Origin of the sequence: Sphingomonas sp. OK281 (assembly GCF_900115295.1) — a bacterium.
Lineage (GTDB): Bacteria > Pseudomonadota > Alphaproteobacteria > Sphingomonadales > Sphingomonadaceae > Sphingomonas.
Genome location: NZ_FOVZ01000011.1, coordinates 1 through 57,449, shown reverse-complemented (window position 1 = coordinate 57,449; position 57,449 = coordinate 1). Strand labels below are relative to the sequence as shown.

53 protein-coding genes and 2 riboswitches (1 of these 55 running past the window's edge) are annotated in these 57,449 nt (G+C 61.3%); of the genes, 27 read left to right on the top strand and 26 right to left on the bottom strand.

Features of this window, described 5'->3' with window-relative positions:
- The 5 genes from BM244_RS21880 to BM244_RS22930 form a co-directional block, all read left to right on the top strand.
- Positions 1-1,429 carry the 3' portion of an AAA family ATPase gene (locus BM244_RS21880; protein ID WP_093401042.1) on the top strand. The gene continues 815 nt to the left of window position 1, outside the view, so 1,429 of the gene's 2,244 nt are visible here — the last part of the coding sequence; its start codon lies beyond the left edge, outside the window; the stop codon is at positions 1,427-1,429.
- 174 nt (positions 1,430-1,603) lie between these two features.
- Positions 1,604-2,179, top strand: a complete 576-nt coding sequence (locus BM244_RS21875) for a recombinase family protein (protein ID WP_093401032.1) — start codon at positions 1,604-1,606, stop codon at positions 2,177-2,179.
- Positions 2,176-3,957, top strand: a complete 1,782-nt coding sequence (locus BM244_RS21870; RefSeq protein WP_093401031.1) for an Eco57I restriction-modification methylase domain-containing protein — start codon at positions 2,176-2,178, stop codon at positions 3,955-3,957. Before BM244_RS21875 ends, BM244_RS21870 begins: the two co-directional genes overlap by 4 nt.
- Positions 3,954-5,012 carry a BsuBI/PstI family type II restriction endonuclease gene (locus tag BM244_RS21865; protein ID WP_093401030.1) on the top strand — a complete coding sequence of 353 codons (1,059 nt, stop codon included), beginning with the start codon at positions 3,954-3,956 and terminating at the stop codon, positions 5,010-5,012. Before BM244_RS21870 ends, BM244_RS21865 begins: the two co-directional genes overlap by 4 nt.
- A 120-nt stretch (positions 5,013-5,132) precedes the next feature.
- Positions 5,133-6,287: a hypothetical protein gene (locus BM244_RS22930; protein WP_139227076.1), complete on the top strand. Its 1,155-nt coding sequence runs from the start codon at positions 5,133-5,135 to the stop codon at positions 6,285-6,287.
- Positions 6,288-6,790: 503 nt separating this feature from the next.
- Here the strand turns inward: BM244_RS22930 and BM244_RS21860 are convergent.
- Positions 6,791-7,228: a MerR family transcriptional regulator gene (locus BM244_RS21860; RefSeq protein ID WP_093401029.1), complete on the bottom strand. Its 438-nt coding sequence runs from the start codon at positions 7,226-7,228 to the stop codon at positions 6,791-6,793.
- A gap of 36 nt (positions 7,229-7,264) precedes the next feature.
- On the opposite strand from BM244_RS21860, the gene BM244_RS21855 reads away from it, so the two are divergent.
- The 5 genes from BM244_RS21855 (at position 7,265) to BM244_RS21835 (ending at position 14,706) form a co-directional block, all read left to right on the top strand.
- The gene (locus tag BM244_RS21855; RefSeq protein WP_093401041.1) at positions 7,265-7,927 is read left to right on the top strand and encodes a cation efflux transmembrane domain-containing protein; all 663 of its coding nucleotides are present in this window, start codon (positions 7,265-7,267) and stop codon (positions 7,925-7,927) included.
- Positions 7,928-8,347: 420 nt separating this feature from the next.
- The gene (locus BM244_RS21850; RefSeq protein WP_093401028.1) at positions 8,348-9,613 is read left to right on the top strand and encodes a TolC family protein; all 1,266 of its coding nucleotides are present in this window, start codon (positions 8,348-8,350) and stop codon (positions 9,611-9,613) included.
- Positions 9,610-10,779: an efflux RND transporter periplasmic adaptor subunit gene (locus BM244_RS21845; RefSeq protein WP_093401027.1), complete on the top strand. Its 1,170-nt coding sequence runs from the start codon at positions 9,610-9,612 to the stop codon at positions 10,777-10,779. The genes BM244_RS21850 and BM244_RS21845 overlap by 4 nt, the downstream gene beginning before the upstream one ends.
- Positions 10,780-10,782: 3 nt before the next feature.
- Positions 10,783-14,016, top strand: coding sequence for an efflux RND transporter permease subunit (locus BM244_RS21840; protein ID WP_093401026.1), 3,234 nt, complete (start codon positions 10,783-10,785; stop codon positions 14,014-14,016).
- Between the two features lie 3 nt (positions 14,017-14,019).
- Complete coding sequence (locus tag BM244_RS21835; RefSeq protein ID WP_055817253.1) at positions 14,020-14,706, top strand: ZIP family metal transporter; 687 nt, start codon at positions 14,020-14,022, stop codon at positions 14,704-14,706.
- Positions 14,707-14,949: 243 nt separating this feature from the next.
- Here the strand turns inward: BM244_RS21835 and BM244_RS21830 are convergent, their stop codons facing one another.
- From BM244_RS21830 to nhaA, 8 genes are all read right to left on the bottom strand, one after another.
- Positions 14,950-15,138 carry a hypothetical protein gene (locus BM244_RS21830; protein WP_041394287.1) on the bottom strand — a complete coding sequence of 63 codons (189 nt, stop codon included), beginning with the start codon at positions 15,136-15,138 and terminating at the stop codon, positions 14,950-14,952.
- Positions 15,139-15,589: 451 nt separating this feature from the next.
- Positions 15,590-16,348, bottom strand: a complete 759-nt coding sequence (arsH, locus tag BM244_RS21820; RefSeq protein WP_093401024.1) for an arsenical resistance protein ArsH — start codon at positions 16,346-16,348, stop codon at positions 15,590-15,592.
- On the bottom strand, positions 16,348-16,671 hold the full coding sequence (locus BM244_RS21815; RefSeq protein WP_056015373.1) for a YnfA family protein: 324 nt from the start codon (positions 16,669-16,671) through the stop codon (positions 16,348-16,350). Before BM244_RS21815 ends, arsH begins: the two co-directional genes overlap by 1 nt.
- Positions 16,668-17,954, bottom strand: a complete 1,287-nt coding sequence (locus tag BM244_RS21810) for an arsenic transporter (RefSeq protein WP_093401023.1) — start codon at positions 17,952-17,954, stop codon at positions 16,668-16,670. The genes BM244_RS21815 and BM244_RS21810 overlap by 4 nt, the downstream gene beginning before the upstream one ends.
- A complete protein-coding gene (gene arsC / locus BM244_RS21805) occupies positions 17,954-18,382 on the bottom strand; it encodes an arsenate reductase (glutaredoxin) (protein ID WP_093401022.1) in 429 nt (142 codons plus the stop codon). The genes BM244_RS21810 and arsC overlap by 1 nt, the downstream gene beginning before the upstream one ends.
- 11 nt (positions 18,383-18,393) lie before the next feature.
- Complete coding sequence (locus tag BM244_RS21800) at positions 18,394-18,726, bottom strand: ArsR/SmtB family transcription factor (protein ID WP_093401021.1); 333 nt, start codon at positions 18,724-18,726, stop codon at positions 18,394-18,396.
- Between the two features lie 82 nt (positions 18,727-18,808).
- Complete coding sequence (gene rodA, locus BM244_RS21795) at positions 18,809-19,903, bottom strand: rod shape-determining protein RodA (protein WP_175518363.1); 1,095 nt, start codon at positions 19,901-19,903, stop codon at positions 18,809-18,811.
- A 126-nt stretch (positions 19,904-20,029) separates the two neighbouring features.
- Positions 20,030-21,238: a Na+/H+ antiporter NhaA gene (gene nhaA / locus BM244_RS21790; protein WP_093401019.1), complete on the bottom strand. Its 1,209-nt coding sequence runs from the start codon at positions 21,236-21,238 to the stop codon at positions 20,030-20,032.
- A 182-nt stretch (positions 21,239-21,420) separates the two neighbouring features.
- Here nhaA and BM244_RS21785 point away from each other — a divergent pair, with 182 nt between their 5' ends.
- Complete coding sequence (locus BM244_RS21785) at positions 21,421-22,362, top strand: LysR substrate-binding domain-containing protein (protein WP_093401018.1); 942 nt, start codon at positions 21,421-21,423, stop codon at positions 22,360-22,362.
- A 21-nt stretch (positions 22,363-22,383) separates the two neighbouring features.
- Here the strand turns inward: BM244_RS21785 and crcB are convergent, their stop codons facing one another.
- Positions 22,384-22,755, bottom strand: a complete 372-nt coding sequence (gene crcB / locus BM244_RS21780; RefSeq protein ID WP_093401017.1) for a fluoride efflux transporter CrcB — start codon at positions 22,753-22,755, stop codon at positions 22,384-22,386.
- Between the two features lie 27 nt (positions 22,756-22,782).
- Positions 22,783-22,844, bottom strand: a riboswitch (Fluoride riboswitch).
- A gap of 443 nt (positions 22,845-23,287) precedes the next feature.
- On the opposite strand from crcB, the gene BM244_RS21770 reads away from it, so the two are divergent.
- On the top strand, positions 23,288-23,518 hold the full coding sequence (locus tag BM244_RS21770) for a hypothetical protein (protein ID WP_093401015.1): 231 nt from the start codon (positions 23,288-23,290) through the stop codon (positions 23,516-23,518).
- A 96-nt stretch (positions 23,519-23,614) separates the two neighbouring features.
- Here BM244_RS21770 and qatD read toward each other — a convergent pair whose 3' ends face one another.
- From qatD to BM244_RS21730, 9 genes are all read right to left on the bottom strand, one after another.
- The gene (gene qatD / locus BM244_RS21765) at positions 23,615-24,358 is read right to left on the bottom strand and encodes a Qat anti-phage system TatD family nuclease QatD (protein ID WP_093401014.1); all 744 of its coding nucleotides are present in this window, start codon (positions 24,356-24,358) and stop codon (positions 23,615-23,617) included.
- Positions 24,349-25,611: a Qat anti-phage system QueC-like protein QatC gene (qatC, locus tag BM244_RS21760; protein ID WP_093401013.1), complete on the bottom strand. Its 1,263-nt coding sequence runs from the start codon at positions 25,609-25,611 to the stop codon at positions 24,349-24,351. The genes qatD and qatC overlap by 10 nt, the downstream gene beginning before the upstream one ends.
- Positions 25,605-25,937 carry a hypothetical protein gene (locus BM244_RS21755; protein ID WP_093401012.1) on the bottom strand — a complete coding sequence of 111 codons (333 nt, stop codon included), beginning with the start codon at positions 25,935-25,937 and terminating at the stop codon, positions 25,605-25,607. Before BM244_RS21755 ends, qatC begins: the two co-directional genes overlap by 7 nt.
- Positions 25,938-26,387: 450 nt before the next feature.
- Positions 26,388-28,151, bottom strand: coding sequence for a KAP family P-loop NTPase fold protein (locus BM244_RS21750; RefSeq protein ID WP_093401011.1), 1,764 nt, complete (start codon positions 28,149-28,151; stop codon positions 26,388-26,390).
- A gap of 130 nt (positions 28,152-28,281) precedes the next feature.
- Positions 28,282-29,172, bottom strand: a complete 891-nt coding sequence (locus BM244_RS21745) for a nucleotidyl transferase AbiEii/AbiGii toxin family protein (protein ID WP_175518362.1) — start codon at positions 29,170-29,172, stop codon at positions 28,282-28,284.
- Positions 29,165-30,079, bottom strand: a complete 915-nt coding sequence (locus tag BM244_RS22925; protein ID WP_139227074.1) for a hypothetical protein — start codon at positions 30,077-30,079, stop codon at positions 29,165-29,167. Before BM244_RS22925 ends, BM244_RS21745 begins: the two co-directional genes overlap by 8 nt.
- A 214-nt stretch (positions 30,080-30,293) precedes the next feature.
- Entirely contained in the window at positions 30,294-30,785 is a 492-nt protein-coding gene (locus BM244_RS21740; RefSeq protein ID WP_243644622.1) for a hypothetical protein, read from the bottom strand.
- The gene (locus BM244_RS21735) at positions 30,785-31,351 is read right to left on the bottom strand and encodes a recombinase family protein (RefSeq protein ID WP_093401009.1); all 567 of its coding nucleotides are present in this window, start codon (positions 31,349-31,351) and stop codon (positions 30,785-30,787) included. Before BM244_RS21735 ends, BM244_RS21740 begins: the two co-directional genes overlap by 1 nt.
- A gap of 96 nt (positions 31,352-31,447) precedes the next feature.
- Positions 31,448-32,032, bottom strand: a complete 585-nt coding sequence (locus tag BM244_RS21730; protein ID WP_093401008.1) for a recombinase family protein — start codon at positions 32,030-32,032, stop codon at positions 31,448-31,450.
- Positions 32,033-33,170: 1,138 nt separating this feature from the next.
- Here BM244_RS21730 and BM244_RS21720 point away from each other — a divergent pair.
- From BM244_RS21720 to BM244_RS21710, 4 genes are all read left to right on the top strand, one after another.
- Positions 33,171-33,608, top strand: coding sequence for a DUF202 domain-containing protein (locus tag BM244_RS21720; protein ID WP_056019268.1), 438 nt, complete (start codon positions 33,171-33,173; stop codon positions 33,606-33,608).
- A 37-nt stretch (positions 33,609-33,645) separates the two neighbouring features.
- Entirely contained in the window at positions 33,646-35,421 is a 1,776-nt protein-coding gene (locus tag BM244_RS21715) for an SLC13 family permease (protein ID WP_056019265.1), read from the top strand.
- A 25-nt stretch (positions 35,422-35,446) separates the two neighbouring features.
- Entirely contained in the window at positions 35,447-35,728 is a 282-nt protein-coding gene (locus BM244_RS22920) for a hypothetical protein (RefSeq protein ID WP_132833781.1), read from the top strand.
- A gap of 121 nt (positions 35,729-35,849) precedes the next feature.
- A complete protein-coding gene (locus tag BM244_RS21710; RefSeq protein ID WP_243693493.1) occupies positions 35,850-37,508 on the top strand; it encodes a chloride channel protein in 1,659 nt (552 codons plus the stop codon).
- Between the two features lie 28 nt (positions 37,509-37,536).
- Here BM244_RS21710 and BM244_RS21705 read toward each other — a convergent pair whose 3' ends face one another.
- The 3 genes from BM244_RS21705 to BM244_RS21695 form a co-directional block, all read right to left on the bottom strand.
- Positions 37,537-37,758 carry a hypothetical protein gene (locus tag BM244_RS21705; protein WP_056019259.1) on the bottom strand — a complete coding sequence of 74 codons (222 nt, stop codon included), beginning with the start codon at positions 37,756-37,758 and terminating at the stop codon, positions 37,537-37,539.
- Positions 37,759-38,057: 299 nt separating this feature from the next.
- Positions 38,058-39,476 carry a YncE family protein gene (locus tag BM244_RS21700; protein WP_093401005.1) on the bottom strand — a complete coding sequence of 473 codons (1,419 nt, stop codon included), beginning with the start codon at positions 39,474-39,476 and terminating at the stop codon, positions 38,058-38,060.
- Entirely contained in the window at positions 39,473-39,976 is a 504-nt protein-coding gene (locus tag BM244_RS21695; RefSeq protein ID WP_254784747.1) for a CopM family metallochaperone, read from the bottom strand. Before BM244_RS21695 ends, BM244_RS21700 begins: the two co-directional genes overlap by 4 nt.
- 137 nt (positions 39,977-40,113) lie before the next feature.
- Here BM244_RS21695 and BM244_RS21690 point away from each other — a divergent pair, with 137 nt between their 5' ends.
- From BM244_RS21690 to BM244_RS21665, 6 genes are all read left to right on the top strand, one after another.
- Positions 40,114-41,283, top strand: coding sequence for a YncE family protein (locus BM244_RS21690; protein WP_093401004.1), 1,170 nt, complete (start codon positions 40,114-40,116; stop codon positions 41,281-41,283).
- Between the two features lie 46 nt (positions 41,284-41,329).
- Entirely contained in the window at positions 41,330-42,313 is a 984-nt protein-coding gene (locus BM244_RS21685) for a malate dehydrogenase (RefSeq protein ID WP_093401003.1), read from the top strand.
- Between the two features lie 88 nt (positions 42,314-42,401).
- The gene (locus tag BM244_RS21680; RefSeq protein WP_093401002.1) at positions 42,402-43,274 is read left to right on the top strand and encodes a LysR family transcriptional regulator; all 873 of its coding nucleotides are present in this window, start codon (positions 42,402-42,404) and stop codon (positions 43,272-43,274) included.
- Positions 43,271-44,422, top strand: a complete 1,152-nt coding sequence (locus BM244_RS21675; RefSeq protein WP_093401001.1) for a TDT family transporter — start codon at positions 43,271-43,273, stop codon at positions 44,420-44,422. The genes BM244_RS21680 and BM244_RS21675 overlap by 4 nt, the downstream gene beginning before the upstream one ends.
- A gap of 107 nt (positions 44,423-44,529) precedes the next feature.
- The gene (locus BM244_RS21670) at positions 44,530-45,774 is read left to right on the top strand and encodes a molybdopterin-dependent oxidoreductase (protein ID WP_217649194.1); all 1,245 of its coding nucleotides are present in this window, start codon (positions 44,530-44,532) and stop codon (positions 45,772-45,774) included.
- A 13-nt stretch (positions 45,775-45,787) separates the two neighbouring features.
- On the top strand, positions 45,788-46,264 hold the full coding sequence (locus BM244_RS21665) for a hypothetical protein (RefSeq protein WP_093401000.1): 477 nt from the start codon (positions 45,788-45,790) through the stop codon (positions 46,262-46,264).
- Positions 46,265-46,274: 10 nt separating this feature from the next.
- Here BM244_RS21665 and BM244_RS21660 read toward each other — a convergent pair whose 3' ends face one another.
- Entirely contained in the window at positions 46,275-47,639 is a 1,365-nt protein-coding gene (locus BM244_RS21660; protein ID WP_093400999.1) for a voltage-gated chloride channel family protein, read from the bottom strand.
- Between the two features lie 23 nt (positions 47,640-47,662).
- A riboswitch (Fluoride riboswitch) is annotated at positions 47,663-47,739 on the bottom strand.
- Positions 47,740-47,877: 138 nt separating this feature from the next.
- Between BM244_RS21660 and BM244_RS21655 the strand changes: the two genes are divergently transcribed.
- Positions 47,878-49,007 (top strand): IS3 family transposase gene (locus BM244_RS21655; RefSeq protein ID WP_254784746.1). Its coding sequence is split into 2 segments (ribosomal slippage): positions 47,878-48,136 and positions 48,136-49,007, totalling 1,131 coding nucleotides; the frame shifts between segments, so codons are not numbered across the junction.
- Positions 49,008-49,201: 194 nt separating this feature from the next.
- Here the strand turns inward: BM244_RS21655 and BM244_RS21650 are convergent.
- Both BM244_RS21650 and BM244_RS21645 read right to left on the bottom strand, forming a co-directional pair.
- A complete protein-coding gene (locus tag BM244_RS21650) occupies positions 49,202-49,642 on the bottom strand; it encodes a YidH family protein (RefSeq protein ID WP_051916165.1) in 441 nt (146 codons plus the stop codon).
- On the bottom strand, positions 49,642-50,727 hold the full coding sequence (locus BM244_RS21645; protein ID WP_093400997.1) for a sulfite oxidase: 1,086 nt from the start codon (positions 50,725-50,727) through the stop codon (positions 49,642-49,644). Before BM244_RS21645 ends, BM244_RS21650 begins: the two co-directional genes overlap by 1 nt.
- 569 nt (positions 50,728-51,296) lie before the next feature.
- On the opposite strand from BM244_RS21645, the gene BM244_RS21640 reads away from it, so the two are divergent.
- The 3 genes from BM244_RS21640 to BM244_RS21630 all read left to right on the top strand — a co-directional run bounded on the left by BM244_RS21640 (position 51,297) and on the right by BM244_RS21630 (position 54,899).
- Complete coding sequence (locus tag BM244_RS21640; protein WP_093400996.1) at positions 51,297-52,493, top strand: AAA family ATPase; 1,197 nt, start codon at positions 51,297-51,299, stop codon at positions 52,491-52,493.
- A gap of 62 nt (positions 52,494-52,555) precedes the next feature.
- Positions 52,556-53,596: a ParB/RepB/Spo0J family partition protein gene (locus BM244_RS21635; RefSeq protein ID WP_093400995.1), complete on the top strand. Its 1,041-nt coding sequence runs from the start codon at positions 52,556-52,558 to the stop codon at positions 53,594-53,596.
- A gap of 103 nt (positions 53,597-53,699) precedes the next feature.
- Positions 53,700-54,899 carry a replication initiator protein A gene (locus BM244_RS21630; RefSeq protein ID WP_093400994.1) on the top strand — a complete coding sequence of 400 codons (1,200 nt, stop codon included), beginning with the start codon at positions 53,700-53,702 and terminating at the stop codon, positions 54,897-54,899.
- 667 nt (positions 54,900-55,566) lie between these two features.
- Here BM244_RS21630 and BM244_RS21625 read toward each other — a convergent pair.
- The gene (locus tag BM244_RS21625) at positions 55,567-56,760 is read right to left on the bottom strand and encodes an HAD family hydrolase (protein WP_093400993.1); all 1,194 of its coding nucleotides are present in this window, start codon (positions 56,758-56,760) and stop codon (positions 55,567-55,569) included.
- Between the two features lie 182 nt (positions 56,761-56,942).
- On the opposite strand from BM244_RS21625, the gene BM244_RS21620 reads away from it, so the two are divergent.
- Complete coding sequence (locus BM244_RS21620; protein ID WP_133021384.1) at positions 56,943-57,314, top strand: hypothetical protein; 372 nt, start codon at positions 56,943-56,945, stop codon at positions 57,312-57,314.
- Positions 57,315-57,449 lie beyond the last annotated feature (135 nt).

Below are 57,449 nucleotides of genomic sequence, written 5' to 3'. Positions count from 1 at the left end.
CCATTCCTCAGAGGTATGCGAATACTGCGTCCAGCCCATCCCACCGGCACGGATCGAAGCACTTGCCCAACATTTCGGCGCGGCCGACCAGCTTCTCAAAGTCGAGATCGAAGCGGCCATCCAGCGTGGTCGCACGCTCGCCGAAAAATTGAATGCTCTTCAATTCCCTGCCCAACAGACGCTCTACAGCGAACTTTGGAAAGATTATGAGATCGCGTCAGCCGCGTTTGAGGAGGCCCGAACTGCCTGCCTCAAAAAGCTTGGCGCGCTTGACACGATCCTTGCCGACAAACTCGTCCGCCGATCAACCGCCTTCGAGGCCGACGGTTCTATTGAAACCGAGGCGCTAGGCGCTGCCGCCAATCAACTCGACGGCATTCTCCAGCGTCATGACATCAAGACCGCGCAGTTTGATGCCGCCAAGGCCAGAGCCCGAGAGATGCTGGAAAGGCATTATCTGGCTGAGATTGCCGGTTCAGCCGCCGAGTTTGATCAACAGGTCAGGGAGCTTGAAGCAGAGGCGAAGAAGCTGAAAGACGGCGCTCCCGGTCTTGACGATGCGCGCGGCATGGAAGCGCTTTTAAACTCCGCGAAGGAGAAGCGGGCAAAAGTTTCGAGCGAACATGCCGGTGGTGCGGAAATGACCACGCGGCTACGCGATTTTCTCGGCCGTACTGACTTGGAGTTTCAGTCTAACGACGAAGGCTATCGCGTTCTCCGCCGCGGTAAATCGGCGCGGCGCTTAAGCGAGGGAGAGAAAACGGCAATCGCTTTTCTTTATTTCGTCGTGCAACTCGGCGATCACGAATTTGACGTGACTGAAGGCATTGTTGTCGTCGATGACCCGATTTCCAGCCTAGATTCCTCGGCGATCTATCAGGCGTTCGCCAGTCTCAAAAATGCCGTTAAGGACGCGAAGCAGGTTTTTTTGCTTACTCACAATTTTGAGTTTCTAAAGCTCCTTCTAGATTGGCTTAAGCAAACCAAGAAGGCCGCCTCCTATTACATGATTATTTGCGCCGAGACTGAGGATAATCGTGTCGCCCGTATCGAGTCGCTTGACCAAATGCTGATCGATCATCCTACCGAATATCACTTCCTGTTCAAAACGCTCTACACGTTTAAATCAAATGGAACGATCGCTGCCTGTTATCATATTCCGAACGTCGCCAGAAAACTGCTTGAAACGTTTCTGGAATTCCATTCTCCATCCACGGCCACGATGTACAAGCAGCTTGAGGCGGTAACGTTCGACGAGGATAAAAAGACCGCAATATATAAGTTTACAAATGACCATTCTCATCGGACAGGAAAAGGATTTGATCCTGCTATTGTTGCGGAGAGCCAAAAGAACGTAACGTTCATTTTGGAAATGGTTAAAGAGATGGCGCCTCTTCATTACGATGGTCTGGCAAAGTTGTCAGTCTAACTGATCGACCACCCTACCGGCTAACGATCCACTCAAACATTCGCCAATGCCACCATCGAGGTGCGTAGGTACCGTTCTCGGCTAAGTGTCAAAACCGGACGGTTGTGACACTACAAACCAACCCACGCTTTTCTGCGGGTTGCAGAGTGTCAGAATCCCGTGTCAGAAGAGCTGATGCAAATTGGCTATGCGCGGGTGTCCCGCGGCGATCATCAAGACCTCAGTGCCCAGCTCGCTGCGCTTAGCGCGGCGGGGTGCGATCCAGTGTTTCGGGAGGAAGCCTCAGGAGGCCAATCCGACCGTCCCGAGCTGGCGCGCGCGATTGGTGCGCTGACGCCCGGCGACGTGCTGGTGGTGTGGAAGCTCGACCGTCTATCACGATCGTTGCGCGATCTTTTATTCACGTTGGAGGCGATCACCGCAGCCGGTGCTGGCTTCAGGTCTCTTACCGAGGCCGTGGACACCACGACGGCCGCAGGTCGGTTGATGACCCAAACCTTAGGTGCTTTTGCTGAGTTCGAGCGCGCTATGATCCGCGAGCGGACCATGAACGGCCTGGCACATGCCCGCAAAGCCGGTAGGCATCTTGGACGCCGACCGAGCCTCACCGGCCAGCAACGCGCCGAGATCATCACCAAGGCCGAATCCGGCCAGGGATCACCCTCTCAGCTCGCAAGCCTATTTCGGGTATCACGGTCGACCGTGCAGCGCGTGCTCCGCGAGCATCGTAACAGTTCGCCCGCGGCATGAGCCTCGCACCCGCGCTTCCACGCGTCCTGCCCGCCGACCTTGAGGCACAGCGTTACGAGCTGGCCCGTGCGCGCCAGCTCGCGCGCGCATGGGCAGAAACGCTACCCGAGCCGCGTCGCCGCGATATGGCGGCAGTGTTCACTCGCGTTGCGATTGACACTTACCAGGCGGAGGCCCGGCCTCACGCCAAGCTCAGCCCACCTTTCGCCAAGCCGTATGGTCGTCTTGATCGTGCCGTTGCCGATCTAGCGGGAGCAGTGGGCCGTGAGGCGGCGCCGCTGCCAATCGCCGAGGCGGTTTATTTCTTGACCGGCCTCTACACTACGCTGCTTCACGCGCGCGAGCGCGGGGCGCTCGGCGCTTTCTACACTCCGCCAGCGTTAGCGAACCGGCTGCTCGACATGGCCGAGGAACAGGGGATCGACTGGACCCGTGCCCGTGTGCTGGACCCAGCGAGCGGCGGAGGTGCATTCTTGCTACCTGCAGCCGAGCGGATGATCGCTGCACTTCCCGCCGCCGAGCCGGCGATCGTGCTCCGGCAGATCGGCACGCGCTTGCTTGGGTTGGAAATGGACCCCTATGCGGCTGGCTTCGGGCAGAATGCAGTCGAGTTGTTGCTGGCGGATGTTACCGCGGCTGCAGGTCGGGCAGCCCCTATCGTCGTGCGCGTCGCGGACACGCTGGAAGAGGCGCCTGCGGCCCGCTTCGACCTTGTAATCGGCAACCCGCCTTATGGACGCGTTACCCTCACGCCCGAGCAGCGGCTGCGCTTCGCGCGTGGTCTTTACGGCCATGCCAACCTTTATGGGGTGTTCACCGACATCGCCGTGCGTTGGACCAAGAAGGGCGGTACGATCGCTTATCTCACCCCGACCAGCTTCCTCTCCGGGCACTACTATTCCGCGTTGCGCGAGCTGATCGCTAAGGAAGCCCCCCCAGTTGCGATTGATTTCGTGCACGCGCGCCGCGGTGTGTTCGAGGACGTGCTGCAGGAGACGTTGCTTGCTGCCTATAAGCGCGGTGCAAAGCCCGGGCGCGCTCAAGTTCACTATGTCGAAGTGACGAACGAGCGCGAGGCGCGTCTCATCCGCAATGGCACGATCGGCCTCCCCTCTCCGGCATCGCAGCCCTGGCTTGCGCCCCGTGAGCCGCGCCACAGCGCCCTGATCGCCGCGGCCGAGGCAATGCCGGCGAGGCTTGCCGATTGGGGCTACCGCGTATCGACCGGGCCGCTGGTCTGGAACCGCTACAAGGACCAGATGCGGCTTCGTCCTTCCCGTGACGCGCATCCGCTCATCTGGGCAGAGGCGGTGTCGGCAGATGGTAAGTTCGCGTTTCGAGCCGAGAAACGTAATCACGCACCCTATTTTAAGATCGAGCGTGCCGACGGCTGGTTGCTGGTCAAGGAGGCTTGCGTTCTCGTTCAGCGCACTACCGCCAAGGAGCAGGCGCGCCGGCTCATCGCGGCTGAACTACCGGCTGACTTCATCGCTCAGCATGGCGGGGTGGTAGTCGAAAATCACCTGAACATGGTTCGGCCAACCACGAGCCCAGCAGTGTCACCAGCAACGGTTGCGGTGGTGTTGAACAGCCGGATCATCGACCAGCTCTTTCGCTGTATCAACGGCAGCGTAGCGGTGTCGGCGTTTGAGATGGAGGCGATACCCCTCCCCTCACCCGCCGAAATGCGTAGCGTTGAGAAGCTGGTAAAGCGCGGAGCCTGCAGCGCCGAAATCGAGACCGAGCTGGCGCGGCTCTATGGGCAGGTCGCACCATGACGCCGATGCTTACCCGCGAGGAGGTTCACGCCCGGCTGCAGGCCATCTTCCCTGATGGCGCTCCCAATCGCGCCTATCTGACCCGCATGCTGGCGGCGAGCGTGGTGTTCGTCGCGCTCTATGTCGAGGCGATAGAGGGTAGCGGGACGTATCTCGGCCCCAAGCACGTCTATCGGATGACCGACGAGCAGGCGACCCGTATCGATGACGCGAGCCGTGCCGGCTATGCCGCCAGCGTTTTGCGAACCGGCAGCCATACCGAGGGTAAGCGCTGGTATCAGGATAATACCCGCGAGCCGATCCGCGACGAGACGTTGCGCGAGGGACTGGTGGCAATCGGCGCCGTGACCGAGCGAACCGACCTTGCGACCACATCGAGCAAGCCGCGCTACGCCTTGAAGGCGAACTTTGCCGCCTTGTTCGATCCCTCCCTTGCTGGCGAGGCGCTGCAGGCCCGTATCTCGGCATGGCAAGCCGAGGCGCTGAACAAGGGCGCGCTCGCTCGACTAGCGATCGTACGCCGCGGTGCCGGCGTTAGCGCCGATCAAGTGCTTGTCACCTTCCCTAACGGTGAAACGCGCCGGATGAAGCCAGGTCCTAGCTCGGAAATCACGAAGGCAGTGGTGGAGGTGTTCGCACCCGCCTTTCTCACCGAACCGGCGGTGGTGTTCCTCAGTGAGAGCGGCAACAAGGTGGTCGCGCGTGACGATGAGCTAGCACGCTCGATCGGTCTCGTTATCCAAGCCGATAAAAATTTGCCCGATACGATTTTGGTAGACCTTGGACCTGTCCACCCATTGCTAGTGTTCGTGGAGGTAGTGGCTACTGACGGTCCAATCAGTCAGCGTCGCAAGGAAGCGCTAGAGGAACTGGTTGCCGAGGCGGGCTTCCCGTCTGAGCACGTCGCGTTTGTAACTGCTTATCTCGACCGAAGCGCGGGACCGTTCAAGAAGACCGTCGATAGCCTTGCATGGGGCAGTTACGCTTGGTTTGCGGCAGAGCCGGAGCGGCTGATGGTGTTTCGTCAGGGACCACGTACGCTACAGGATGCTTGAACCAGGCCGCCCAGCATCAGCACGCTCTCTGACCTCGGATACGCCTGCAATCGCAAACGATTTGAGAATCGTCGCTCTGGTTGCGATTGAGAAACTCTAAGTATCAGGAAATCTGGGCCAATGACCGACCCCGCGCCAGAAGTCATCCCACCGAGCATTGATACTCGGCCATGGCTAAAGAACTTTGATATTGACCAAAGTCGGACACCGGATCGTGCCCTGTCGGTAATCGACTGGGCACGATCCAACTTTTCGCAAAAAAAGTACGAAGCTACCGGGCGTAACTTGAGCCTGCACTGGGAGAGCGTACGAAAGTTTAAAGCTTATGCCGCGGTGGATTTAAGGCGGCCTAATGACCACATAATTGGCTTTAGCGAGTTAGCCCCAAAAGCGCTGCATAGAGATGCCGTATCTCTTACTAAGCTTTGTGCGGAACACTTTACAAACATTCATTACGATGATCTGTTCGGCAGCCCCGTTTACGATTATGGACAAGGTCGTCATAACGTACTCCCTCCAGGGATAACCGAGCAGGCCGCTGCGGATCAAATGTTCCGCCTCACTTTTGCATGGTTATACCTGCACGAGCAGGCGCATCATTTTCAAGGCCATCTCTTCATTGAAGGCGCCGAACCGAGGCGGATGATCCATGAGCAGGGCAATAGTCTAATTATCAATGATGCGACCTCTCACGTTGCCTCGCAACTTACTCCGCAACAAGCGGCCATGAGCCACATCACTGAGTTGGCTGCAGATGCCGAGGCCACAGGTATGGCGGCATCGCTCATTATAGTCGCGAACGACGGAGTATTCTCTCGCGCTTCACTGTGGCTTCTAGTCTGTGGACTCATGTGTCTGTTCCAACGATTTCATGGCGGAGACGACGATGTTCCAGGCGAAATGCCAGTTGGGAGTCACCCGTTACCGGCTTTTAGAATGCGAATGGTGCTGCAGAAGCTTTTATGGTTTGCAAATCTGCCGAGAGTCCGAGATGCGACACCTTGGGCGGTCAATAAAGATACCATAATTCGTCTGGTAGACCACGCTTCAACAACCGCGTCCGTGTATTGGTCTATAAGATCAATGAAAACAGATCGCCAGGGCGTACCGCCTTTCTATCAGCAAATACATACACAAGATCGGATTCCTGAAACTCACTCACGCGTTTTATTTGAGTCATGGTCTAGCATTAGGTCTCATGTAGAAAACTACTACTTCGGCTGGTATAAAGATGGATTGCCATTTGATCCACAGAGCGCGCAATCCATTGCATAATTTGCAGTAGACATTTGCAACATGCGGCGACAAGCCAGATTGGCATCGCGGGCCGGCGTTGCAAAGGTTAGCAGTTTAGCGACACAATCGCTTCCCGCTTCTCCGTTACCGTTACCTCGTTTCGAGGAAGGGCAATCGGGAACATGTTTTGGGGAAAGGGCCTCGCGGGAGGCCGCGGCCCCTGCCCTGGTTTGCCCGTCTATCTCTACCGACCTTCCAATGGGAAAGCCGGAATTGACTAGAACGTCACAATTGGACGCCCCGAGGAGTGGTTGGGGGGCTGGCACTGCTCCCCAAACGAATAAGGTCCCAACCGCTGGCACGGTTGGGACCTTAAATTTTTACGAAGTGTCACCACCCCAGCAGACATTGCTCAACGAGACTATACCTATCGACTGTACGGTCAACACCCGTCTTCCGGAAAGTGGATGGCCGGTTTGCTTTCCAACTGGGCCACTGGCAAGAATCCGATTCTTGCGGGAAAGCTGGTTAGGAACGGGGCACTATGCGGAGGGAGCAAGTGCCTCGATGATCCGGCAGTCGGCGACGGTGTTGCGGCTACAGGAATCTATCAGTGCGTCGAGTTCACCAGCGAGCGCGGTGAGGTCTGCGATTTTGCGCCTGATCGCGTCGCGGTGTTGGTTGGCAACGACATCGACAGCGATGCAGGACTGATCGCGCCGATCGGCAAGCCCCATCAACTCGCGTACCTGATCGATCGAGAAGCCGAGATCGCGCGCACGACGGATGAAGGAAAGACGGCGTAGATGCGCGCTTTCATAGGTCCGGTAGTTCCCCGCCGATCGCGCAGGTGCCGGCAGCAAGCCAATCTGCTCATAGTAGCGGATCGTTTCGACCTTCGTGCCAGTCGCACCAGCCAATTTTCCGATTGTCAGTTTCTCAGACACAGCGCTTGACCCTCTAGCGACTAGAGGGTGCATATAGGCTGTCAGATCGATTCTATCGAGGTGGCGAACATGGCCTGCACAAGCTGCGCGTCCGACAAGGCGGGTACTCTCAACGACCCAAAGTGGCGCCGGGCGTTATGGATCGCGCTCGCCATCAATGGCGGCATGTTCGTTATCGAGATCATAGCCGGCATCACGGGCGGATCGAAGGCGCTCCAAGCCGACGCGCTCGACTTTTTTGGTGATACTGCGAACTACGCGATCAGCCTTGGCGTTGCCGGAATGGCGATAGCCTGGCGCGCACGCGCTGCGATGTTGAAGGGGGCGACGCTTGCTTTGCTAGGCGTCTATATCCTGTTCGCGGCGGGATGGGGTGCGCTCCACGACGCGACGCCCCATGCCGAGATTATGAGCGTGGTCGGCATCGCCGCGCTTATCGCGAACCTTGTCGTCGCGGTCATGCTGTACCGCTTCCGAAGCGGTGACGCGAACATGAGGTCAGTATGGATTTGCTCGCGCAATGACGCGATCGGCAACATCGCCGTCGTGCTAGCCGCAGGCGGGGTCTTCGGCCTCAACAGCGCGTGGCCTGATCTTGCCGTCGCCACCTTGATGGCTGTGTTGGGAATATCGGGCGGTGTTCAGATCATGCGGCAGGCACGCGCCGAAATGCGTAGCGAGCCTTCACCCGCCCCCGCTACTTACCAGCAGTCGTTACATGGCAGTCGGTAAGCTGCTAAGGCGCGGGCCGATGCACCGCCTTTCCGCCCTGTTCCTCAGTTTCATGCTCGTGCTTATGCTCGGGCTTGGATCAGTCGCGCATGCGACAGAAGGCGTGACGTGCGTTGATACCACAGCGGTCAGTTCCCTCGATCATTGCGATGGCGATGCCGACCAAGTGCCGGCAGACGCCGACAAGGCGTATCCTCACCATCATGGCGGTTGCCACGGCCATCATGTCGGCGTGCCGATCGCGTCCGATTCAACCGGACCAGCCAGCAGCGTTCGTATGACTGCATCGGTGTGGCGCAATGCGCCCAAGGCCCCGGTAGCGTCGGACCCAGCCCTACGTCCTCCCCAAGCCTGACCAACGCCTAATTCCGCCGGGAAAGCCCGTGCGGACGCCCAAGGTTCGTCAGGAGTCCGTTACCCATGCACCGTTTTATTGCGGCCTTATTGGCCGTGGCGTCGTGCGCGTCGATCGCACAGGCGCAGTCAGCCGATCTAACATCGACCAGTCCCCCGCTCACCCTTGAGCAGGCGCTTTCACTTGCCGGAGCCAGCGCCCCCAGCCTTGAGGCTGCCACGGCTGGCGTCCGGGCAGCAGAAGCAGGCCGCACGGTTGCCGGCTACCGGCCGAACCCGTCGATCGTCGCCGAGACCGAGAACATTGCCGGCAGCGGTCAATATCGCGGTCTTCGCAGCGCCGAGACAACGGCAGGATTGGCTCTACCGATCGAGTTGGGTGGCAAACGATCGGCACGGATCGCCGTCGCGGACGCGATTGGCAATCGAGCGCGGATAGGCACGGCGTTGGCCGAAGCTGATCTACGGCTTGCCGTCACTCAGCTCTACATCGAAGCGACAGCGGCGGAACGCCGACTTGTGACAGCGCGCGAGCAGGCCGGCATCGCCCGCGAGGCATCGCGCGCAGCCGGTGTCCGTGTTCAGGCGGGGCGAGCATCGCCGCTCGAACAGCAGCGCGCCGATGTATTGCGGATCAACGCGGAAACAGCTGTGGAGCGCTCAGAACGGCTTGCCGAGGTTGCGCGGAGCAATCTTGCCCGACGGATCGGCCAACCTCTCACAGGACCGTTGGATTTGGCGTGGTTCGGCCGTGTCGAGGGCTTTGGTCCAGCGCGGCCGATTGAGACTACCGGGACGCTGGCATTGGCGGCGACGCGCGCGGACGTGACAACGGCAGAGGCACAGGTGCGGCTTGCCAGGTCGCAGCGCATTCCCGACGTGACACTGAGCGCAAGCGCACGCCGGCTTGAGGCTACGAACGACGTGGCAGCAGTGTTCGGGCTGTCGATCCCGTTTCCGCTGTTCAACAACGGCAAGGCGGCAGTGGCGCAGGCGCGGGCGCAGACCGATCAGGCGCAGGCGCTACGTCGCGTCGCCGAGCTGGATACCGCGCAGGATATCGCAAGCGCACAGGCGAACGTCGCGAATGCCGCGACGACCGCTCGTAACGCCAGCGGGCCGGCACTGGCATCGGCAAGCGAAGCCGCTCGTATTGCCCGGATCGGCTACCGGGAGGGCAAGTTCGGGCAGCTTGATTTGCTCGATGCCGAACGTACCCTGTCCGAAACACGAATCGCCGCGATCGATGCGCTCGCCACCTATCACGACGCCAAGGCACGCCTCGAACGGCTCGTTGCCGCAGCGCCCTCGCCCGAGGAAACCAATCAATGACGAAGACCATCATGCGGGCGCTCGCGCCTGTGACCTTGGCTATCCTCCTTGCCGGATGCGGCGGGGGTGGCAGCGGCGAGGCCGGTGAGAAAGCCGGAGCCGAGAAGGCGGAAGGTGCCGAGGCCGGCGAAGCCAAGGAGGGGCCAAAGGATATCGTCACCCTGTCCGCGCAGCAGATCGCGGATGCCGGGATAGAGGTCACGCGTCCCACAGTAGGCGGCGTGGCCGGAGCGATCGAGCTATCGGCAACGATCGAGGGCGATCCTCAGGGTGTGCAGGTTGTGTCCACCTCCGTAGGCGGTCGGCTCGTTTCCCTTACCCGCAATCTCGGGCAGTCAGTCAGCCGGGGAGACCCGCTGGCTATCATCGAAAGCCGGGAAGCGGCATCACTGAAAGCGGAGGTAGAGGCCGCGCGCGCGCGTTCCGCACTCGCCCAATCGAACCTTCGCCGCGAACAGCGCCTGTTCGCCGAACGCGTTTCGCCGGAGCAGGATCTGGTCGCAGCGCGAACGGCCGCAACGGAGGCTAACATTGCCCTTCGCCTGGCGCAGCAGCAGTTGTCAGCGACGGGCAGCGGAGGCGGCGCGCTCAACCGCATCGCGGTCCGCTCGCCGATCGCCGGCCAAGTGATCGCGCGATCGGCGACCCTTGGGCAGGCAGTCGCGGCCGATGCAGAACTGTTCCGCGTCGCCAATCTGTCGAAGGTCACTGTCACCACATCACTCGTCCCCACCGATGCCGGTCGGGTGAAACCCGGCGTGCGTGTCGAAGTGACAGCGCCGGGGCGGCGTCAGGAGGGACGTGTCACGTTCGTGTCCCCCATTCTGGACGAGACGACCCGATTGGTGCCGGTGATCGCCACCCTCGACAACGCCGGCAGCACATGGCGCGTTGGTGAGACGGTCAACGTATCGATCCTCGTTCCTGCGACCGGGGACCGCACCGTCGCCGTGCCATCGGCCGCAGTGCAGATGATCGAGGACAAGTCGTTTGTGTTCGTCCGGACGGCGACAGGTTTCCGGGCAATTCCGGTGACGCTTGGCCGCACCAATGGCGGGCAGGTCACCGTAACGGCAGGCCTTACCGGCTCGGAGCGCATCGCTTCCACCAACAGCTTCACGCTCAAGGCCGAACTCGGCAAGGGTGCGGGCGGGGATGAGGACTGAGCCATGATCGGTCGCATCGTCACCCTCTCCGTCGAGAAGCGCTGGCTCGTCCTGCTTCTCACCATCGCGGCTGCATTGCTCGGGATTGGCGCGCTACGTCAGCTTCCGATCGACGCCGTACCCGACATCACCAACAACCAGGTGCAGATCAATGTCGTTGCTCCCGCCCTGTCTCCCGATCAGATCGAGAAGCAGGTTGCGTTCACCGTCGAAACAGCGCTCGCTGGCATTCCCGGCCTTGAATATACCCGCTCGCTAAGCCGCAATGGCTTTGCCCAGATCACAGCAGTTTTCGGTGAAAAGACCGATATCTACTTTGCGCGGGCGCAGGTCGCGGAACGCCTGCGAACCGCAGAGGAAGACCTTCCCGAAGGCGTGAACCCGGAGATGGGGCCGATCGCCACGGGCCTTGGCGATATCTTCATGTGGACCGTCGAGTACCGCGAGCTGGATCAGGTTCATCACCGCAACGGCGAACCCGGCCTGCAACGCGATGCCAGCTATATCACCCCCGAGGGTGATCACCTCGTAAGCGACGCCGACAAGGCGACCTACCTGCGCACCGTGCAGGATTGGATCGTCACGCCGCAGCTAAAAAGCACGGCCGGCCTTGCTGGCGTCGACTCCCTTGGTGGCTACACCAAAGAATATCTCGTCGTTCCGGACATACAGCGCATGGCGGCAATGCGGCTGACGCTTCAGGATCTCACCACCGCCCTTCAGCGCAGCAATACCAGCGCGGGCGCTGGCGTGGTCAACCGCAACGGCGAAGGGTTGGCGGTTCGATCAGATGGGCGTGTCCGCAACGCCGACGAGCTGGCCCGTACCGTTGTTGCCACCCGCGAGAGCGTTCCGATTCTGCTTAACCAGATCGCGACCGTTCGCACCGGGCAGGCGCTACGCATGGGATCGGCTTCGGAAAACGGCCATGAGGTTGTCGTCGGCACTGCGGTTATGCGGATCGGGGAGAATAGCCGCACGGTATCGACGGGCGTTGCCGAACGGCTGACGCAAATCGGCCGCTCGTTGCCGGTCGATGTCGTCGTGAAGCCGGTTATGAACCGGACCGAGCTGGTGAACTCCACGATCGCGACGGTTGCCCGCAACCTTGCCGAGGGTGCGGTGCTGGTGATCGTCGTTCTGTTTGCGCTGCTTGGCAATTTCCGTGCGGCGCTGATCGCGGCCTGCGTCATTCCGATCACGATGCTGCTGACCAGCATCGGCATGTTGAAGGCGGGCGTTTCCGCCAATCTGATGAGCCTTGGCGCGCTCGACTTTGGTCTGATCGTGGATGGTGCGGTCATTATTGTGGAGAACGCATTACGGCGTTTGGGCGAGGCGCAGCATGGTCGCGATGACGTGCTGACCATCGAGCAACGTCTTGGAATCGTAGCTGCATCGGCGCGCGAGATGATCCGGCCATCGGTGTACGGGCAGGCTATTATCATCCTGGTCTATGCGCCGTTGCTCACCTTCACGGGTGTCGAAGGCAAGATGTTCGAGCCGATGGCGCTCACCGTCATCATCGCTCTGGTGTTCGCCTTTATCTTGTCGCTGACCTTCATACCGGCAGCGATTGCGATCTGGCTCAGCAAGCGGGTCGAGGAAAAGGAAAGCCGCGTCGTCACATTCCTCCGGCAGCGCTACGAGCCGGGACTCGATGCTGCAATGCGCCGGCCCACCCTCACCATCGGCGTCGCGATCGGCGCGCTGGCGCTTGCCGGTGCCGCTTTCACGACATTGGGGCAGGAGTTCTTGCCGCAGCTCGATGAGGGCAACATCCTCGTGCAGGCGGTCCGCATCCCGGGCACATCGGTCGACCAGAGCCAGGCGATGCAATTCCAGGTGGAAAAGGCACTCGCCAAGGCCCCTGAGGTCCGCTTCGCCTTCTCGCGCACCGGCACTTCCGAAATCGCATCGGACCCAATGCCGCCTAACGCGACTGACACGTTCGTCATCCTGAAGCCGAAGAAGGAGTGGCCCGACCCCGGCCTGTCCAAGGAAGAGCTCGTGGACCGGCTGGAAAAGCGCCTCTCCACTCTGCCGGGCAACGCCTATGAGATCACCCAGCCGATCCAGATGCGGTTCAACGAGCTGATTGCAGGCGTGCGCGGCGATATCGCGATCAAGGTATTCGGCGACGACTTTGGCGAGATGAACGCGACCGCAGATCGGATCGCCGGCATCTTGCGAAAGACGCGGGGTGCCGCAGACGTGCGGGTTGAGCAAACCGAAGGCTTGCCGATGCTCGATATCCGGCCGAACCGCACTGCCATGTCCCGCGTCGGGGTGACGGCGGGTGACGTGCAGGACACGGTTGCCGCAGCCATTGGCGGCCGACAGGCTGGCGTGATCTTTGAAGGCGATCGTCGCTTCCCGGTCGTGATCCGGATGGCGGAAAGCTCGCGCTCCGATCTGACGGCGGTTGCTCAGGTGCCGGTGCCGACCGGCAGTGGTGGCTTCGTACCGCTATCGACTGTGGCGGATATCGCCGTGGTTGATGGTCCTAACCAGATCAGCCGCGAGAACCGCAAGCGGCGCGTCGTGGTGCAGGCCAACGTGCGCGATCGGGATGTGGCCGGCGTTGTGGCTGATGCCCGGTCAGCCATCGACGCGCAGGTGAAATTGCCAGCCGGCACGTACCTCGAATGGGGCGGTCAGTTCGAGAACCTGGCATCTGCCCGCGATCGGCTCAGCATTGTGGTGCCGATCTGCTTCGTGGTCATCATGTTCCTGCTCTACGGCGCGCTTGGCTCCGTCAGGGATGCGCTGATCGTGTTTACCGGCGTTCCGCTGGCTCTGGTCGGAGGCATCCTTGCGCTGGTGCTAAGAGGCATGCCGTTCTCCATTTCAGCGGCAGTCGGCTTCATCGCACTATCAGGGGTCGCGGTCCTCAACGGGCTGGTCATGGTGTCGTCCATCCATGATCTGATGCGGCAAGGCATGGATCGTGCGATAGCGGCGCACCAAGGCGCTCTGGCGCGGCTCCGGCCGGTTGCGATGACAGCCCTCGTTGCGTCGCTTGGCTTTGTGCCGATGGCGCTTGGGCATGGGGCGGGAGCCGAGGTGCAAAAGCCGCTGGCGACCGTCGTGATTGGTGGCCTGATATCCGCAACCCTGCTTACCTTGTTCGTGCTGCCGACGCTCTACGCTCGTTTCGGACGGCGCGAGCTGCCAGCTCCATCAGGGGGACATATCGAACTGCCGCCTTTGGCTCATGACAGCGTGAGGGCTTAAGCTATGCAGGCCGTTGCCTTCACTCTCATTCCCGTCGTTGCCGTACTGATCGGCTCGCTATTCGCGGTATCGAGACGGCCAAGCGATGCCTTCGTAAGCGCTATGCAGCACTTGGCGGCAGGCGTCGTGTTCGCCGCAGCGGCAGCCGAGATCCTGCCCCAGGTGATGCACGAAGGTTCACCGATCGCGACATTCACAGGCGGCGCGCTTGGCATAGTCGTGATGCTGTCACTCAAAGCCCTTGAGGGTCGCGCCAGTGGACCGATCGCCATGTTGGGCGCGGTCGCAGTGGATATCCTGATCGACGGGCTTGTTCTCGGGTTGGCGTTCGTCGCTGGCGGGAAGGCCGGGGTGTTGCTGACGATCGCGTTGACGCTGGAGGTGCTGTTTCTCGGACTGACCGTGACGACCGAGTTGGGCGAGACGATCAAGTCCAAGGCGCGGATCATCGCGATTACGATGGGGATCGCGTTGTTGCTGCCGATCGGTGCAGCGATAGCGACGCCCGTTGCGACGTTTCCGCCCGTCGTCATCGCCGGGTTTCTCAGTTTCGGTCTGATGGCGCTGCTCTATCTCGTGACGGAAGAACTGTTGGTCGAAGCGCACGAGAAGCCTGACACCCCGCTTATCAGCGCGATGTTCTTCATCGGGTTTCTGGGATTGCTCCTGATTGAGGAGGTATTGGGCTGACCGCTCGACGTGGAACGTCCTGGACCGATGATGATGACGTCGAGCTTCGTCGGCGTATCGAGGCCAGGCAGACGCTGGCGGTAATTGCGCGCGAGATGGAACGAACGATGGATGCGGTTCGGGGAAGAGCCTCAACCCTGAGGGTAACTCTCCGCTCGTCGCAGCGACCGTGGCGGGACGGCGTGCCGCGCCGAGTAGACGTAGACTAGAAAAATAGGGGCGGTTGCCCGCCCCTATCCAGCTTTAGCCGTGCTTCATGCCGCCCTTGGCATGATCGCAGCAGTCCGCAGCCTTGGCTTTTGCGCCATCCTTGCAGCAGTCCGCACCGTCCTTGCAGCACGCCATGTCGGCGCAGCAATTGGCGACAGCGGCGAATGCGCCAGTCGACAGGGTGAGGGCGAAGGCAGCGCTGATGAGCTTGAACTTGGTCATGATATTCTCCGAAATTTACGTGTGATGGTGTTCAATTTCACACGGTTTGCGGAGGGGGTGTGGCCGGAGCGTATGCCATGCCTAAAAGGCCCGTCTGTGGAGCCGGCCATGGCGATAGACGGGAGGACGGAACCAGCTCGATATGTTCGACGGTTTCGCCGGCAACTGCAACGCACGGTATGGCGCAGGCCGACGCAGGCGCCTTTTTGACGGGAGCGCCTGCTGATTTGCTGGCGCAGTCCATCATCGCGGACGCAGCCGGAGGCGCGGCCATCGCCATCGTCTCGCAGAGCGGACCAAGCCGGACCAGCAACATCACTGCCAGGACGAAAAACGCCATGGAATGCAATATCTTGGAGAGTGGGCGAGCCCGGCGTTTCATTGGATGCATCTAGAAGCACACTTCGTGATGCACAATGTCGCAGGAGCGGTTTGCCACACTAAGCGGACTTTACTCGCCTTTCCGATACGTTGGTGAGGTTGCGATGCTCGAAAGGTCCGTGGCGCTATCGATCGGCACGCCTGCCTCCTTTCGTTCGGAATAGCGATCGACCAGTTGGGCGGTGTGCGGGCGTAGCAGGATCGTGAAGCGTACCAATTCCTCCATCACATCCACGATCCGATCATAGTAGGCCGAAGGCTTCATTCGATCGCTTTCGTCGAACTCGGCAAACGCCTTCGCGACGCTGGATTGGTTGGGGATCGTCACCATTCGCATCCAGCGGCCGAGGACGCGCAGCGTGTTCACGCTGTTGAACGACTGCGACCCCGCCGACACCTGCATGACGGCGAGCGTGCGGCCCTGCGTCGGGCGCATCCCACCCATCGACAGCGGCAGGTGATCGACTTGCAGCTTCATGATGCCGGTAATCTGGCCGTGTCGTTCAGGGCTGCACCACACATGCCCCTCCGACCACATCGACAGTTCGCGCAACTCGTGGACGGCCGGGTGATCGTCCCCCGTCACCTGATCGGGTAGCGGCAGGGTCGAAGGATCGAAGATCCGCGTTTCGCAGCCGAAGAATTGTAGCAGGCGAGCAGCTTCTTCGACGCACAGCCGCGAGAAGGACCGCTCCCGCAGGGATCCGTAGAGCAGCAGGATCCGTGGAGGTGGATCACCAGCGCCCAGCCCAAGGGCAGGACGATCGAGCGCATAGCGCCGATCGAGCGCGGGCAGATTATCAGGATCGGAGAGATTGCGGAGCGGCATCAGGCGGTCCTTGGGCCAAGCAGAATAATACAGGTGCCGATCAGGCAGAGCGCCGCTCCACCAGCATCCCAGCGATCGGGCCTCACCCCTTCGACAGCCCACAGCCAGACCAGCGATGCGCAGATATATACGCCGCCATAGGCAGCATAGGCCCTCCCTGCTGCGTCGCTATCCACACGTGTCAGCAGCCAGGCGAACAGCATTAGCGAGACCACGCCCGGAGCCAGCCACAGGGGCGATTTGTCCAGCCGCAACCATGCCCAAAAGGCAAAGCAGCCCGCGATTTCCGCAAGCGACGCGGCAAGGTAGACGAGTGCCGTCATACTATGCTGATCCTGATCGCGAGTGCCGCGAGCGTTACCAGCAGCACCGGGATCGTCAGTGTCGCGCCAACTTTGAAGTAATAGCCCCAGCCGATCCGGATGCCCTTTTGTCCGAGAACATGCAGCCAGAGCAGCGTCGCGAGCGAGCCGATCGGCGTGATCTTCGGCCCGAGGTCGCAGCCGATCACGTTGGCGTAGATCATCGCTTCCTTGATCGCGCCCGTGGCGTGGGTCGCGTCGATCGACAGCGCCCCCACCAAGACGGTCGGCATGTTGTTCATCACCGACGACAGCAGCGCGGCAATGATCCCGGTCCCGAATGCCGCGCCCCAAACGCCGCCTTGCGCGGTGCGATCGAGCAGGCCGGCAAGGTAGTCGGTCAGTCCAGCATTTCGCAGGCCATAGACGACCAGGTACATGCCAAGCGAGAAGATCACGACCTGCCACGGCGCGCCGGCCAGCACTTTGCGCGTCTGGATGACGTGGCCGCGCGCGGCGATGACCAGCAGGAGGACCGCGCCGGCAGCGGCAACGGCGCTGACCGGCACGCCGATAGGTTCGAGCAGGAAGAAGCCGGCGAGCAGCAGGGCGAGAACGACCCAGCCCGCCTTGAACGTGGCAGGATCGCGGATCGCGTCAGCGGGCGTGCGGAGCTGAGCCACATCATAGCTGCCCGGTATGTCGCGCCGGAAGAACAGCAACAGCGCGACCAGCGTCGCGGCGATCGACGCCAGATCGACCGGCACCATCACCGAGGCATAATCGGCAAAGCCGATCCGGAAGAAGTCGGCCGACACGATATTGACGAGGTTGGAGACGATCAGCGGCAGACTGGCGGTATCGGCGATGAACCCCGCAGCCATCACGAACGCCAGCGTCGCCTTGTCCTTGTATCCCAGCGCGCGCAGCATCGCGATGACGATCGGCGTCAGGATCAGCGCCGCGCCATCATTGGCGAACAGCGCCGATACCGCCGCGCCGAGCAGGACGATCAGCACGAGCAGCCTGCGACCATGCCCCCCGCCCCAGCGGGCAACGTGAAGCGCCGCCCATTCAAAGAATCCGGCTTCGTCGAGCAAAAGGCTGACGATGATGATCGCGACGAACGTCGCGGTCGCATTCCAGACGATCCCCCACACCACAGGTACGTCGGAGAGTGAGACGACCCCAACGAGCAGCGCGACCGCCGCGCCGCCCAGCGCGCTCCACCCAATGCCGAGGCCTTTGGGTTGCCAAATGACGAGGGCGATCGTGATGACGAAGATAGTGAGCGCGAGCAGCATCAGGCGATGCGCTCACCCGAGGCATCAACAACCCGTTCGCCGTCTTCCTTGGCAAACGCGCCCTGTTGGGCCTCAGGCAGCAGATCCAGGACTGCTTCGGACGGTCGGCACAGCTTCACGCCGAGCGGCGAGACGACTAGCGGCCGGTTAATGAGGACCGGATGCGCCATCATTGCGTCCACCAGCGTGTCGTCTGACAGCGCTTCGTCACCAAGGCCCAGTTCCGCATAGGGCGTCCCCTTCTCGCGCAGCAAATCGCGGGGCGTAATCCCGGCGCGATTGATCAGCTCGCCTAGCAGCGCGCGCGAGGGCGGCGTTTTCAGATATTCGACCACATGGGGCTCGATGCCGGCATTGCGGATCATCGCCAGCGTGTTGCGAGACGTGCCGCACTCGGGGTTGTGGTAGATCACGATATCGACGGCCACGAGGCGTCCTTTCAGCAGCAGGGGGTGAGTTCGGCTAAGAGCGGCGCGCACAGCTCGGGCGAGCCGGCGCAGCAATCCTTGACGAGGAACAGCGTCAGCGCGCGCAGCCCGTCTAGATTGGCACGGTAGATAATCGATCGGCTATGCCGTTCGGACAGGACCAGTCCGCCGCGGGCCAGAATGCCGAGGTGCGCGGACATGGTGTTCTGCGGCACGTCGAGCTGGCGGGCGATTTCACCTGCTGCCAGACCGTCCGGTTCGTGCCGCACGAGCAGGCGGAACACGTCGAGGCGTGTGCCTTGCGCGAGTGCACCCAATGCTGCGATTGCCGAATCGTTTTCCATATATCCAGCATAAACGATATATAGGCTCAGGGAACCCTTGCTGGAACGATCGCCTCACTCGATTGCCGGCAATCGACGGCGATCAGGAATACCTCAGCGACGAAAGGCCCAGTGTTGCCGACGCCCCGTTTTTCCGTTCGGCCCTGTCGAATGACATGAGAATGCCGAGCAGGATAAGCACCGTCATCATTGCCGATCCACCGTAGGACAGAAGCGGCAGCGGGATGCCGACGACCGGAGCCAGACCCAGCACCATCGCCATGTTGATCCCGACGTACAGCGAGATTGTGAAGGACAGCCCAATCGCAGCGAGTTTTACGAAGCGATCGGTTGCGCGCATGGCAACCCCGCTCGCCCAGCGAATGATCCACGCATAGGCCAGCAGGATCACGACCCCGCCGACCAGGCCCCATTCCTCCATCATCGTCGCAAGGATGAAGTCGGTATGCGGTTCAGGCAGATAGGCGAGGTGGCTCTGTGTGCCCTGCATGAAGCCCTTGCCCCAGATACCGCTTGATCCGATCGCGATTTTTGACTGCGCGATATGGTATCCCGTGCCGAGCGGATCGCTTTCGGGATCAAGAAAGATCAGCACCCGGTGTCGCTGATAGTCGTGGAGTAGGTTGTTCACGACGACGGGAAGCGCGCAGGCGAATGCCAGCCCTCCCCCCACGAACCAGCGTAGCGGGATGCCGGCAAGAAAGAGGATGGCGGTGCCGGCGAGCGCGATCATCATCGCGGTGCCCAGATCGGGTTGTAGCAGGACGAGCACGACCGGCAGACCGATCATCACGACAGGTGGCAGCAGCGTCATGGGGCGGCGGATGAACCCGGGGGGCACACGGTCGAAATAGCTCGCCAGTGAAAGCACGATAGCGATCTTCATGAACTCGGAGGGTTGCAGGCGGATGATCCCGAGATCGATCCAGCGCTGCGCACCCATCCCGATCTTGCCGAACAGCTCGACGATCAGCAGCAGCCCGAGCGTGACGCCATAGAAGGGCAGCGAATAATCGCGCCAGAACGACACCGGGACGAACGACACCAGCAGCATGACCACGAACAGGAAGCCGAACCTGAGACCCTGATTGAATGCCCACGGTGTCATGCTTCCGTTTGCCGCAGAGTAGAGGGTGAGCAGACTTGCAGACATGACGATGCAGACGGCGAGAAGCATCGACCATGGCAGCGACTTGATCGCGACGGGAACATGTTCGCGGGAAATGGCAGGCGTCCTTGGGTATCCGCAACAGCGGGTAGAATGATGAAGGCTTGGTGGCGGTGGTCAGTCGGGCGCTGGCAGCTAGATCGTCGACGCCGGGGAGGCCTTGGGCCGGGCGAACCGCAGAACGCCATATCCGGCGAGCGCAGACATCATCGATCCTAGCAGGATACCGATCTTCGCTTCCTCCGCGAGATGCGGAGATGCCGGGAATGCAAGGGCACCGATGAACAGGCTCATCGTGAAGCCAATGCCGCACAGCAGAACGACGCCGTACGTCTGCATGACGCTGGCGCCCGGCAGAGCGCCGAACAGCCTCAGCTGCCTCCCGATCTGCAATGCGCCGAAGATGCCGAGCTGCTTGCCAAGAAACAGGCCGGCAGCGACGCCCAACGGCAAGGGAGCGATAATCGTCTGCCACCCGATATCGTCCAGCGAGACGCCGGCATTGGCGAACCCAAACAGCGGGACGATCAGCAGCCCCACCAGTGGTGCCAAGGCGTGCTCGAGACGGTGCAGCGGTGCGCCCGCGTCCCCGTCGCCGCTCGCGCGAAGCGGGATGGCGGTTGCGGCGAGGACGCCCGCGATCGTTGCATGGACGCCGGAGAGTAGCACCGCGTACCAGAGCAGCGCCGCCAAGATGAGATAGGGCGTCAGCGCGTTCACACCCCGCCAGCGGAGCAGGTGCATGACCCCGAAGATCCCCGCGGCAGCGGTGATCGCCAGCGCGTCGATCGACGCCGTATAGAACAGCGCGATAATAGCGACTGCGCCGAGATCATCGACGATCGCGACCGACATGAGGAATAGTTTCAGCGAGGCCGGCACCCGGTTGCCGAGCAGCGCCAGTACGCCCAACGCAAAGGCGATATCGGTTGCCGCGGGGATCGCCCATCCGCCGTGCAACAACGGATCGGACCATGCTACGAGCAGATAGATCAGCGCCGGGATAGCCATGCCGGCTGCGGCAGCTACGGCAGGCATCGTCCGGTCGGACCAGCGCGACAGCCTGCCCTCTAGAAGCTCGCGCTTCAGTTCGAGACCTACCAGCAGGAAGAATAGGGCCATGAAGCCGTCGTTGATCCAAAGGTGCGGCGTCATTGGGCCTAGCTGGTCAGATAATGTCGGCCCAACGACCACGTGCAGAACGTCGTGGTAAGCGTGCGTTCCGGGCAAGTTGGCCGCAATCATCGCCAGCGCCGCAGCGCCCATGAGCAGCAGGCCACCAGCAGCCTCGCTGCGAAGGAAGGCGAAGCGTACTTGGGCACCTGTCTGATGATGAGCAGCCATGCGCAATCCTGCCTTTGCGGTATCGGCACCGCCGGCAGGACGTGCGGATCAATGATGAGAAGTTGTCGACACGACGGTTGGAATGCTGATCGCCGTAGGCTGCCTATTCCTAGCAGGCCCGTTCATCATGAGAAAATCGGAAGTTACATTGCCGCTTATAGAGGTTGGCTATAAGGTTGGTGATGCCTCGCATCCAACAGCTGCGCTACCTCGTGGCCGTCGCCGACACGCTTAGCTTTAGCCGAGCGGCCGATCAGTGTCGTGTCACCCAGCCCACGCTCAGCATGCAGTTGAAGGAGCTGGAGGGCCGTCTGAACACGCAATTAGTCGAACGCACGCGTGCGCGCGTCGTGCTGACGCCGGTCGGTGCCGAGATTGCCCGGCGTGCGCGCTTCGTGCTTGCCGAGATCGAGGATATTCGAGAGATCGCGCGACGCGATGATCCGGCCGCATTACAGGGGACGCTCCAGATGGGCGTGCTCCAAACGGTGGGGGGCTATGTCCTGTCGCTAGCAATGCCGGCGCTACGCGAGACATTCCCTGATTTGCGGATCGTCGTGCGCGAGGACAGGCTGGAAAGCCTGCCGGGGAAACTGTCGGACGGCACGCATGACGTGCTCCTTTTGCCTCACGGACCAAGCCAGCCAGATTTCAGCTCCGCCCGGTTGATCCGGGAGCCGCTGCACCTCGTCATGCCGAGCGACCACCGGCTTGCCCAATGCGAAGTGGTGCGGCCCGAGGATCTAGCCGGAGAGACAGTTCTAGCTATGGACCGTTCGCCGCGGCTGCACGACCAGATCGCTTCGCTATGCACCGACTTCGGCGCGATCGAGGTCGACGATTATGCCGGCACCACGCTCGACACGCTGCGTCTCATGGTGACGACCGGCATGGGCCTGTCGCTCCTCCCCGCGCTGTATGTCCGGTCGGACGTGCTACGCGAGAAGCTGATCGTTGCACGACCGCTGGCGAGGCGGGCGCCGGTGCGCGACCTGACGATGGTGTGGCGATCGTCGTCCCCGAGGGAGGCGACCTATCGTCGACTTGCCGACATCATCCGGCGTTGCGTGGTGCCGTGGGAACAGCCCGACACCGGTGCGCCCGCGTCGATCCCGATCGGCTAGATCGCTAGGGTCGATCACGCATTACAAGAAGCGCGACAGCGCGAGGCCGACGAAAAGCGCGCCGATGCCGACGACCAGCGAGCCGCTCACATACAGGATCGCGGACAGGGCATGGCCACCCTTCCACAGAAGGGCATAGTCGAGGCTAAACGTCGAATAGGTGGTGAAGCCACCGATGACGCCGGTCGTCAGGAACAGGCGCAGGCTTTGATCGGCACCGCTCCGAGCGGTGAACCAGCCCGCAACGATGCCCATTGCAAACGATCCAACGATGTTGATCGCTATCGTGCCGTACGGAAACGATGGGCCGAACAGTGCGAGGGCGGCGCGACCGACACCGTGACGCAGCATTCCGCCGATGCCCGAACCCAGAAAAACAAACAGGAACTCCACGCACGTTACTCCCCTGCACCTATTGGGCGACTAGCAGGGGCCATCAGCATCAGTGCGGTTACAAGGGAGGCTCCATTCCCTTCTTAAACATGTGGCAATGCGGTCCGATTGGATCAAGCGTCTCACTTAACCTGCAATCTGCTTCTAGCGGCGGTGTCAAAACCGAACGGTTGTGACATTGGCACCCTACCCTACTTCTTCGAGTTTGCAGGTGTTGAAACCTCATGTCAGAACGGCTGCATGCATATCCGCTATGTCCGGGAGGCGCGCTAAGGTGCGAGGTAAGCCGGGGACGGTGAAGAGGCCGGAGGCCGAGCGGGCAATCCGACAACTCACACACGAGTGGGCGACCGCTCACGGTGTAGGGCCTGGCTCGGTCGAGATGCCTTCGTTCAGCGCGTTTCACCGCTGGGTCTTAGGCCGGGGCGGAGCAGCGTATTTTCAGTTCCGCTCTACGCTCGGCCCGCTGGAGGATGCCGAGAGTTGGTTCGATCAGGAGCTACGCCAGGCTTGGCGCAACTAGGAAAACACGATGTCGGACCTACCCTCACGGCGCGAGTTCAAGGTGCTGAAGGCGCTTTGCCTCGACAGCGTAGAGGACCGCAGCCAATGGCCGGGTATTGGGGCCGGCACCGAGGCCGCGCTAGTTGCGAAAGGGTGGATCATTCCCTCGACGTGCGAGACGTATGGCACGGAGGGCTTTCTGGTCACCAAAGCCGGACAGGAAGCGCATGAGGCTGGCTGGAATGCTGGCTTCCGCTAAGCTGAGGTAAAAAGGTCTACCTTTTGGCCCCGGCTAATGGCCGACGTGAGCGTCACAACCGCTCGATGTAAGGACCTTCGACTCTCCGTTTGGTAATTACAGCTGAGCGGGCGCAACCAATCTTCGGAAATTCTCGGTCATTAGGCGCTCAATGCTGTTAGTGGAGATCCCCTTCAGCCGGGCAAGATCACGGTAGACCGAACCGCCACCGCCAGGGGCGAGCGGAATGCCTTCCGCCATGCCAAACGGTCCGTCGGTCTCAGGCAGCAAACGGTCGATTGGCATTGCGTCTACGGCATCGCGTCCGGACCTACTGGCCATCATGCCCGACCCAACCGAAAACCAGCATCCAAGGCTGTTTGCGCGTTCGATTATCGGGCGTTTTGCTGAAAACCAGTGAAGCACGAATGTCCCGGCAAGTGGCTCGAACTCCAACATGTCGAGCAGCATCTCGACGGCGCCGCGGCTGTGGAGGGAGATAATGCGGCCTCCGGCTGCGGCGCAGGCGTCGAGGATCTCATGTAGAACTTCGGCCTGCGTTGTCAGTGTGTCACGGTGGGGCTTCGAGCCGTCGAGGCCAACCTCACCGACGTATTCGGTGGTAGGCAGTAAGTCGTGAAAGAGACTTAGTTCGTGTCGACGGGTGGCTGCCAGTTCCGGGTGTAAACCGAGTGCGGTGCGAATCCTGCCGCCCTCAGGTGCGAGCGCCGAAGTTCCGGCGAACGCGCTCGGCGTCGTCGTTACTGACAGGACGTATACGCCGTCGTCGGCAGCCTTGCGGGCGGTCGCTGCTGGATCGGGATAGAGGTCGAGATGGCAGTGGAAGTCGATTAGCGCCATCGCACCGTGCCAAACATGGTGCCGAGCTCGGCTAACCCGCGGCCGACGGCGTTAATCGTGAGTGCCCGTGCTGCAGCGTCCGCGGGGAGCGGGCCGGCCCGAGCAACCCACCGGCCGAACTCGCTTGGACTATTACTACCATGTGCGGCCACGGCATGTCTCGCTGCTAAGACGTCGTCGTTGCGCGAGCTGGCTCGTAGCTCATTTAAGTAAAATGTTCCGTCGTGCATCATTGCGTTATGGAACGACGCCCGCCTGATCAAGCATGGCACGCACCTTCCGCATTGACCGTTTGCGCGTTTGCCCTTGCCGCAGGAATAAGTCTCGGCAGCGAGATCGGCCAGTCGTGGGTGGTGACCTTGGGCTAGCATTTCGCCCTTGGTGGTCGCGAAAAATGGATTGCGCAACTCCGCCTGAACGCCAGTCGCCGCCCAGACCTCATTTAATAGAGTCATGAAGTGTGGATGGGTCGTGCGTGTGCTGAGCGATCCCATCCGCCTGTCCGTAAACGGCGGATTGATCGCAATCAGTGCGTTTTCCGGGACTAGCACCTCACGGATCCCGCAGCCTGTCGCGGCAAGCGCCCCGTAGGCGAAGAACAGGATCGACCGAGCGCGGGTCGAGCCTTCATATGGTTGGTGCCATCGCTCGGCCACCCGACCTTCGAAGCGGTGCGCCTCGAGTCCCAATGCAGCAGCCAGTCGCTCCTGCGGTCCGATCTCCTTAGTCGATCCTTGGCTGACAAGAAGCGGGCGGGCACCGCCGTTCAGCGCCGCGAGTGCGCCGAGAAAGCTGTCTAGCCCGCCCGAGAAGAGGCACACCGTGTCGCGATCGTGAAGCCGACCCTGGACGTGCGGGCACGCAAGCCCGCCGGCGCGGAAGGTGAGGTGCCACACGTCGCCAGTGAGAAACCGAAGGGCTTCGGCCAGCTCCGTCGCCTGAGCAGTCCATGGAGTCGGATCAACAACGGCAACGTCGAGCCCGATGACGCGCGTCCAGCCATTTGCCGATCCTGATCGTACAACGAACCGGTCGGCTGCGAACACCGACATTGCAATCGACATGAAGTCCCAAGCCGCCGCGCTTGGTGCGTTGGGAATTTGTTTGCGCACGCGGTCGACTAGCGTTGCACCCAGACCCGGCAGGTCTGGTGTCCCGCCGGCGAACAGGTGGACACCGATCATGTTAGGCTGACGGTGCGCCGCAACGGCATCGGCGTTGACGGGCGTTGCCCGAATGGCGAGGTCTACCATCGGGTCATTTCCCCATAAACGGCGCTTGTTATCTCGGCGACGATCCCGTCGAGACCAGCTGGGGCCAACGCCCCTCCGGTCCGCTGGATGATCGGCGTCGCGATCTCGTCTGCAGCTGCGCGGACCAGGTCACGTAAGGCGTTCTCGCGCTGGACCGCCACCGCGGGCGGTACGTTCTCGGCTGACTTCCCTTGCTCCGACGCAACCGCTGCAAAAACTAGTTCGGCGACGAAGCAGACCGTTGCCACGACCACCACGTGGTCTGTCACAGCGTTCAGGTCGAATACTGGTTGATCACCAAGAGCCTCGAAGAGCGCTTCGGCCATAGCTGATCGAACCACGTCCTCGTCGAGGATGCCCGGTGGACAGAATTGGTCGACAATTGCGGTAATCGCCTCTTCTAGCGGCCGGCCTGCGAGGGTTCCGAGGTCGAATCCTGCGACTACAACTGCCGCGCCGTTCGCCCGTGCGACGGATGCTAGGGCCGACAGGGCGGCGCCGCCCGTTCGTGCTGCCCGTGCGTGGCGGGCTGACGCCCGCGGCCCCCCCATGGCCCGGGCATACCGGCCAAGCGCACGACGGCCGGCTGCTGGGTCGCCAGTGCCCATGTATTCTCTAAGCGCCCGTCGCATTCCTGACAGGGGCGCTGCCGGTAGGACGTCTGGCACAGCGAGCGCGGGTTGCGGTTGATCGGGCGCAGGCGGATCCTGATCCGCCCAAGGCGCGACCAGCGGTGAACCGCCTGGCGTCGATGGCTTAGACTGTGATGTGCCCATCTACTTGCCCCCTAAATACCCCTTGCCCCGTAAGGCGAACTTTACCCCTGAATTAATTGTATCCTGCGGGACGTCATCAATCAGCGCCTGCAATTGGCGCTTCCCGCCTTCTGACTTTTCGCCCAGCAGTATAGCTCCTTGGATGCCGGGCAGCTTGCTGGTCCAATCGCCCTCGCGCAGGCTCGCGACCATCCCCGCCATCGTAGCGACGCGCTCGTCGACGTTCAGACGGTCGATTACGTCGGTAGCGGCCGGCGAGTTTATGCTGGTCACACTAAGGAGCGCCTTCACGGCCGCTCCGACGCTGTCATTCGTCCTAGAGCTGGCCGGTGAGGCCATCACGTCGCGGCTGAGGAACAGCGCTGGCTGCAATGCCTTTGGATCGTCGAAGCGAGGTTCCAGCCGGCGCCATTCCTCAATGAACGCTTCGTGCGCCTTCCATGCCGCTGGAGCATTCGGGCGCTTGACGCCATCGCCCAGATCCTCGGTGGCCCTGAGCTGGAGGTCAGCGCCTTCTTCGCCGGCCATGACCATCGTGTAAAGCGCCTGGGTCGCGTCGGCGTCGGTGCCGCGCTCAAAGATTGCGAGCTTCGCCAAAGTCCCAAGGTCGATCTTCATCTTCCTCGTAGCTGCGAGCGATCTGCGTAGCATCACTGCGTTGAGCAGGCGCTTGATGATGCGCGGGTTGCCATCGATCTTGTCCGCCGTGGTGAGGGTCGGCGCTAGCCCGTCGGCGGTTCCGAGCATCTCAAGAAGTCCGGCGGGACGGCCAGCAACACCATCAATTTGGTCGGCGGTGAAACTTGCCCCGTCCCATGCATTCTGCAATGCTTCGAGCAATACCGCCTGAACGTTGCCAAGCGCAGTGGGCGCAAGCTTCTGGGTAAATAGAGAGTACATATAAGCGCGCACATCATCGACGCCGACGCGGGGGACCCGGAATGGCACCTGTATGACCTTGTCGAGGTAGTCGTGAACGTGCTTCGCGTTTGGATCACTGAAGTGCCTCGCCACGGAATGGCGGATCATGTCTTCGTCTGCAGCGACTACGAAGGCGGTGCCGGGCAGGAAGAGGAAAAGGCGGATGGCTTCCAACGTGCCAATCGCAACATCCGGCAGGCAACGGTCAAGATTGTCGACGAAGACAATCAGAGGACGGCCGAGTTCGTCTAGAATCTCGCCGAACTCCTTGCGGAACGCAGCTATCTCCTTTGGCGGCGTTTTTGCCTCCTCGGGTTTAATTAGCTTCGACCAGCCCTCTTGTGCGTCCTTTGCCACACCCTTCAGGTCCTTGGCCTCGTCGCCCCCGCCGCCACCTGAGACGAGCGACGAGATTGCCGAACCCGCCTTAGTCAGCAGCCCTGGCGGGACCCCGAACGCCATCCCAATGCCAAAGTCAGCGGCCATGCTGATTGCACGGAAATAGTTCACGCGTGACGCGAACCGCTTGATCTTTTCCACCAGCTTTTCATCGTTTTTAGCGGCTTTAAGCAGGGTGTCGGCGACCACCTCCATCAACGCGGCTTTAGAATCGTCAAAGCCTTGGTAAAGCCAGGCATCAAAGTCGATGAAGAGAGGCGGTGTCTCGCCGCTTTCCAGCTTGCCTCTGACAAGCCTGAGCACTGTCGATTTTCCGGTGCCCCAAGTTCCGAACACGCCGATCGAGAGAGGGAGCATTTCCTTGGTCGTCGCAAGCGCACCAATCTGGTCCGCTAGTTCTGTAAAATTCAGGAAATCCTCAGCGCTTTCGCGATCACTCCACATGCTCTACTACTCCCCCGAGTTAAAACTCGCTCAATTTATCTTCTTAGTCGAGCCCTGTTTGGTACATTAAGACAAATATGCCGTGTTTCGCCTACCACCGAGTTTACCGACGCTGGGTTCGGCCAGTGGCTCAATTCCAAGGGAGGGAGCGATAAAATTCATTAACGATGTCAAAGCAATGGTCAAAATCTGGAAGCTCCTCAAGCTCTAGCCCAAGCGTATTCCAGTCCTTTTTGGCCCGATCCCTGACGGCAAGCTGCCCAAGCGCATCGCGATCAGGATTTATATCACGTGCGCGGCACTTTTCGTGTAGGAAAGCGAGCAGGTCAGTTTTCTCACTTTCATCAAGTGAAAACTTTTCCAGTAATGACGCAATATCATACACATCCTGGCGGCGATTTCGATTACGCTTGGGCTGTTGGAGCAACGCCCGTAGTTTCTCCGCTATCAAATCAAGCAACGAATAAGCTCGGATTGTCACTCCCTCGCCAAGCTGAACAATCTGAATTGCGTTCACAGGCTCGCGAAACGCAATGTCGACGTCCAGCACGTCCGAGGCGGTGCCAGCCCGGAAGAGCCTCTCTTGCGGGGCACCCCGCTTCGCATAGCCGACACGAAGTGCGAGCAGGGGGCCGGTCGCCTTAGCAAACATCTTAGCGCTGGGCTCATAACGCGATGATTGGACGTTACACATTAAGTCAGGATAGCCGAGCTTAGCTGCCGCTCTAGGAAAGGCATCGTTGAGTGCCGCCTTTAAGGCTTCAGCCATTTCCATATTTGGTTCGCTAATGGCGGTGAAGTCAACATCGCCGGTTTGTCGAGGGCTTTTATAGACTACCCCCATTAAAATTCCGCCCTTGAGAAATATCTCGTGAGAAAAAGGTTTGGTCATTGCCAGCGCAGTCAAGAATATCTCGGTTACCTGCCTTTCGAGATAGGCTTGAGGATCGAGCCTTGCCTTTTCAATCCATTCACCAATATTGACGGTAATCTGTTTTCCTTCTTCTATGCTATTAGACATTGAGTGATAGCATCCACTTCTCTGAAAATTGCGGTGCAAATGGCTTGCCCGGATCAAGGACGCGGCTTGAGCCCCGCTGCGCAAAACGCGCCCAAGCAGATATTCGGGCATCGGTAATGCCGATATGTTCTTCTAATATAAAGCCAGCGCGGACTTTCCAAATTGGCTTCTCGGCTCTCTCGACCCGCTCAATAATTTCATCGCAGTAGGTTCGGCTATGCTCCGTCCAGATGTCGAGAACATGCGACATTCCTCCGCATCGGTCGGGACTATCAAGCGTGTCAAGAAAGGTCTGCCCGATCGTAGCGATCCTCGATAGGCTACCCTTGATCGCGATCTGATCACCGGCAAACTTCGTTGTGTCGATCGCAACTGGCCGGCCGCGCACGGTCTCCGGATGGGTTACGGCCTTGGCTGGTTCGATATCAGCCTCAGGATCTTCGAGGCTATCTCCATAATCACCCTCCATTTGCTCACGTACAAGTTGACGCCGTAAAGTCGGGATCGGTTCGACAAGAAAGAGGCTCTCGGGACGTCTATTAGAGAGGCCGTACCGTTGCAAAGCAGATAGATGAGCAATGTGGCAGAATGGATCAACCGAACAAATAACATCTTCGGCTGGTGCATCGGAGCGATCCACGATCCGCCAGTGTGAGCCGTAGTCATTGTCTTGGCGGATGACACCCTCGCTTCGTAGCAGGCTGCGTGTTCGCCGAAAAACGTCACGGCTTGGTGTCGCACCCCGGAGATATTTAGCACTGCCGGACTGATATATCTCCCAGAGCTCGCGGAAAATATCATAATTAGAAAGGACGGGCTTCGGCTGTCGAATAAGCGCGCGGGACAGGGTCTCGGCAAGCTGCGTCATCCGCTTGCGTTGCTGAAAAGGGCGCAATCGTTCCGTCATTTACGCAGCGTCCTATATGCTATGTCCTAAGGACATAGCATATAGGACGCTACCGCAAAGTCAAGAAGGCTGCATCTTTAGGGCATGCGTCCAATTGACGTTTCACGCTGTGTACGATATAATCCGTCCTAAGGACGGATTATATCGTACACATGCATAGGTTGTTGTTGACGCGCAAAAGGCGTTCAGCGAAGCAATAATTTTGCTGGAATGCTTAAATAGTCGAGGACTGGGCATTAGCCCGCATGCTGATCGGCGTGTGCGTGATCCAGTCGCCTCCCAGCATGGGATATGGGCCGTAGAACAGGTCGCCAAGAGCGCGCCGGTAATGCGCGTTCATCCAGCGTCGGCGCCGATGCTCAGGACCGTCATGGATCATGTGGCAGCGCTGGCAAAGCGCTGCGAGCCGGTGCAGCGCACTGTCACTGGGGTCATGGTCGAGATGCGCACAGGCCAGGACGACCGGCGTCCAGCGGCCTTTCGAGAGAATGTTCTCCACGGGGCGCCGCACGCGCCGCCCCTTGCCGTTGCGCCAGCACAGGCGGCTCCTGTCCCACCACCGTCCGTCGCCTAGGTGGAAGACCCGCTGCCCGTGCGGCCGTGCGCAATGCTCGCACCGCCCCTTTGCCCTGCCGAAGCGAACGTGCTGCGACAGCTGTGGCCAGTCGATCGGATAGAGAAAGACGTGTTCGGGACGGATCGGCATCAGACAAGTCCCGGCGCAGCGGCCGTCAGCGCGCGGTAGAGCGTGGCGTGGTGGCATTTGAGCAGCTTGGCTGCTTCCCGCACAGAGGTTCCCTCAGCGACCAGTCGCTGGCCCAGGGCAACCTGTTCGGTTGTTAGTTTGGGCGGGCGTCCGAAGCGTACACCCCTCGCCTTTGCCGCTACCCGCCCACTGCTAGTGCGTTGGTGGATCAGCTCGCGCTCAAACTCGGCAATGCCGGCAAATACGGTCAGCACCATGCGGCCCGCTGGCGAAGTCGTATCTGCCCAGGGCTCGGCCAGTGAGCGCAGGCCGGCTCCAACATCCTTCAGCTTCTCGGCAATGTCGAGCAGGTCGCGGGTGGAGCGTGCCAGCCGATCGAGCCGCGTCACCACGACCGTGTCTTCGTTGCGCAGCTGCTCGATCATCTTGACCAATTCGGGCCGGTCACGCTTCGCGCCCGAGATCTTCTCCTCGAACGTCCGCTTGCATCCGGCATCCTTCAACGCGGCGCGTTGCAGTCGGAGATCTTGGTCATCGGTGGACACACGAGCGTAGCCAATCAGCATGTCGCATAACTGTATCGGAATCAACGGGTTATGCAACAGACTTTTGCGACATTTGCGCACGAGTGAGCAAAAGCGTTGGGCACTCCGTCGCAAAACTTAGGCCTTTGCCGGTGCGGCCCAACCGATCCGCGCCAACGTGCCAAGCAGGGTAGAGCGCGGTACCTTGAAGGTCCGGCAGACGGAAGCTTTGCTGGCTCCGCCATCCAGTGCGGCGGTGATCCGTTCGAGCGTTTCCGCGTCGATCATAGGTGGCCGCCCCCCTTGGCGTCCTCGACGTTTGGCAGCGGCTAGTCCCGCCATCACTCGTTCGCGCGTCAGCGCACGCTCATACTGAGCCAATGCACCGAACAGCGAGAACAGCAACTCGCCGTGCGGCGTGGTCGTATCCATCTGCTCGGTCAGCGATCGGAACGCGATGCCGCGCGCCTTCAGGTCGGTGACGATCGTCAGCAGGTGGGGCAGCGAACGTCCTAACCGGTCGAGCTTCCACACAACCAGCGTGTCGCCCGCGTTCAAATAGTCGAGGCATGCTTTCAGCCCAGGTCGATCGTCGCGAGCGCCCGATGCCTTGTCAGTATGGAGATGCCGATGATCAACGCCAGCTGCTACCAGCGCGTCACGTTGCAGGTCGACCGTCTGACGATCGTCGGCTGACGACACCCTCATATATCCGACCAACATGTACGACAAACCTTCGAAAGTACGTTCTCGCACACTTTACCAAAGCGATAGGGTTTGTCGATCATTATGGGTGGAGGTGGGTATGGTTCGGTGAAAGCGCAGGTCGGGGGTGTCGGCTATCATGTGTTTTCCGACACTGGCGGGGCTAGTCGGCGCTTAAAAACGGCAGGGCCGTTCACGCCCACACCCGGACGCTCGGGTTAGTAATTCGGAGTCCCGGTAGTAGTCATTCGTTCAGTGGGATTATGGGGAACTTTCCAGACATGAGTTGCAATCGGGGCGCTCGGGATTGGTAAAGCTGTCTAGTTACGGCCAATGGGCAAGCGCGGTAAAATGGATCGCAAAAGCGATTACGCTGATATAATCTGGCATCGGAGGTAAATGCAGAAATGGAAAGTAGCCGTCAGCTGGAGAGCATCGCCCTCGCAATTGCTCCAATGCTAGCGGCTTCTGTATCCGAAGTATGGATCGTGGCAGAAGTTCATGACGACTGGATACAGAGGCGCTACGATGTCGTGTGCAACGGTAAGCTTGTTGAGGGGGTGGAAGGTGAGAGAACCATGAACCGATCCGTCAATGATGCTCTATCCGCCCTAAGGCGTGACATGCTTAAAGAGAGTCAGGAAGATTGGCATCATTGCACCTATGTTTTGAGGTCTGACGGAATCTTCAAAATGGAGTTCGATCGTAGCAGACCGCCGAGCGTGTGAATGTAACGATAGATACTCCTGTAAAAGGAGGCAGCGCCACAGAATGTCGGCCATCGCCAGCACCTTCCCGAAAGCCGCCGTTCCGCTTTCCTGCCCAACCCGGACATTCCCGAAATTCGATCCAGACCGTGCGAAAACTCACCGCCGCCCCCGATACAGACGTGATGCTCGAAACATAACGTCGCCAGATATGGCTGCGACGCAAGATAGCCAATCACCTGGCAACCGACACGCAGCTATATTAGTACGCTACATTCGGGGTTGGAGTTTTCGCACGGTCTGGATCGTTTTCGAGAAAGGTTTCGTGCCGCAACCAGCCGGTTTTGACACCTGTGAAGGCGGGGGATCTGCTAACCTCGATAACTTATTCGGCATGATCCTTTTTAACATTCGATGTGCTGAAAGCGTGTGGGTATCGTTGATCATCCATGGCCAACGAACGACTGTCATTGACCCGTGATTTCAACGGCCCATTCGTTCACGGTGCGGACCGGTTGGAGCATAGCGCCAAGCAGCAAGCAGATAGCGCCGATCGGCGCACGGAGCTTGCTGCCGATCGAACAGTCATGGCAGCGGAGCGCACCTACGCAGCCTGGGTCCGTACCGGGCTTGCCGCTCTAGCCGCAGGAATTGGCGCCCGCGCATTGCTTGAGAACATCGTGCCCGGCTGGCTTGCCGGTGCGACCGCAACCGTCCTGATCCTGTTCAGCGGCTTCTGCTTCGTTGCAGCGGTCTGGCGTGAAATGATTCCTATCGCCCCACCGCGGCCCGACACTCAGCGACTGCCGGCTTGGTTGCTGATCTCTGTGAACGGCTTCCTAGCGATTGCCGTCTTGGCGGCACTCGTCGGGATTTGGCTGCAATAACCGGCGTGACTATCGCCATTTTACGGATTCTGCTTGCATGACCACGCCGCAACTTATGTCGATTGGCCTGCTGATTGGCATGATGGGCCTCTTTCTTTGGGGCCGATTTCGCTATGATGTCACGGCCATCATCGCCCTGCTTGCCGGGCTGTCGCTGGGATTGGTGAAGCCCAAAGCGGCATTTACTGGCTTTTCCGATGACATCGTTATCATCGTTGGATCGGCGCTGGTGATCTCATCGGCAATGCAGCGTTCCGGCCTAATCGAGAGCGCGCTCGGGATACTGGCGCGGCGCGTGACACGCGTCCGGTCGCAACTCGTGGTGCTGACTACGGCAGTCGGGGTATCGTCCGGGCTCGTAAAGAACGTCGGTGCCTTGGCTATGCTGATGCCGGCAGCCGTGCAGACGGCGAAGAAATCGGACACTAGCCCCTCGGTGTTCCTGATGCCGATGTCGTTCGCTTCGCTCCTTGGCGGGTTGATGACCCTCGTTGGTACGTCGCCGAATATTATTGTCAGCAGAGTACGAGAGCAGATGACCGGTGAGCCGTTCGGCATGTTCGATTATCTGCCAACGGGGCTGGGCCTGCTTGTGGTCGGCCTCATTTTCCTGCGTTTCGGCTACCGCCTCCTGCCCAGGGAACGCCGCGCAGCGCCGACCATGGGCGAAGCTCTAAACATCACGGACTATGTCACTGAGGCGACCATCCAAGACGGATCGCCCGCTGTCGGCGAAACGGTTGAGTCCTTCATCGACCGTCATGATAATGAGGTGACGATCGCCAATGTTGTCCGTGACGATGTGCGCACGAGCATTACGGCCGAGTTCCTTCTGGCTGCCGGCGACACGCTGATCTTGGGCGGTGACCCGGATACGCTTGAGCGTGTCATTGCGGGTGACCACCTAGCACTTGCCGGACAGCATCGTGACCTACCGGAAGGCAGCGAAGATGATGAGGTTGGCGTCATTGAGGCGGTCATCACCACCGGCTCCGTGTTGGTCCGCCAGTCCGCTGGACGACTGCGGCTTCAGCAACGCTATGGCGTCAATCTCATCGCGGTATCGCGCGCCGGCAAACGGCTGACCAAGCAGCTCAGCGAGACCGTCTTGCGCGCCGGCGATGTCATTGTTCTTCAAGGACCCCTCACACTCTTGCCGGAACGCATGCGTGACCTCGGTACGCTGCCGCTGGCAGAGCGTGCCCTGCGTCTGGGAAGTTCGAAGCGTCGCTTCCTACCACTTATCATCCTCGCGGTGGCGATGACCGTAACCGCGACCGGCTATGTGCCTGTGGCCGTCGCCTTCTTCGCCGCTGCCGGTCTAATGATGGCGACCGGAGCGCTACCGCTGCGAGATGCCTATGATGGCGTCGAATGGCCAATTCTCATCATGCTGGGCGCGCTCATTCCGGTCAGTGAAACCCTGCGCACCACCGGCGCGTCGGATGTACTCGCGACCTCGCTTGCCCATCTGGCGGCCTCCTTGCCGCCATGGGGCGCGGTCGCCCTGATCCTCGTAGCGGCGATGGCTGTGACGCCGTTTCTCAACAATGCCGCGACGGTCTTGGTGATGGCGCCAATCGCGGCGGTGTTCGCGCATGACCTCGGATATCGCCCCGAAGCCTTCCTCATCGGGACCGCTATCGGGGCAGGATGCGATTTCCTGACGCCGATTGGGCATCAGTGTAACACCTTGGTTTTTGGTCCTGGGGGCTACCGCTTCAGCGATTACGCCCGGCTGGGCGCACCACTATCGGTTCTGGTGGTCTTGGTTGGTACGCCTCTAGTGATGTGGACTTGGCCACTGCACTGATCGCCGGGTACTGTTGATGGGCAGCATGGCCAAGCCGCAGGCGTTCGAAGATACTGAATGGCGTCCGTGGCGAGGAAGCGTACCGGGCGGCTCGGAAGGTTGTGGCACCGCAGATGTAGCAGGCGTAGGCGGCTTCATGCGTTTTTTCCACTCGCGGGCAGCCATGCCCGTTCTCATCGTCCTACTGCTTGCAACAATCACGGCAGCTGGACTGGCGACGTCTTGGACGCTGTCGATTGTGATGTGGCTTTCGAGCGCCGTTCTCGCCGCAGCCCTGTTTGCAACCTTGATGCAGGACGCCGACTGACATGGCTTCAGCGCCACTGATCGATAGCGCAGCTAGTCCACCTGGATCTGGTCGGGTGGCGCCATCGTGGCTCCGTAAAGCTTTTCGATCCAGCGAAGCTGCACTCATCGTGCTGGCCATCATGATCGGCAGTGCAGCCGGATTGCTCAGTGTCGTCCAGGGTACGCTCGCACAGGCGATGCAGCATCTGCTTTATGCCTTGTCGCCGGATGAAAGGCTGAGTGCGGCCACGACGATCCCTTACCTTGCTCTACTTGCCCTGCCGGCTGGTGGAGCCGTCCTCGCACTCTTCTCTTGGGTTACTCATGCTCGCCGGCGCCGGATGGTCGACGCTGTAGAGGCGAACGCCCTTCATGGTGGTCGCATGTCATGGTCCGACAGCCTCGTTATCTCCGGGCAAACGATCCTTTCCAACGGCTTCGGTGCGTCTGTGGGGCTTGAGGCGGCGTATGCGCAGTTGGGAGGGCTCGTCGCCTCGCTCAGCGGCAACTGGTTTGCGTTACGCAGGTCCGATCTGCGCATCTTGGTCGGCGCCGGAACGGGCGCCGCCATCGCAGGTGCATTCGGGGCTCCATTAGCTGGGGCCTTCTATGCCTTTGAGATCGTAATCGGGGCCTATACGATATCAGCGCTGGCACCTGTCGCTGCGGCGTGCCTGGCGAGTGTCCTTGTGGCGCAGGCGTTTGGTGCTCAACCGTATCTGGTTGCGGCTAATGCAGGCGAACAGATCGAGACGTTCCACTACCTTCTCTACGCCGGTCTTGGGGCCTGTGCCGCTGGCGCTGGTATACTGCTGATGCGGGCTGTTGCGGAGATGGAAGCAGCTACACGCAAACTGCCGATACCCTCGATTTGCCGGCCGATATTGGGCGGTCTTCTGCTCATCCCTCTGGCGATGCTCACGCCGCAAATTCTCTCTGCTGGTCACGGCGCCCTCCACCTCAATCTTGAAGCCGAGGTATCGCTGCGCTTCCTCGCCGCCATCTTCGTCGTCAAGTGCGCGGCCTCCATCATCTCACTTGGCTTTGGCTTCCGCGGTGGCCTGTTCTTCGCATCCTTGTTCTTGGGCAGCCTGCTGGGTCACCTGTTTGCTGGTTCACTCGAATGGATTGTCGGATCGCCTGTGATCGACCCGCACAATGCGGCCCTGGTGGGGATGGCCGCATTAGCGGTCGCCGTAGTTGGCGGACCGATGACGATGGCGATGCTAGTCCTTGAGGCGACCCACGACTTCTCCCTTGCCGGCGCGGCCATTGCAGCATCGCTGGTCTCGTCCACCATCGTCCGCGAGCTGTTCGGCTATTCCTTTTCTACGTGGCGCCTGCATCTCCGGGGCGAAACCATCAAAAGCGCCCGCGATGTCGGCTGGGTCAGAACGCTTACAGCGGGCAAGATGATGCGACGTGTCGAAAGGGCTACGCCGTGCAACACGACGATCGCCGAGTTTCGTCGGGCGTTTCCGCTTGGTTCCACAAGTCGGGTCCTACTAGTCGATGACCACGAAAATTATGGCGGTATCGTACAGACTGCCAGTGCATTTGCCGAAGAGGTCGATCAGAAGGCACCGATCGGGTCGCTGGCGATCCACACGGGTCTCGCCCTTACGCCGGATTCAGACATCAGAAGCGTCATGACTACGTTCGATACCGAAGGTGCGGACGAACTGGCGGTAGTTGGAAGCGACGGGGCAGTTCTCGGCATCCTCTCCGAGAGCTATGCGCGACGCCGCTACGCAGAGGAATTGGACAAGGCGCAACGTGAGTTGTTTGGAGAAAGCTGACCAGCCGGCACGCAGCAAACGCTTCGTCCTACCGGTCTCGCTTAAGCCGGGCTTCGATTTTGACCCAGAACATGCCGCATCGCAGACCCATTCCGGCGAGTTGGGCGCCATGTACTGACATCAGCTCCGCACCGCGGCGAAACTGTTCAACCGGCACGGATATGGCGACGAACAGCCCGGCGTAGAGCAGCTGCGACATGATCGAGTGGATCACGACGGCGACCCCCAGCACTATCAGGCGGGCAGGCACGGAAGGCCGATGCGGCGCCGGATCGGGGCCTGTAATGAGCTAGGCGTAAAGGCATCCTGCTGCGACGAAATGGAAGTGCACCAGGTAGTGGAGCGCACCTGCCCTCTCTAAAGCAGCCAGTCCGCTTTCCTTCCCATTGTCGGCATTCAGCGGCCCGATATGTAGAAAACCCAGTCGTAATCACCATTGTGCGACAAACAAGTGCTTTCCGACACTCTCGAGACGTCGTGTCGACCTAGCCCAGCGTCATGCCGAATATACCGGACACGGACAGCGGGGCGCAGGTTTCACCGGAATCCTCATTTTTGCACCTGAACGACAGCGCCCGGCATCATCGGGTCGCCCGGAGCAATGACGAGGTAACGGCGCATGTCGCCTTTCGCGTCGCTGACGATCTGGCGGAGCGGTCCGAGCGTGTTTACTATCGCGCCGCCCGCCGGATTGGTCATGAACTTCGCCAGAGGCTGGATCACGCCGCTGCCGTCAGCGTGGGAGGATAATCCAAGGACATAGGGCATCTTTGGGCTGAGGCCCGCAACCGCCGCCTGCAAAATCTGGACCTGGCCTTGATCGAACAGCGTGACCTGGCTGCGCCCAGTCCCGGATAGAGTCAGCTGGATCTTCATGCCGGCCTGCGCGAGCGGCACCAGGTTTGCACGGCCATCGCCTACCGGCACCGCGCCGGGAACATATGCCACGCCTTGCGGCCCCTGACCGATTGGAATCGTCGCGATGACGGTGTTGCTTGCTGTGTCGATCGCCGCGACCGCATCGGCGTTCTCCAGCCCGACATACATCCGCGTGCCGTCGCCCGACGGCCATAGGCCGTGCGGGAGCGCGCCGACCGGGATGCTCGCCACCTGCACGAAGTCAGTGGTGCGGAACACCTTCACGACATTCTCGGTGCCGACCGTCACAAAGGCGAACTGGCCATTCTTATTGCGGGCGATATTGACGTGGTTGGTGATCGCGCCGGTATCGAACGTCTTGAGCACTGCGAAGGGTGGCTTGGCGTCGAACACCATGACCTTGCCGACGTCCTTGAGCGTCAACCAGACCTGCTTACCGTCGGGCGTCGCGGCGATGTCAGGGCAGAACGGGCTCGCCTGCTTGACGCGACCGACGATCTTCTTCGAGGCGGTGTCGATCACAACTGTCTCGGGCGAGAAGCTCGAACAGACGTAACCGTATTTCCCGTTTGGCGAAAAGATCGTCATGCCGGGGCCATTAGGAACGGGGATGCGCGTGGTCGGCGCGAAGGTCTTACCGTCGAGCACCTGGATATAATCCTCGCCGCGCACCGCGACCCAGACTTCGCGACCGTCGGGGCGGAAGAACGCTTCGTGCGGCGATCGGCCCACATAGGTCGTGTGCTTCACGGCATTGGTCGCAGTGTCGATGAACGTCACCGAGTTCGAGCCGATCGATATTACCGCCAGCGTCTTGCGATCGGGCGAGAAGCCCATGCCGTGGACGAGCAGCTGTCCCTTGTAGAGCGGGCTGAGATTGGCGGGGGTCTGGTCGCCCAACCTGATGACGCCGAGCAGCGTGTTGGTCGACGGATCGATCACCGACACGGTGTTGGAGAACTGGTCCGAAGTGTAGAACCGGTCGTGCGCGCTGACGGGGACGTCGGGGGTCGCGTTCGGCACTTGCTGTGCAAACGCAGGGCCCGAGAAACACAAGGCGGCGCAGGCGGTTAGGGTGAAACGCTTCATGGACGGTCTCCGTGATGGGGGTGACCGGTCGCGGTCGGTTCGGTGTGAGGCGGCAACGCGCCGCCTTCGGATAAGATGCCCTGCATCACCGCGATTTCCTGACGCTGTTCGACGATGATTCCCTGGGCGAGCCGGCGCAGGCGTTCATCCTTGCCGAACCGCAGTTCGACTTCGGCCATGTCGATCGCGCCCTGATGATGCGGGATCATCATTTTGGCGAAGTCGCGATCGGGATCGCTCGAATAACCGGTCATCATCGCGCCGTGCATCCGCGCCATCGCCGCATCCATTGCGGACGCGAAACCGTCCGTTTGCGCTAAAGCACCCGTCGATACGGACACGGCTATCGCCGTTAGCAAAGCCGTGCGAGATTTCATCGTCATGCCTTTAGTGTTGCCATTTATGACACGCGAGCGATCAACGCCGAGCGTGACAGCGTAATGATCGCGGCGCAGCCGTCGATCCAACGCATAAGCATGGTTGTTCTGATCATCTAACAAGAACGGTAGGCGATCTATGATCGCGTTTTCGTATTGAAACCATCGCGACCATGCGTTGGACGCAGGGGACATATCGGTCGATCTAACGGCATCGGACTGGCACGATCACCCGCCGGATCCGCGATAAGGATCAAACGATGAAAGCTGCGATCGTTTTGGTTGCCGCGATGTTGGCCTCCGTAGCGCCAGTCCCGGTGATCGCTCAGGCCTATTGGGCTGCGCCTGCGGCGGACGACTTTCCCTACGATATCAAGGCGGTTCAGGCACCGTGGTCGAAGGCTGATATCGACCTCAGCCATCATGACCGGATCTATGTGTCTGACCCTACATCGACGAAGATCGTTGTCATCGATCCTGCAGCGGGCAACGAACTGGGACGCATCGACCTCGCCAAGAGCGCGATAGCTGAGCCCAGCTTTTCCAGCCCGAACGTCCAGCACCTGGCTGCAACGCGTGACGGGCGGACCCTGGCGGTATCGGTATCAGCGCAGCACAGTGTGACGCTCGTAGATCTGGCCACGAACACGGAACGAGGCCGGACCGTGTTCCAGACGTCGCCTACCGCCGTCGCGTTTACGCCCAATGGGCACGAACTCTGGGTTTCGCTCGGCGATGAACATGCCATCGCGGTCGTGGATCCTAAGACCGCGCGGGAGATCACCCGCGTACCAGCAAGTGGCGGAGCGGGCGCGACCATCCTGTCACCAAACGGACGCTATGCCTTTGTATCGCTTACTGAAAGGCCGTCCATCCTGGTTGTCGACGTCGAGCATCGGCGCGTCGTCGGACACGTTGCCAGCACCGGTGCAGGTGCGGGAGCAATCGCGGTCTCGCCAGATGGCAAACAGATCTGGGCGACACGCCGCGAGAGCGGCACGACCACGGTCTTTGCTGCCAAACCGCCGTTTGCGCTACGCGAAGTGATAAACACTGGTCCAGCAACGGGCGCGGTCAACTTCGCCCAGCGCGCAGACGATTCCTTTGCCTATGTCAGCGTTGGCGGCGATCAACCTGCAATCAAGGTCTATAGAACCGACAGCCTGGAGGCTGTGGCAACCGTCCCGCTACAAGCGGCTCCGAGTGCGGTTTGGCCGTCGGGCGATGGTACGAGGATCTATGCCAGCCTGGCCGGAACCAACAAGGTCGCTGGGATCGACACGCTGACGTACACCACCGTGTCGACAATCCCGATCAGTACGGATGCGCAAAGCCTGATCTACGTTCCTGGTGCCGTGCGATCAGGAAAAGGTCTCGCCAATCTGGTGCCATCCGGGCGCGATGCGGCGCTTGCCCTGGCGGCGCGTTGATCGGTCTTACACCGTCTGTAATTTCCCAAGGAAAGCCCTTTCCAAAATGACCAAGCCCCCCGTCAGGATCGCGATCAGCGGTGCCGCAGGACAAATTTGCTATTCGCTGCTCTTCCGGGTCGCGCAGGGTGACGTGTTCGGACCGGACCAGCCCGTTATCCTTCAACTGCTCGACGTGCCGCAGGCGATGGACGCCGTAGGCGGCGTGGTCATGGAACTGGAGGATTGCGCGTTCCCGCTACTGGCAGGTGTGATCATTACTGATGATCCGATGGTGGCTTTCAAGGACATCGATGCGGCCATGCTGGTTGGGTCTCGTCCCCGCTCAAAGGGCATGGAGCGCCGTGATTTGCTCGCTGCCAACGCAGCGATCTTCAAGACGCAGGGCGCAGCGCTGGACGCAGTGGCCAAACGCGACGCCAAGATCCTGGTCGTCGGCAATCCCGCCAACACAAATGCCTGGATCCTTGCGCAAAGCGCACCGGGTTTTCCTGCCGAAAACATCACGTCGATGATCCGCCTCGATCACAACCGCGCGCAAGGACAGCTTGCGGCCAAGGCGGGTGTCGGTGTCGATGCGATTACGAAGCTCGTCGTCTGGGGAAACCATTCGCCAACGATGTTTGCCGACTGGGGGAATGCCGAACTCGATGGCCAAAAGCTTGCCGACCGTATCGGAGACGAGCCTTGGTACCGCGAAACGTTGATCCCCACCGTTGCGCAGCGCGGAACCGCGATCATCGAAGCACGGGGTGCGTCCTCGGCCGCGTCGGCCGCAAATGCAGCGATCGACCATCTGCGCGACTGGGTGCACGGGGCAGGCGATAATTGGGTGTCGATGGGCGTGGTGTCAGATGGCTCCTACGGTATCCCGCACGGACTGGTGTGCGGCGTGCCGGTGCACTGCATGAGCGGTGGCTATGTGCGTATCGAAGGCCTGACCCTCGATCCATTCCAGCGAACGATGCTCGATCGCACGATTGCCGAACTGGTCGATGAACGTGAGGCGGTTATCGACATTCTGAAATGACCGATCGGTATATATGATTGGAACGACCGTAATCTTTGGTTGGTGAGATTGATCTCCTTTCCCTATCATTGGGGCAAGGAGATCGGGCATGACCCTCGAACAACTCAGGATTTTCGTCGGTGTCGCAGAGCGCGAGCACATGACGCGCGCTGCCGAAGCGCTCAATGTGACGCAGTCAGCCGCAAGCGCTGCCATCGCCGCGCTAGAAGCTCGGCACGGCGTGCCGCTGTTCCACCGGGTCGGCCGCGGGATCGAACTGTCCGAAGCGGGCCGCATGTTTCTGGTCGACGCGCGCGCAGTGCTTGGCCGTGCCGCCAGCGCGGAACTTGCGCTGGCCGAATATGCAGGACTGGAGCGCGGCACTCTGCGGCTAGTCGCAAGCCAGACGATCGCAGGCTATTGGCTGCCCCGCCAGCTGGCCGCGTTCCATGCGCGCTACCCGTCCATCACGATAGAACTGGCGATCGACAACACCGAGGGGGCCGCGGCGCGCGTGCTCGACGGTGCGGTCGAGCTCGGCTTCGTCGAGGGTGTGATCGACGAGCCCGCGCTCGCGCATTGGACGGTCGCGAACGACCGCATGGTGCTGGTAAGCGACCGCGCAGCCGACACGATCGACGAGGACTGGATCCGCGCCGCGCGCTGGATTGTCCGCGAGCAGGGATCGGGCACGCGCTCGTCGTTCGAGGAGGTGTTGCGCCAGCGCGGCGTCGATCCGTCGGACCTCACCACCGCGCTGACCCTGCCGTCGAACGAGGCGGTCCGCAGCGCGGTCGAGGCTGGCGCAGGCGTCGCGGTCCTGTCGCAGCATGTCGTCGCACCTGCAATCGCGGCCGGAACGTTGCACGATCTGCCGCTCGGTCTGCCGCGGCGTCCGTTCTACGCGCTGAGGCACAAAGAGCGCTATCGTACCCGGGCGGCCGATGCGCTGACCGATCTCATCAAGGAGACTGGCAAGTGACCGCCGATTTGAAACCCGTTCTCGATGGCCTGAAGCCGCTCAGCCGGCTCGACTCTCCACGCGAGATGATCCGGCAGTTCACCCCCAACTGGTTCGCCGCGACGATGGGCACCGGCATCCTCGCGCTGGCCTTGCCGCAGGTTCCGGGGGTCGGCGCATCGCTGCATCGGGTCGGCGAGGCACTGTGGTATTTCAACATCGCGCTCTTCACGCTGTTCGTTGGGCTCTACACCGCGCGCTGGACGATGTTCGGGCACGAGGCGCGGCGGATCTTCGGGCACAACACCGTATCGATGTTCATCGGTACGATCCCGATGGGCCTCGCGACGATCATCAACGGGTTCCTGGCGTTCGGCCTGCCGCGGTTCGGCGCCGGCGTGATCCCGATTGCCGAGACATTGTGGTGGATCGACGTCGCGATGTCGCTCGCCTGCGGTGTAGCGATCCCCTACCTCATGTTTACCCGGCACGAACATTCGCTCGACGGCATGACCGCGGTGTGGCTCCTGCCAGTGGTCGCGGCCGAGGTCGCAGGCGCGAGCGGAGGCCTGCTCGCACCGCATCTGGCGGACGCCCATCATCAGTTCGTTGTGCTGGCGACCTCCTATGTCCTGTGGGCCTATTCGGTGCCGGTCGCGTTCGGCATTCTTGCGATCCTGATCCTGCGGATGGCTCTCCACAAGCTGCCGCACGAGAGCATGGCCGCCTCGAGCTGGCTCGCGCTCGGTCCGATCGGCACCGGTGCGCTCGGGATGCTGGTGCTTGGTAGCGACGCGCCCGCGATCCTCGCCGCCAACGGCCTCGGCCAGATCGGCGCAGTGGCGCAAGGAATCGGCACGATCGCCGGGCTGTTGCTCTGGGGCTTCGGCCTGTGGTGGCTGGCGCTCGCGACGCTGATCACGATCCGCTACTGGCGCGCGGGCATTCCGTTCAACCTTGGGTGGTGGGGCTATACCTTCCCGCTCGGCGTCTACACGGTCGCGACCTTCAAGCTCAGCACGACGCTCCAGCTCGGCTTTTTCGGGATCGTCGGCACCGTCCTCACGATCGCACTCGCCGCGATGTGGCTGCTGGTCGGCGCCAAGACGGTCGCAGGCGGCTGGCGCGGAAACCTGTTCGTGTCGCCCTGCATCGCCCAAGCCAATTAAAGGGCCGAACTGATCGTCCTGCCGGATCGAACCGGCGCATCCGATCGACCCGTACCGGGCAGACTGGCGGACAGGTCGCGCATACAGATCATGACAGAAACGGGAGAATGTTGGTGGACAGCCTGGATATGAAACTGGCGCAGGAGACGAACCGCCGTCGCTTTCTCGCAGAGGCTGCGATCGGCAGCGGCGCGCTGATCGCCGCACCCGCGCTGGCGCAGAGCATGATCGACCTGCATCTGCCGGGTGGCCCATCGGAACGGCCGATGACCAGTGCGTTCCCCGGCAAGGGCAGCATGATCCTCCAGCGGATCCACCCGCCGCTGCTGGAAACGCCGATGAGCGTGTTCAATGGCGACGTCTTTACGCCGAACGACCAGTTCTTCGTCCGCTGGCACTGGGCCGACATTCCGACCGCGATCGATGTCGAGGCATTCCGGATCAAGGTGCACGGCGCGGTCACGCGGCCGCTGTCGATCTCGCTCGCGCAACTGCTGAAGCTGCCGCGCGTCGAGCTGGCGGCGATCAACCAATGCTCGGGCAATTCGCGTGCGCTGTTCCAGCCGCCCGTCGCGGGCGCGCAGTGGCGCCACGGGGCGATGGGCAACGCCAAATGGCTAGGCGTGCGGCTGCGCGATGTGCTCGACATCGCCGGCGTGAAGCCGGGCGCGGTCGCGGTACGGTTCGGTGCGCTCGACCAGCCGGTGGTTGCGGGCGCACCGGATTTCGCCAAGTCGCTGTCGATCGACCACGCACGCGACGGCGAAGTGATGCTCGCCTTCGGGATGAACGGCGAACAGATGCCGCTCCTCAACGGCTTCCCGGTCCGGCTAATCGTACCCGGCTGGTATTCGACCTATTGGGTCAAGATGCTGAACGACATCGAGGTGCTTGCCGCGCCCGACGACGGTTACTGGATGGCTAAGGCGTACAAGATCCCTGACACTCCAGGCGCGAACGTGCGGCCTGGCCAGAAGGATTTCCCGGCCGTCCCGATCAACAAGATGATCCCGCGCAGTTGGGTCACGAGCCTCGACGAAGGGCAGGCGATCGCGTTCGACCGGTCGATCCCGCTGGGCGGCATTGCGATGGGCGGCGATTGCGGCGTCGCCAAGGTCGATGTGTCGACCGACAACGGCAAGACCTGGTACAAGACGACGCTCGGCCCCGATCACGGCAAATACAGTTTCCGCCGCTGGGACGCGCAGGTGCCGCTCACGCATGCGGGTCCGACCAGACTGATGTCGCGCTGCTGGAACACCGCCGGCATCGCGCAGCCGATGACGCCGATCTGGAACCCGGGCGGGTTCATGCGCGGCAACATCGAAACCACCAACATCGTCGTCGGCTGAGGAGCGCTCCCCCATGAAAACGCCTTCCATCGGCACGCTGTCGTTCGGGTTCGTCGGCGCGACCGTCGTTCTTCTGCTCGCGATCGGTGCCCCGAACAGCCGCGTCGCCCCGCCGCCTGCCGCCCCGACCGCACCACCGCCGCCAAGCGTCTCGGCGCGCGGCTTCTCGCTGGCGTCCACTACGGTCGATCTCCCGACCGACGAAGGCCAATATCCCGCCGGCCCGCATGCCGACGTCATCAACGCCAACTGCACCTCGTGTCATTCGGCGAGCATGGCGCTGAACCAGCCGCCACTCTCTTCCGATCAGTGGACCGCGGAGGTCACCAAGATGCGCGAGGTCTACAAGGCTCCCGTTGCACAGGCTGACGTGCCGGCGATCGTTGCTTATCTGACCGCCATGAGCGCAAAGCAGCCGGGCGCCGCGAAGGGCAAGGCGCAAGACCCCGATCCGAAGGCTGCGCCCGACGTATCGGGGGGATCAGGCTAGGCCCATCAACTCACGGCACGCGGTTCTGCGCGCGAAGTGCTGTGCAGCGTGTACGTGTCTCGCGCAGTGTTGCATTGGGGGCAAGGCCGTTCGCGGGCACCTTGGGTATCGCAACGCGCTGCGACAGGTAGATGCCGTTGTGGCCCGAGCAGAGATAGGCCACGAAACAGGCGACGGCGATCGGCACCGCATAGCCGGCGCCGAACAGTTCGATTCCCATGAAGGTGCAGGCGAGCGGGGTATTGGCGGCCCCGGCAAAGACCGCGACAAAGCCGATCGCGGCGAACAGGCCCGTCGGCACGCCCAAGAAAGGCGCCAGCGCGTTACCGAGCGCTGCGCCGATGAAGAACAACGGCGTGACTTCACCGCCTTTGAAACCCGCGCCGAGCGTAACGACGGTAAACAGGAGCTTGATCGCCCAACTCCACGGATGCGTGTCCGGTCCGAAGAAGCTGGCGATGGTAAGGCTGTCGGGCCTCGCTGCCAGGACACCCAGGCCCAGATAGTCGCGCGTGCCGAACAAGAAGACGAGCGCGATAACGAAGACCCCGCCGATCACTGGACGTAGCGGACCATAGGGAACAATCCGCTTGAGCCATCCCCCGACCAGGTGGTTGGCTTCGGCGAAGGCCAGACCAACCAGTCCGAATATGATCCCCGCAACACCTGCCTTCGTCACGAGCAGCGCATCGACCGGTATCGACGCGCCGATCGGGTAGACACCGTGATGGATACCCCAGGCGAGGCACGTCCAATCTCCGACCAGCGCCGCAACGAGGCAAGGCACTAGCGCGGAGTATTCGACGCGGCCGATCGCCAGCACTTCGAGCGCGAAGACCGCGCCTGCGATCGGCGTGCCGAAGACCGCGCCGAACCCGGCTGCGATACCCGTCATCAACAGGATGCGCGTGCCGCCCGCATCGAGGCGGAGCGCGCGGCCGAAACCGCTGGCAAGGCTTCCGCCCAATTGGACGGCGGTGCCCTCACGTCCGGCCGAGCCACCGAAAAGATGCGTCACCACTGTGCCGAAGAAGATGAGCGGCGCCATCCGCAGAGGCACCCCGCCACCAGGCTCGTGGATCTGCTCCACGATCAGGTTGTTGCCGCCCCCCACCGAGCGCCCGATGAGATGGTACAGTAATCCGACAACGAACCCGCCCACCGGCAGCAGATAGAGCAGCCAAGGCGACGCAAACCGCAGTCGCGTAACGGTATCGAGACTCAGCAGGAACGCCGCACATAGCGTCCCGACGAGTGCCGCCATGGGCAGCAAGATCAGCGCCCAGCGCAGGACAGAGATCGCATGGTCGTGACGATCGCGCATGAATGCCGCGACGTTCAGCGTGCCGACGAGATTGCGAAAGGTAGCGCGCACAATTCCTCCTTGCTGCCTGAAGGCGCCAAGTAGGAATCATCAGCTCTTATCAGAGCGGTTCGGCCAAATTGCCCGGCAGAAATCCATTGCCAAAGTCGATCTATGAGACGTTTGCCCCAACCGTCAATGGGCATGTTGGTCGGGCAAATGCTCGGACCGGGCAGTCGGCAGCGTCTTGACGTGCTCCCCTGAAACTCTGCCAGTTTGAGCTAGAGTCCGCCTTCGTGAGGAGACGGACGTGAAGAAGACCAGGTTCAGCGAGGAGCAGATCATCGCGGTGCTGCGCGAGCAGGAGGGCGGGATGAAGACCGCCGACGTGTGTCGCAAACATGGGATCAGCAGCGCGACGCTCTATGCGTGGAAGGCGAAGTATGGCGGCATGGACGTGTCGCAGGCGCGCAAGCTGAAGGTGCTTGAGGAGGAGAACGGCCGGCTCAAACGGCTGCTGGCCGACGCCATGCTCGACAATGCCGTGCTGAAGGAAGTCGCCGCAAAAAACTGGTGAAGCCCGCCGCTCAGCGGAAGGCTGTCGAGCATGTTCGGCAGCTGTTCGGCATCAGCGAGCGTCGGGCGTGTACCATCTTCGGCGTGGACAGGACGTCGGTGCGCTACGCGCCCCGGCGTGGTGATGATGGCGACCTGCGGTCGCGGCTGCGCGAGATCGCGGCGGAGCGTCGCCGCTTCGGCTACCGGCGGCTGGGGATCATGCTGGCCCGCGAGGGGCTGATCATGAACCACAAGAAGCTGCTGCGGCTGTACCGCGAGGAGAACCTGCGGGTCAGGCGCCGGCGTGGCCGCAAGCGAGCGATGGGCACCCGAGCGCCCATGGCGCTGCCGCAAGGTCCGAACCAGCGCTGGAGCCTCGACTTTGTCAGCGACACGCTGATCAGCGGCCGACGCATCCGCATCCTGGCGGTGGTCGACGATTTCACGCGCGAGTGCCTGGCGTTGGTGGCCGACACCTCGCTGTCAGGCGCGCGTGTCGCTCGTGAGCTCGACGCCATCATCGCCATCAGAGGCGTACCGCCGCTGATGATCGTGAGCGACAACGGCACCGAGTTGACCAGCCTGGCGATCCTGAGATGGACGCAGGAGCGACCTATCGAGTGGCACTACATCGCACCCGGCAAGCCGCAGCAGAACGGCTACGTCGAGAGCTTCAACGGTCGTCTGCGTGACGAATGCCTCAACGAGACGCTGTTCGTGTCGCTCGGTCACGCTCGCTCGGTGCTGCGGCTCTGGCGCGACGACTACAACCATGTGCGCCCGCATAGCGGTGTTGGCGGGCTGACGCCCGCCGATGCTGCCAGGCGGGTTGTGCAACACCGCCCCGAGGGGCACCATACCAACCCCGGACTCCAGCTATGACCGGTAGAGCTTTGGGGAGCACGTCAGTCTATCTAAGCCCGTTATTATGTACCGACCCCGGGTACGCTGCATGCGGGACCGATCGGCTTTGGCCCACGTCGTTTTTGGGCTTCGTCACAAGGGGGTGATACCGCACGAAAGCCGCGGATGCGCTGCGGGGTCTGATCGGCTCGCAGCAAACCTAGGGATGGCTGCTACGAGCGTGCCGTCCAGATGCCGACGAGCGCGGCCAGTGACACGAGCATGAGAAACCCGTTCATCACTAGGAGCAACGTCGCTGGCAGGCGCTTGATGTCCGGTCGTGGCGGCGGGGCGCCTGCGCCCATCTCTCGCCACACCGCAGCGGCGAAGCAAAAGGCGCTGAACAAGATCAGCATGGTCCCGGTCGCCGTCGCCAGCCACGGGAACACGACGTCCTTGAGCAGCGCGCGCGCGCCGATACCGGAAGCGAGCGCCGCCAGTCCGGTACGTACCCAGGCAGCATAGGTGCGTTCGCCGGCGAGGATTGTGCGGTCCGCGGCAAGCTCTGTGCGACGGTCGGCGCTGTCCACCTGCTGGACTGCGCTGTCCTTCAGCTTGCTCGCGCTCTCCGCCAGCTTCGCATGGGCCCGATCGGCGTCGTGCGGCGCGTCCATCAGCCAGCGGTAACGGCGATGCGATGCCAGGCAGTCGAGAGATAGCCGGCGAAGTTCCAGATCGCCTCGGGCCGTTCGGGCTGCATCTGCCCGGCACCGTCAACGGCGCGCACGATCAGGACGTGGAGTCCGGGAGACAGATCGACCGTGACGTGCCACTGCGTCCAGCTCCAAGGCGCATCGGGTTTTGCAGTCAGTTCCGCCTGCAGCCAGTCGGTGCCGCCATTGACGGAGACCTCGACGCGCGAGACCGCTCGGCCGAAGGCGACCGCATAACCCGCGATTTCGCACGCGCCGGCGCTGACATGCGCGCCGTCCACCGGCGCGCAGATCGCAGCATTGAGCGGCATCTCCTCGATAGTCAGACCCCGATCCCAGTCCGCGTCCTCCTTCGCTACCGATGCCGGAAAGAGCTTGTAGTTCTTGGCCTGGATCGGCGCATCGGACGGGCGATCGCGCACCTCGATGCGCGTCAGCCACTTGGCGCTACGAACGCCCGCATAACCCGGCACGACGAGCCGCAGCGGTGCGCCATGTTCGGGGGCCAGCGCCTCGCCATTCATGGCCCAGACGATCAGCACGTCGGGCTCTAGCGCCTTGGCGATCGAGATCGAGGCACCGAACGGTGCTGTCTCACCATCGACATCCACGTTGTCGGCCCCCGTAGTGCCGACGAACGACGCGCCGTCCTGGATGCCGGCTGCGGCGAGCACGTCGCACAGTGCGACGCCGGTCCACGCCGCATTGCCGATCGCGCCCACGTCCCAGGGATCGCCCGAAGTCTTTTCCACGTCTTGAAGATGTGCCCGACGATTGCCGGCGCACTGCATGGTCGCGGTCACTGTCCGGGTCGCAAATGCCGTTTGAAGTTCGGCAACCGTGTAGGAGCGCGGGCGGTCGACTAAGCCGTCCAGCGCTATACGATGATCGTCGGCCAGTTCCGGCGTAGGTCCGTGGCTGCGGATGTAGAAGTTCGCCTGCGGCGTCAGGAAGGACGTGATCAGGTTATCCGGGGGCGTTTCCGCATTGAGCGGCTCCGGACAGCGGAGGATCAGATTCTGTTCGGCGCGATCGGATGCGGTCATGCAAGCAGCCTACCATGATGAAATCAATAGCGAAATCGATCGTTTTGCTAGGCGATGTCACCCAGACTCTTTCGATAGCTTATCCCTTTCTAGACGGCGGTGGAGCGATCACTATGCCGTCGCGCGAAGGCGCCGAGCGCCAGACAGCCTTTCCCGTAGATCGTCGCGATGTGGCTGGACTTGCTACGACGGCTTTGTCCCAAAAGTCGTCGCTAGGTACTAGGGATGACGGAAAACCCTGTCGCCATCGCAGATGCGCGACAAACGGGTGTTTTCGGTACATATCATTCCAATGGCCGGCAGCAGTTTCCGTATCGCGAAAATCAGCACGTTCGCGACAAGGCTGCGGCGGCGCGCTACGTGTGTGTCGCTAACGGCGATCCGCTGTAGCGCTTCTGCTTACTGGTGAGAGGTAAGGCTTGCAGATAGGCACCTACAAGATCGCAGCGTAGCACGTTAATGCTCGATACCGATTCATCCTAAACCTTTTTGTACCGCACTCTTACGTTTTGAATTCCATTCGCCTATAAATCCGGTCGAAAGCTTCAAATGAGCGATCGGACCGGTTCATGAATGCCATCGTCAACCATATCGGTGAACTTGCGGACGCGGGGGAGCGGATGATCGAACGCTTGCGGCGCAAGGCATTCCTGCCCGAAAGCCGGAAGGGCCTCAATGTCCGCTTCGGAATCGCCGAGGCGGCGCAATTGCTCGGCTGTTCGACTAACCGGATCCGCATGGCCGAGGATGATGGTCGCCTCCCCCCTGCCCCGGCGGGTGAAAATGGGCGGAGACTTGGCTATTCGGTCGAGGAACTGCTGCAGATGCGCGAGGTACTTGGCGCCTCTCCTGCCCGCGCGCCGCTTGATGTCCCCGCGATCATTGCAGTGCAGAATTTCAAGGGCGGGGTGGGCAAATCGACGGTTACCTGCCACCTCGCGCATTATTTCGCGGTGCAGGGGTACCGTGTGCTGGTGGTCGATTGCGATAGCCAGGCGACGACAACGACGCTGTTTGGATTTAACCCCCATTTCAATATCACACGAGAAGAGACGCTCTACCCCTATCTGTCGATCGATCCGACCCAGGCCGACCTGCTGTATGCGGTCAAATCGACGCCGTGGCCCAACGTCGACCTTATCCCATCGAACCTCGAATTGTTCGACGTCGAATACGAACTCGCCGCGGCGGGGTCCGACGGGCAGTCAGTGCTCGCCGCCCGCTTCCGCAAGCTCAAACAGGGGCTGGCCGATCTCGCGCGCAATTACGACGTGGTACTGCTCGATCCCCCACCTGCTCTCGGGACGATCAGCCTCGCGGTGATGCAGGCGGCAAATGCGCTGCTCGTCCCGCTCGCCGCGACGACGCCCGATTTTTGCTCAACCGTCCAATTTCTGTCGATGATGAACCAGGTGCTACAGCAGCTCGCGCATGCCGGAATAGAGGTCGAATACAGCTTCCTCCGGCTGATATGCTCGAAGTTTGACAGCAACGATCCCAGCCATGCGATGGTCCGCACGATTATGGAGCAGAGCTTCGGTCCAGCCTTACTCCCGGTGCCGATCTTGGAATCCGCCGAGATCAGCCATGCTGCGATGCGGATGATGACGATCTACGAACTTGAACGCCCGATTGGTACGCCCAAGACGCACAAGCGCTGCCGTGCCAATCTTGACGAGGCCATGGGGCAGATCGAGCAGCTTGTCCGGCAAGGCTGGGGCCGGGTCGAGCCCGCACGCGAGGAGGATCTACTCCATGTCGCGTGAGCCAGAATTAGTGCTGTCCTGCGCGGCAACGTTCCTAATAAGTTTAATGCGGGAGGTGCCGCATGGCGCGTAAGCAATCCGACTATCTCGCGGCCTTGCTGGCCGATGAACCAGCCGAAATTCACACCGACGTGCCCCCTGCCCCGCCCGCGCCTGAACGGACGCGTGGGACGACACTGCTCAGCCGCGAGACTGCGCTAGCACGCGTGACCAGCGGGGAAGTGCGACAAGTGACGCAGCTGCTGCTTGACCCTGCACGCGTACGGATCTGGCCGGGTAATGCGCGTAGCTACCAGCATCTGACAGAAGAAGGCTGCCGCGAGCTGATCGATTCCATCATCGCCGAGGGCGGGCAAAAGGTTCCTGCAGTGGTACGTCGTGTCAACGGCGATCCTGCGCATGACTTCGAGGTAATCGCGGGCACGCGACGCCACTGGTCGATCAGCTGGCTACGCGCGCATTCCTATCCTGAGATGCAGTTCGTGGCGCAGGTTGCCAACCTCGACGACGAAGCCGCATTCCGGCTCGCCGATCTCGAGAACCGCGCGCGTAAAGATGTGTCAGATCTCGAGCGTGCCCGCAATTATGCCGAGGCGCTCAAGGCGCATTACGGCAACCACCTGACGCGGATGGCGGAGCGGCTCAAGGTGTCAAAGGGCTGGCTGTCAAAGATGGTCAAGGTTGCACAGATCCCCGACGCGGTGATCACCGCGTTCGCCTCCCCCGCCGACGTCCAACTCAAACCTGCCTATGCATTGGCGCAGGCGCTCGACGACAAGGTTGCCGCTAAGGCTATTGAAAGTGCTGCTCGAGATCTCGCGCGTGAACAGGCCGCACGGCGCGATCGGGGTGCGGCCCCCTACCCTGCTGCCGACGTGCTGCGGCGGTTGCTCGAGGCGTCGACCGATCCCGCCGACGCGGCGCCCCCGTTCACCTGGACCACGCCGCATGGGCGCCCTGGGCTCAGCATCCAGTCGAGCAACCGACAGGGCGTGACGATCCGGCTCCATGCCGGGTCGGGCGCCGGGAACGACGAGCTGGTCGACGCGCTGCGGCAGGCGCTAGTGCATCTGGAGGCCGAAGGCCGCGGATTGCAGCGGTGAACGTGTTTCCCCGGGGAAACATGCTACGGCTTATATCAACGCGGACGGTTGCCGCCGCCGCCCCGACGATGTTTCCCCCGGGAAACACTCAGGGCGTGGCGGCATGACCCGCGCCGATCGTCAGAGGGTGTCCGAACGGTTCGACCTGCTCCTCCCCTATCTCGCCGACCTGCCGCTGCGCGACCAGCGCGAGATGATGGAGCGTCCGTTCTTCAGCCTCGCCAAATCGAAGCGCGTCAAACCGATCGATTATCATAGCCCCGACGGCAAGTTGTGGGTGCACGTCTCGGGCAACCCCGATTACGGGATGGCGACGATTTGGGATGCGGACATATTAATCTATTGCGCGAGCGTTCTGGCGGACATGGCCCGGCGCGGAGTCAACGACGTTCCGCGCAAGCTCCACCTTATGCCCTATGACCTGCTCCGCGCGATCGGGCGGCCCACGACCGGACGCGCGTATGAGCTGCTCGGCCAGGCGCTCGACCGGCTGGTGTCGACCACGATCAAGACCAACATTCGCGCCGAGAACCGCCGAGAGGCGACGTTCAGTTGGCTCGACGGCTGGACGCAGCTGGTAGACGAAAAAACCGAGCGGTCGCGTGGGATGACGATCGAGGTGTCGAACTGGTTCTGGGAAGGCGTGATGATGCAGGGCGGGGTGCTGTCGATCGACCGTGCCTATTTCGACCTGACCGGCGGGCGTGAGCGCTGGCTTTACCGCGTCGCGCGCAAGCATGCTGGCGGGGCAGGGGAGGTCGGCTTCGCGATCGCCATGCCGACGCTGTTCGAGAAGTCGGGCGCCGAAGGGCAATATCGCCGCTTTAAGTTCGAAATCGCTAAGATCGTCGAGCGCAACGAGCTGCCGGGCTATGCGCTCGCTTTGGAGACGCCGGTTGGCAAACGCGAGCCATCTCTGCGGATGCAGCGCCGCAGCGATGTCGAGCGCCCGCTGAAGACCGTGGCGGCGCATGGGGCAGGGGGCGCTAAGGCTGCAGCAAGGCCAACGTCAACCAACCCCGCTGCGACGGTTAACGATGCGAATGAGACGATTGACGTAAGAGCGCTGCTGCGACGGTCGCGGACCAGTCTGGCGACACGAGCGACAGCTGGCGAAATCACCGACGCAACGATGGCAACGCTGCGCGCGGAATGCCCGGGTTGGGATTACCAGACGTTGCACGATGAGTTTCGCACGTGGGTTGAGGCGGACAGCGCCCGAACGCCGGTTAGTTATCAGGCGGCGTTCATCGGATTTGTCCGGCGGTACCATGAAAAGCATCGCCACGAACTTGGGCGTTAAGACTGCTTCGTCTTACGAACCGCTCTGCCCCGGGAGGGCAGGGGAGCGCGAGTACGTTAAAATTGCTATAGACTGGCCCAACCGTTCCCGAAGTGTCGTGCTTGGGAATGTCCCTCCCGCTTGACGCTTGAGTACCTGTCGCAATTGAACGTCCCTTCGGGCAAAGCTTACCGAACTGATTCAATTGCTCCGAAAAAATTACGCAATCGAACGAGCCTTCGACACTTCAGGAACAAGGGTCGATCCTTCAGGAACGCAAAGTCGATCCTTCGGGAACTTAGTCGTCGACACTCTAGGAACGAAACGACGACACATCCGGAACAACGTTATCGAGCTAACTCACGGAAAACAGGGCAGTTAAAGCCCTTTAAGAAGCCACCTAACTCATTAACATCAGCTATAAACCCTCTAACCAGCGAGTTTGTATATCTTTGAAAAATGGATTGAGTCGTGCCTGTATCCGAGCATTGTCCATTATGCGGGGGTCGATGACCGACCTCTTGTGGATCGCTAAGAATGGAGTGGTCCGGTGGTCGAAAGCGAAAATAATCTAATCGCAGCGTAAACGCCATCGGTAGCGGATCAAACTGATCCGATCCGATCCGAGGTTCCTCAGGGCCGGCTAGCCGTTAAACGAGATACGCGCCTCCTGCCCCTTCCATGGCCGTCAGGCATGCTTTCGTGCCGCGATAGTCGCAATTGCGTTTCGCATCAGTCGAGCACGGCTAGCTTCAACCTGATCACGAGTATCAAAATGATCGTCCAGCGCGCGTGTCGCAGCTACCTTTTCTGCATCCGGGGCATCCGTAAGGATCTGTCGCAACAGACCCGCCCGAACCGCCCACCACTGGGCATGAAGGTGGTCAAGGTTCGCATCGATGCCGCTACGGACAAGTTCCAGCTCCGTCATTTGCGCAGCTCTCTGGCGATTGGGATAGGCGTGACCAAGTTTGCGAACAGCGATGAAGCGGCGGGCGTGGGAGGCACGGCCTTCGCGATCGACCCACCGCGCACGTAATCCGGCCTCCACGGCGCCGACGATGTCATCGCGCCAGGTGTCGCCCACCATCAGCAGTTCACCGGCCTCGCATCCCAGGTGTGCCGTCAGGCCGGCGTAGAACGCCCTGTCAGGCTTGATCGCGCCTGCGTCGAAGGAGAAGTGCCAGATATCCACCAGATTGCCCAGGAGGGCTTTCAGCGGGGCCGCGTAGGGTAGGGCGAGGTTCGAGGCGACAGCGATCCTCACACCCTGCTCGCGGACTTGACGCAGCGCATCCAGCGTGTCGGGGTAGAGCGCGATCGTCGTCAGTTCCTCGTCCAGCATCGCCAGCTCGGCATCCGGGTGCCGCAATCCCAGCGCCGCGGCATAGTCGGCGAGGCCGATTGGCTGGACCATCGGCGAGGGCAGGGCCTCTGCCCGGTCACGGGCCTGCCGGATCAGCCGCTCGAATGGATGCCGCTTGCGACCGATATGGACCAGCGTACCAAACGCATCGAATGCGACTGCACGGGTGACCGGCGGTGGAGCATAGAGGCGATCGGCAGCGGCGAGCAGGCGGGCGTATTGATCGTCGCTGACGCTGCCGGCCCGGGTCATGGCATCGGCGGTCACTGCCGCGTCCGGATCGGTCGGCTCGCGGAAGATCATGACCGCCTCATCTTCCCGATCGCGGTCGGCCAGGTCAGCCAGGACGGCAGCGTAGGCGGCTTGCTCGGCAGGTGTGCGGAAACTTGGAAGCGCATCGCTCATGGCAGGATCGTCCTGGCTCGATGGGGTGATGATCGTCGATACGTCCGTCTCTGTCGCAGCAGCTTGTCCGAAGCGTTCGCTTCTGCGACCATAGACCTGCGGTTCGGTCAATCCCGGCCGTGGGGCGTAGGAACCCCGATAATCACAAGTCCGGTCGAGAGCTTCTCGGCCGGGTGGCTGTCACGCATGTCCAAGGCTTGCCCAAAGGTGGCAGCGCCTTGTGCTTGTGCAGGGTTCCTAACACCCGGCTTTCAGCCGGGTTATGCCTCCATTCCGAGCGAGGAGGCATCGCGGTGGACGATCTAAAACAGAAAATGCGGGAATTGCTGGGCGGGCTGGGTGAATGCCGGCAGCTTGGATCGGGTCCGACCAAACTCGAGGATCTCCTGTGTTTGGAGATGACAGCAATCAATCTAAACCGGCCAACCAACATGACCAAACCTCAGGATGTCTATGTCGAATGGATGGCTGAAGAAGCTGAGCAGTTTGTGTCATTGGCGAGAACGTTGATGCTGGAAACCCGTGACGGATTTTCGGGGCATCAGCGATTGCTGTTTGGGGGGATCATTGTCGATCTGAATCAGAATCTAGTGAAATTTATCAATGACGCTCTTTTGATAATGGGGGACAGGCAGGAGATACGCCGGCGTATCGAAGCTAGCTAGAACGATTGGGCTTGAGTGACATAAGCCGGACCGACAATGTGCGTCCGATGTGCGTCCGATGTGCGTCCGATGTGCGTCCGATGTGCGTCCGATGTGCGTCCGATGTGCGTCCGATGTGCGTCCGATGTGCGTCCG

Excerpts from the sequence above, each read along its gene's own strand:
- BM244_RS21875 (WP_093401032.1), top strand. The coding sequence starts at position 1,604 with ATGCAAATTGGCTATGCGCGGGTGTCCCGCGGCGATCATCAAGACCTC.
- BM244_RS21870 (WP_093401031.1), top strand. The coding sequence starts at position 2,176 with ATGAGCCTCGCACCCGCGCTTCCACGCGTCCTGCCCGCCGACCTTGAG.
- BM244_RS21865 (WP_093401030.1), top strand. The coding sequence starts at position 3,954 with ATGACGCCGATGCTTACCCGCGAGGAGGTTCACGCCCGGCTGCAGGCC.
- BM244_RS22930 (WP_139227076.1), top strand. The coding sequence starts at position 5,133 with ATGACCGACCCCGCGCCAGAAGTCATCCCACCGAGCATTGATACTCGG.
- BM244_RS21860 (WP_093401029.1), bottom strand. The coding sequence starts at position 7,228 with ATGCACCCTCTAGTCGCTAGAGGGTCAAGCGCTGTGTCTGAGAAACTG.
- BM244_RS21855 (WP_093401041.1), top strand. The coding sequence starts at position 7,265 with ATGGCCTGCACAAGCTGCGCGTCCGACAAGGCGGGTACTCTCAACGAC.
- BM244_RS21850 (WP_093401028.1), top strand. The coding sequence starts at position 8,348 with ATGCACCGTTTTATTGCGGCCTTATTGGCCGTGGCGTCGTGCGCGTCG.
- BM244_RS21845 (WP_093401027.1), top strand. The coding sequence starts at position 9,610 with ATGACGAAGACCATCATGCGGGCGCTCGCGCCTGTGACCTTGGCTATC.
- BM244_RS21840 (WP_093401026.1), top strand. The coding sequence starts at position 10,783 with ATGATCGGTCGCATCGTCACCCTCTCCGTCGAGAAGCGCTGGCTCGTC.
- BM244_RS21835 (WP_055817253.1), top strand. The coding sequence starts at position 14,020 with ATGCAGGCCGTTGCCTTCACTCTCATTCCCGTCGTTGCCGTACTGATC.
- BM244_RS21830 (WP_041394287.1), bottom strand. The coding sequence starts at position 15,138 with ATGACCAAGTTCAAGCTCATCAGCGCTGCCTTCGCCCTCACCCTGTCG.
- arsH (WP_093401024.1), bottom strand. The coding sequence starts at position 16,348 with ATGCCGCTCCGCAATCTCTCCGATCCTGATAATCTGCCCGCGCTCGAT.
- BM244_RS21815 (WP_056015373.1), bottom strand. The coding sequence starts at position 16,671 with ATGACGGCACTCGTCTACCTTGCCGCGTCGCTTGCGGAAATCGCGGGC.
- BM244_RS21810 (WP_093401023.1), bottom strand. The coding sequence starts at position 17,954 with ATGCTGCTCGCGCTCACTATCTTCGTCATCACGATCGCCCTCGTCATT.
- BM244_RS21800 (WP_093401021.1), bottom strand. The coding sequence starts at position 18,726 with ATGGAAAACGATTCGGCAATCGCAGCATTGGGTGCACTCGCGCAAGGC.
- rodA (WP_175518363.1), bottom strand. The coding sequence starts at position 19,903 with ATGCTTCTCGCCGTCTGCATCGTCATGTCTGCAAGTCTGCTCACCCTC.
- nhaA (WP_093401019.1), bottom strand. The coding sequence starts at position 21,238 with ATGGCTGCTCATCATCAGACAGGTGCCCAAGTACGCTTCGCCTTCCTT.
- BM244_RS21785 (WP_093401018.1), top strand. The coding sequence starts at position 21,421 with ATGCCTCGCATCCAACAGCTGCGCTACCTCGTGGCCGTCGCCGACACG.
- BM244_RS21770 (WP_093401015.1), top strand. The coding sequence starts at position 23,288 with ATGTCGGACCTACCCTCACGGCGCGAGTTCAAGGTGCTGAAGGCGCTT.
- qatD (WP_093401014.1), bottom strand. The coding sequence starts at position 24,358 with ATGGCGCTAATCGACTTCCACTGCCATCTCGACCTCTATCCCGATCCA.
- qatC (WP_093401013.1), bottom strand. The coding sequence starts at position 25,611 with ATGGTAGACCTCGCCATTCGGGCAACGCCCGTCAACGCCGATGCCGTT.
- BM244_RS21755 (WP_093401012.1), bottom strand. The coding sequence starts at position 25,937 with ATGGCCGAAGCGCTCTTCGAGGCTCTTGGTGATCAACCAGTATTCGAC.
- BM244_RS21750 (WP_093401011.1), bottom strand. The coding sequence starts at position 28,151 with ATGTGGAGTGATCGCGAAAGCGCTGAGGATTTCCTGAATTTTACAGAA.
- BM244_RS21745 (WP_175518362.1), bottom strand. The coding sequence starts at position 29,172 with ATGTCTAATAGCATAGAAGAAGGAAAACAGATTACCGTCAATATTGGT.
- BM244_RS22925 (WP_139227074.1), bottom strand. The coding sequence starts at position 30,079 with ATGACGGAACGATTGCGCCCTTTTCAGCAACGCAAGCGGATGACGCAG.
- BM244_RS21740 (WP_243644622.1), bottom strand. The coding sequence starts at position 30,785 with ATGCCGATCCGTCCCGAACACGTCTTTCTCTATCCGATCGACTGGCCA.
- BM244_RS21735 (WP_093401009.1), bottom strand. The coding sequence starts at position 31,351 with ATGCTGATTGGCTACGCTCGTGTGTCCACCGATGACCAAGATCTCCGA.
- BM244_RS21730 (WP_093401008.1), bottom strand. The coding sequence starts at position 32,032 with ATGTTGGTCGGATATATGAGGGTGTCGTCAGCCGACGATCGTCAGACG.
- BM244_RS21720 (WP_056019268.1), top strand. The coding sequence starts at position 33,171 with ATGGCCAACGAACGACTGTCATTGACCCGTGATTTCAACGGCCCATTC.
- BM244_RS21715 (WP_056019265.1), top strand. The coding sequence starts at position 33,646 with ATGACCACGCCGCAACTTATGTCGATTGGCCTGCTGATTGGCATGATG.
- BM244_RS22920 (WP_132833781.1), top strand. The coding sequence starts at position 35,447 with ATGGCCAAGCCGCAGGCGTTCGAAGATACTGAATGGCGTCCGTGGCGA.
- BM244_RS21710 (WP_243693493.1), top strand. The coding sequence starts at position 35,850 with ATGATCGGCAGTGCAGCCGGATTGCTCAGTGTCGTCCAGGGTACGCTC.
- BM244_RS21700 (WP_093401005.1), bottom strand. The coding sequence starts at position 39,476 with ATGAAGCGTTTCACCCTAACCGCCTGCGCCGCCTTGTGTTTCTCGGGC.
- BM244_RS21690 (WP_093401004.1), top strand. The coding sequence starts at position 40,114 with ATGAAAGCTGCGATCGTTTTGGTTGCCGCGATGTTGGCCTCCGTAGCG.
- BM244_RS21685 (WP_093401003.1), top strand. The coding sequence starts at position 41,330 with ATGACCAAGCCCCCCGTCAGGATCGCGATCAGCGGTGCCGCAGGACAA.
- BM244_RS21680 (WP_093401002.1), top strand. The coding sequence starts at position 42,402 with ATGACCCTCGAACAACTCAGGATTTTCGTCGGTGTCGCAGAGCGCGAG.
- BM244_RS21670 (WP_217649194.1), top strand. The coding sequence starts at position 44,530 with ATGTTGGTGGACAGCCTGGATATGAAACTGGCGCAGGAGACGAACCGC.
- BM244_RS21665 (WP_093401000.1), top strand. The coding sequence starts at position 45,788 with ATGAAAACGCCTTCCATCGGCACGCTGTCGTTCGGGTTCGTCGGCGCG.
- BM244_RS21650 (WP_051916165.1), bottom strand. The coding sequence starts at position 49,642 with ATGGACGCGCCGCACGACGCCGATCGGGCCCATGCGAAGCTGGCGGAG.
- BM244_RS21645 (WP_093400997.1), bottom strand. The coding sequence starts at position 50,727 with ATGACCGCATCCGATCGCGCCGAACAGAATCTGATCCTCCGCTGTCCG.
- BM244_RS21640 (WP_093400996.1), top strand. The coding sequence starts at position 51,297 with ATGAATGCCATCGTCAACCATATCGGTGAACTTGCGGACGCGGGGGAG.
- BM244_RS21635 (WP_093400995.1), top strand. The coding sequence starts at position 52,556 with ATGGCGCGTAAGCAATCCGACTATCTCGCGGCCTTGCTGGCCGATGAA.
- BM244_RS21630 (WP_093400994.1), top strand. The coding sequence starts at position 53,700 with ATGACCCGCGCCGATCGTCAGAGGGTGTCCGAACGGTTCGACCTGCTC.